The organism is Microbacterium paulum (assembly GCF_015707995.1).
Classification (GTDB): Bacteria; Actinomycetota; Actinomycetes; order Actinomycetales; family Microbacteriaceae; genus Microbacterium; species Microbacterium paulum.
Genome location: NZ_JAAGRY010000017.1, coordinates 1 through 52,350, shown reverse-complemented (window position 1 = coordinate 52,350; position 52,350 = coordinate 1). Strand labels below are relative to the sequence as shown.

49 protein-coding genes and 1 pseudogene are annotated in these 52,350 nt (G+C 67.4%); 31 read left to right on the top strand and 19 right to left on the bottom strand.

The genetic code is table 11. The features are described 5' to 3' along the window. Positions 1-143: 143 nt before the first annotated feature. The 4 genes from G3N18_RS06045 (at position 144) to G3N18_RS06030 (ending at position 7,657) form a co-directional block, all read left to right on the top strand. The gene (locus G3N18_RS06045; RefSeq protein WP_196383420.1) at positions 144-1,550 is read left to right on the top strand and encodes a hypothetical protein; all 1,407 of its coding nucleotides are present in this window, start codon (positions 144-146) and stop codon (positions 1,548-1,550) included. A 107-nt stretch (positions 1,551-1,657) separates the two neighbouring features. Beyond that, the gene (locus tag G3N18_RS06040; protein WP_196383419.1) at positions 1,658-2,497 is read left to right on the top strand and encodes a hypothetical protein; all 840 of its coding nucleotides are present in this window, start codon (positions 1,658-1,660) and stop codon (positions 2,495-2,497) included. After that, entirely contained in the window at positions 2,494-2,985 is a 492-nt protein-coding gene (locus G3N18_RS06035; protein WP_196383418.1) for a hypothetical protein, read from the top strand. Before G3N18_RS06040 ends, G3N18_RS06035 begins: the two co-directional genes overlap by 4 nt. 790 nt (positions 2,986-3,775) lie before the next feature. Continuing rightward, on the top strand, positions 3,776-7,657 hold the full coding sequence (locus G3N18_RS06030; RefSeq protein ID WP_141386903.1) for a hypothetical protein: 3,882 nt from the start codon (positions 3,776-3,778) through the stop codon (positions 7,655-7,657). 344 nt (positions 7,658-8,001) lie between these two features. Here the strand turns inward: G3N18_RS06030 and G3N18_RS06025 are convergent, their stop codons facing one another. Beyond that, positions 8,002-8,649, bottom strand: coding sequence for a LysE family translocator (locus G3N18_RS06025; RefSeq protein ID WP_196383417.1), 648 nt, complete (start codon positions 8,647-8,649; stop codon positions 8,002-8,004). A gap of 156 nt (positions 8,650-8,805) precedes the next feature. Then, a complete protein-coding gene (locus G3N18_RS06020; RefSeq protein ID WP_196383416.1) occupies positions 8,806-9,936 on the bottom strand; it encodes an MFS transporter in 1,131 nt (376 codons plus the stop codon). A gap of 76 nt (positions 9,937-10,012) precedes the next feature. On the opposite strand from G3N18_RS06020, the gene G3N18_RS06015 reads away from it, so the two are divergent. The 5 genes from G3N18_RS06015 (at position 10,013) to G3N18_RS05995 (ending at position 14,071) form a co-directional block, all read left to right on the top strand. Then, a complete protein-coding gene (locus G3N18_RS06015) occupies positions 10,013-10,372 on the top strand; it encodes a MerR family transcriptional regulator (RefSeq protein ID WP_196383415.1) in 360 nt (119 codons plus the stop codon). Between the two features lie 279 nt (positions 10,373-10,651). Then, complete coding sequence (gene cmtR / locus G3N18_RS06010) at positions 10,652-11,011, top strand: Cd(II)/Pb(II)-sensing metalloregulatory transcriptional regulator CmtR (RefSeq protein ID WP_036275916.1); 360 nt, start codon at positions 10,652-10,654, stop codon at positions 11,009-11,011. Further along, on the top strand, positions 11,008-12,933 hold the full coding sequence (locus tag G3N18_RS06005; protein ID WP_338038315.1) for a heavy metal translocating P-type ATPase: 1,926 nt from the start codon (positions 11,008-11,010) through the stop codon (positions 12,931-12,933). Before cmtR ends, G3N18_RS06005 begins: the two co-directional genes overlap by 4 nt. Continuing rightward, entirely contained in the window at positions 12,933-13,541 is a 609-nt protein-coding gene (locus tag G3N18_RS06000) for a cadmium resistance transporter (protein ID WP_141880415.1), read from the top strand. Before G3N18_RS06005 ends, G3N18_RS06000 begins: the two co-directional genes overlap by 1 nt. Next, entirely contained in the window at positions 13,538-14,071 is a 534-nt protein-coding gene (locus tag G3N18_RS05995) for a signal peptidase II (RefSeq protein ID WP_141880416.1), read from the top strand. The genes G3N18_RS06000 and G3N18_RS05995 overlap by 4 nt, the downstream gene beginning before the upstream one ends. Before the next feature lie 41 nt (positions 14,072-14,112). Here G3N18_RS05995 and G3N18_RS05990 read toward each other — a convergent pair whose 3' ends face one another. Further along, entirely contained in the window at positions 14,113-15,018 is a 906-nt protein-coding gene (locus G3N18_RS05990; protein ID WP_016996892.1) for a LysR family transcriptional regulator, read from the bottom strand. 87 nt (positions 15,019-15,105) lie between these two features. Between G3N18_RS05990 and G3N18_RS05985 the strand changes: the two genes are divergently transcribed. Further along, the gene (locus G3N18_RS05985; protein ID WP_196383414.1) at positions 15,106-16,167 is read left to right on the top strand and encodes a YeiH family protein; all 1,062 of its coding nucleotides are present in this window, start codon (positions 15,106-15,108) and stop codon (positions 16,165-16,167) included. Between the two features lie 195 nt (positions 16,168-16,362). Here G3N18_RS05985 and G3N18_RS05980 read toward each other — a convergent pair whose 3' ends face one another. From G3N18_RS05980 to G3N18_RS05970, 3 genes are all read right to left on the bottom strand, one after another. Continuing rightward, positions 16,363-16,944 (bottom strand): recombinase family protein, encoded by a 582-nt coding sequence (locus G3N18_RS05980; protein WP_196383413.1) that lies wholly within the window; start codon positions 16,942-16,944, stop codon positions 16,363-16,365. Between the two features lie 348 nt (positions 16,945-17,292). Beyond that, the gene (locus G3N18_RS05975) at positions 17,293-17,829 is read right to left on the bottom strand and encodes a DUF2231 domain-containing protein (protein ID WP_183150339.1); all 537 of its coding nucleotides are present in this window, start codon (positions 17,827-17,829) and stop codon (positions 17,293-17,295) included. 103 nt (positions 17,830-17,932) lie between these two features. Beyond that, positions 17,933-18,667, bottom strand: coding sequence for a VIT1/CCC1 transporter family protein (locus G3N18_RS05970; RefSeq protein ID WP_183150338.1), 735 nt, complete (start codon positions 18,665-18,667; stop codon positions 17,933-17,935). Positions 18,668-18,836: 169 nt separating this feature from the next. Here G3N18_RS05970 and G3N18_RS05965 point away from each other — a divergent pair, with 169 nt between their 5' ends. The 8 genes from G3N18_RS05965 to G3N18_RS05930 all read left to right on the top strand — a co-directional run bounded on the left by G3N18_RS05965 (position 18,837) and on the right by G3N18_RS05930 (position 26,120). Further along, complete coding sequence (locus G3N18_RS05965) at positions 18,837-20,231, top strand: ferredoxin reductase family protein (protein ID WP_338038312.1); 1,395 nt, start codon at positions 18,837-18,839, stop codon at positions 20,229-20,231. Continuing rightward, complete coding sequence (locus G3N18_RS05960) at positions 20,228-20,764, top strand: FMN-binding protein (RefSeq protein WP_183150337.1); 537 nt, start codon at positions 20,228-20,230, stop codon at positions 20,762-20,764. Before G3N18_RS05965 ends, G3N18_RS05960 begins: the two co-directional genes overlap by 4 nt. A gap of 8 nt (positions 20,765-20,772) precedes the next feature. Then, positions 20,773-21,525 (top strand): FAD:protein FMN transferase, encoded by a 753-nt coding sequence (locus G3N18_RS05955; RefSeq protein WP_196383412.1) that lies wholly within the window; start codon positions 20,773-20,775, stop codon positions 21,523-21,525. A 32-nt stretch (positions 21,526-21,557) separates the two neighbouring features. Continuing rightward, a complete protein-coding gene (locus G3N18_RS05950) occupies positions 21,558-22,226 on the top strand; it encodes a response regulator transcription factor (protein WP_196383411.1) in 669 nt (222 codons plus the stop codon). Between the two features lie 11 nt (positions 22,227-22,237). Then, positions 22,238-23,446, top strand: coding sequence for a sensor histidine kinase (locus G3N18_RS05945; protein WP_196383410.1), 1,209 nt, complete (start codon positions 22,238-22,240; stop codon positions 23,444-23,446). Positions 23,447-23,983: 537 nt separating this feature from the next. Then, the gene (locus G3N18_RS05940) at positions 23,984-24,274 is read left to right on the top strand and encodes a hypothetical protein (RefSeq protein ID WP_196383408.1); all 291 of its coding nucleotides are present in this window, start codon (positions 23,984-23,986) and stop codon (positions 24,272-24,274) included. Between the two features lie 4 nt (positions 24,275-24,278). Further along, entirely contained in the window at positions 24,279-24,554 is a 276-nt protein-coding gene (locus tag G3N18_RS05935) for a hypothetical protein (protein ID WP_196383406.1), read from the top strand. 90 nt (positions 24,555-24,644) lie between these two features. Next, positions 24,645-26,120, top strand: coding sequence for a hypothetical protein (locus G3N18_RS05930; RefSeq protein WP_196383405.1), 1,476 nt, complete (start codon positions 24,645-24,647; stop codon positions 26,118-26,120). Between the two features lie 60 nt (positions 26,121-26,180). On the opposite strand, the gene G3N18_RS05925 is transcribed toward G3N18_RS05930, so the two are convergent. Continuing rightward, positions 26,181-27,944 carry a hypothetical protein gene (locus G3N18_RS05925; protein WP_196383404.1) on the bottom strand — a complete coding sequence of 588 codons (1,764 nt, stop codon included), beginning with the start codon at positions 27,942-27,944 and terminating at the stop codon, positions 26,181-26,183. 610 nt (positions 27,945-28,554) lie between these two features. Here G3N18_RS05925 and G3N18_RS05920 point away from each other — a divergent pair. Next, complete coding sequence (locus tag G3N18_RS05920; RefSeq protein ID WP_338038310.1) at positions 28,555-29,547, top strand: magnesium and cobalt transport protein CorA; 993 nt, start codon at positions 28,555-28,557, stop codon at positions 29,545-29,547. 131 nt (positions 29,548-29,678) lie between these two features. Here G3N18_RS05920 and G3N18_RS05915 read toward each other — a convergent pair whose 3' ends face one another. From G3N18_RS05915 to G3N18_RS05905, 3 genes and pseudogenes are all read right to left on the bottom strand, one after another. Next, positions 29,679-29,849, bottom strand: a complete 171-nt coding sequence (locus G3N18_RS05915; RefSeq protein ID WP_196383402.1) for a CsbD family protein — start codon at positions 29,847-29,849, stop codon at positions 29,679-29,681. A 223-nt stretch (positions 29,850-30,072) separates the two neighbouring features. Beyond that, a pseudogene (locus tag G3N18_RS16570) lies at positions 30,073-30,195 on the bottom strand (DUF1622 domain-containing protein); the annotation flags it as partial. A gap of 144 nt (positions 30,196-30,339) precedes the next feature. Continuing rightward, the gene (locus G3N18_RS05905; protein WP_196383401.1) at positions 30,340-31,287 is read right to left on the bottom strand and encodes an aggregation-promoting factor C-terminal-like domain-containing protein; all 948 of its coding nucleotides are present in this window, start codon (positions 31,285-31,287) and stop codon (positions 30,340-30,342) included. A 263-nt stretch (positions 31,288-31,550) separates the two neighbouring features. Between G3N18_RS05905 and G3N18_RS05900 the strand changes: the two genes are divergently transcribed. Then, positions 31,551-33,716, top strand: coding sequence for a glucose PTS transporter subunit IIA (locus G3N18_RS05900; RefSeq protein WP_196383399.1), 2,166 nt, complete (start codon positions 31,551-31,553; stop codon positions 33,714-33,716). Positions 33,717-33,958: 242 nt separating this feature from the next. On the opposite strand, the gene coaBC is transcribed toward G3N18_RS05900, so the two are convergent. Continuing rightward, entirely contained in the window at positions 33,959-35,209 is a 1,251-nt protein-coding gene (coaBC, locus tag G3N18_RS05895) for a bifunctional phosphopantothenoylcysteine decarboxylase/phosphopantothenate--cysteine ligase CoaBC (protein ID WP_196383397.1), read from the bottom strand. Between the two features lie 52 nt (positions 35,210-35,261). Between coaBC and G3N18_RS05890 the strand changes: the two genes are divergently transcribed. Continuing rightward, on the top strand, positions 35,262-35,993 hold the full coding sequence (locus tag G3N18_RS05890; RefSeq protein ID WP_196383423.1) for an NRDE family protein: 732 nt from the start codon (positions 35,262-35,264) through the stop codon (positions 35,991-35,993). A gap of 69 nt (positions 35,994-36,062) precedes the next feature. After that, positions 36,063-36,713 (top strand): YdeI/OmpD-associated family protein, encoded by a 651-nt coding sequence (locus G3N18_RS16460; protein WP_196383395.1) that lies wholly within the window; start codon positions 36,063-36,065, stop codon positions 36,711-36,713. Here G3N18_RS16460 and G3N18_RS05880 read toward each other — a convergent pair. Further along, positions 36,710-37,300: a TetR/AcrR family transcriptional regulator gene (locus tag G3N18_RS05880; protein WP_196383393.1), complete on the bottom strand. Its 591-nt coding sequence runs from the start codon at positions 37,298-37,300 to the stop codon at positions 36,710-36,712. The genes G3N18_RS16460 and G3N18_RS05880 overlap by 4 nt on opposite strands. Positions 37,301-37,418: 118 nt before the next feature. Between G3N18_RS05880 and G3N18_RS05875 the strand changes: the two genes are divergently transcribed. Beyond that, positions 37,419-38,519 carry a hypothetical protein gene (locus tag G3N18_RS05875; protein WP_196383391.1) on the top strand — a complete coding sequence of 367 codons (1,101 nt, stop codon included), beginning with the start codon at positions 37,419-37,421 and terminating at the stop codon, positions 38,517-38,519. Between the two features lie 121 nt (positions 38,520-38,640). On the opposite strand, the gene pgi is transcribed toward G3N18_RS05875, so the two are convergent. After that, positions 38,641-40,326 carry a glucose-6-phosphate isomerase gene (pgi, locus tag G3N18_RS05870; RefSeq protein WP_196383390.1) on the bottom strand — a complete coding sequence of 562 codons (1,686 nt, stop codon included), beginning with the start codon at positions 40,324-40,326 and terminating at the stop codon, positions 38,641-38,643. Between the two features lie 360 nt (positions 40,327-40,686). Between pgi and G3N18_RS05865 the strand changes: the two genes are divergently transcribed. Then, positions 40,687-41,499: a Cof-type HAD-IIB family hydrolase gene (locus G3N18_RS05865; RefSeq protein ID WP_196383389.1), complete on the top strand. Its 813-nt coding sequence runs from the start codon at positions 40,687-40,689 to the stop codon at positions 41,497-41,499. A 219-nt stretch (positions 41,500-41,718) separates the two neighbouring features. Further along, on the top strand, positions 41,719-42,549 hold the full coding sequence (locus tag G3N18_RS05860; protein WP_196383387.1) for an aldo/keto reductase: 831 nt from the start codon (positions 41,719-41,721) through the stop codon (positions 42,547-42,549). A 49-nt stretch (positions 42,550-42,598) separates the two neighbouring features. On the opposite strand, the gene G3N18_RS05855 is transcribed toward G3N18_RS05860, so the two are convergent. Beyond that, complete coding sequence (locus G3N18_RS05855) at positions 42,599-43,252, bottom strand: Pr6Pr family membrane protein (protein ID WP_196383386.1); 654 nt, start codon at positions 43,250-43,252, stop codon at positions 42,599-42,601. A gap of 96 nt (positions 43,253-43,348) precedes the next feature. Between G3N18_RS05855 and G3N18_RS05850 the strand changes: the two genes are divergently transcribed. Further along, complete coding sequence (locus tag G3N18_RS05850; protein ID WP_338038309.1) at positions 43,349-43,840, top strand: DNA alkylation repair protein; 492 nt, start codon at positions 43,349-43,351, stop codon at positions 43,838-43,840. Between the two features lie 169 nt (positions 43,841-44,009). Here the strand turns inward: G3N18_RS05850 and G3N18_RS16455 are convergent, their stop codons facing one another. The 4 genes from G3N18_RS16455 to G3N18_RS05830 form a co-directional block, all read right to left on the bottom strand. Continuing rightward, entirely contained in the window at positions 44,010-44,291 is a 282-nt protein-coding gene (locus G3N18_RS16455; protein ID WP_338038308.1) for a hypothetical protein, read from the bottom strand. Then, on the bottom strand, positions 44,249-44,689 hold the full coding sequence (locus G3N18_RS05840; protein WP_196383382.1) for a VOC family protein: 441 nt from the start codon (positions 44,687-44,689) through the stop codon (positions 44,249-44,251). The genes G3N18_RS16455 and G3N18_RS05840 overlap by 43 nt, the downstream gene beginning before the upstream one ends. A 60-nt stretch (positions 44,690-44,749) precedes the next feature. Further along, complete coding sequence (locus tag G3N18_RS05835; RefSeq protein WP_196383381.1) at positions 44,750-45,748, bottom strand: DNA-3-methyladenine glycosylase family protein; 999 nt, start codon at positions 45,746-45,748, stop codon at positions 44,750-44,752. A gap of 146 nt (positions 45,749-45,894) precedes the next feature. Beyond that, entirely contained in the window at positions 45,895-46,620 is a 726-nt protein-coding gene (locus G3N18_RS05830; protein WP_196383379.1) for a winged helix-turn-helix domain-containing protein, read from the bottom strand. 441 nt (positions 46,621-47,061) lie between these two features. On the opposite strand from G3N18_RS05830, the gene G3N18_RS05825 reads away from it, so the two are divergent. Then, positions 47,062-47,361, top strand: coding sequence for a GNAT family N-acetyltransferase (locus tag G3N18_RS05825; RefSeq protein ID WP_196383378.1), 300 nt, complete (start codon positions 47,062-47,064; stop codon positions 47,359-47,361). A gap of 110 nt (positions 47,362-47,471) precedes the next feature. After that, positions 47,472-47,684, top strand: a complete 213-nt coding sequence (locus G3N18_RS05820; RefSeq protein WP_196383376.1) for a hypothetical protein — start codon at positions 47,472-47,474, stop codon at positions 47,682-47,684. A gap of 61 nt (positions 47,685-47,745) precedes the next feature. Here the strand turns inward: G3N18_RS05820 and G3N18_RS05815 are convergent, their stop codons facing one another. Continuing rightward, entirely contained in the window at positions 47,746-48,615 is an 870-nt protein-coding gene (locus tag G3N18_RS05815; protein WP_338038307.1) for an alpha/beta fold hydrolase, read from the bottom strand. An 82-nt stretch (positions 48,616-48,697) separates the two neighbouring features. Between G3N18_RS05815 and G3N18_RS05810 the strand changes: the two genes are divergently transcribed. From G3N18_RS05810 to G3N18_RS05800, 3 genes are all read left to right on the top strand, one after another. Then, a complete protein-coding gene (locus G3N18_RS05810; protein WP_196383375.1) occupies positions 48,698-50,164 on the top strand; it encodes an MFS transporter in 1,467 nt (488 codons plus the stop codon). A gap of 102 nt (positions 50,165-50,266) precedes the next feature. Further along, entirely contained in the window at positions 50,267-51,430 is a 1,164-nt protein-coding gene (locus G3N18_RS05805) for an exonuclease SbcCD subunit D (protein WP_196383373.1), read from the top strand. Further along, positions 51,427-52,350 (top strand): AAA family ATPase (locus tag G3N18_RS05800; RefSeq protein ID WP_196383371.1); only part of this gene is annotated, 924 nt, incomplete at its 3' end. The genes G3N18_RS05805 and G3N18_RS05800, both read left to right, overlap by 4 nt.

The following is a 52,350-nucleotide window of genomic DNA, read 5'->3' as shown; positions in this document are numbered from 1 at the left end:
GAACTGGATGAAAGCCCTCGAGCAACTCTCGATCGTCTACCCCGAGCGCATCAACCGCTACCTCTAACACCCCGAGGCAAGGCCCACTTACACACACAACTTGACAAGCTCCCCGCTGGCTGGCTGGCTGGCACAATGACAGCGTGACTAGAAACTCAGGCTTCTATCTCGGTGTCGGCAGGATCATGACCGAGTCGGTGACGAGCAAGATCAACACCTCCGGCGGCGAGTACGTCCTGAAGTCTCTGAACTCCAAGCCAGGAAACTGGGTAAACATCGCCGAGATTGTCAAGCGAAGCGATCTCACCGGCGTCATTATGAAGCTGACGGGGAAGGACTTCCAACGCATCGCGAGCGACGCCTACGCGCACGCCACAGACGTTCTGTTCCGCGAGCTCGCGACCAAGCCGTACCTGCTGCTCGTCCACGAGGAGGTCGTGACCCCGCGCGATCCGGAACTCGAACTGGCGACTCCCGAAGGTGCGAGCCCTGACGAGGACGACGAAGTAGACGAAGACGATTGGTTGATGGACCTCGACGGGGATGAGTGGAACGACGACATCGCCCGCGAGTACTTCGGGACCCTGCCGAAGGAGGTCCGTGAAGCCGCCCAGCGGCGGCTCGAGCCGCACGGTCTGACTCTCACCACCTACAAACGCAACGCTGAGGCGTCCATCTTCGCGACTGCGTTCGTCGAGGACACCCTGAACAATCTCCTGTTCCGGATCTACGTCCCGGCCGGTCGGCTGTACGAGGACGAGCTCGCCAAGGTGCTGGAGCTCTTCCATGACTGGTTGGGTTCGGTGAAGGAGCAGACTGTCAGGCAGTCCGGCTATCGCACCCCGAGCGGCCGTGTCATCGAGTTCTTCGGTGAGCCGGGCATGAACGCTGACGTGGTGAGTGACGAGCTCCAGGAGTTCGCTCAGTTTCTGAATATCATCGAAGACTCCGCGACCGCGGAGCAGATGCTTCTCCATCTGGGCGTCACGCCCGATCGAGCGGGCGGTCTGGTGTCGAAGTACGCCAAGGCCGCACGCAGGGTTCTCGTCGACACGAAGCACACCAGGGAACGCATGATCCTCGAGATCCAGCAGCAGCTCGAATCGGAACTCATCGACGAGCTGCCTGACCTCTCTACGGCAGAGCTCGGAGACCTGGTGAGCCAACTGGTCCCCGCCTCGCCGTTCGCAGCGAGCCCGGAGACGAGGAGCTTGGCGGCTGGTCAAGATGGACCGTCCCCAACGGTCAACGTTCAGATCATCCAACGGGTCGAAGGCATCGTCGCCCAGAACGTGAACGGCCCGGTCACGGTGGGTACGCCGGCGGCGGAGCTGATCCAGCTCGTCCGTCAGTTCGGCGACGACTCCGCTGAGGTCTTGGAGACCAGCGCGCGGGAGCTCGCTGATCCCGGCGCACCTCAGCCTGCGCGGCTTCGTGCTCGCCAGGCCTTGAAGAATTTCCTCCTGCGCAACGCTGCGCGGATCGAAAAGTCCGTCTACGACAATGCTTTGAAGTGGGTCGTGGACAGCGTCAGTGACTGGCTGGGGTAGACACCCGCGACCGATCACGACCGCAAGCGAAGCAGTCTGTTCGCCTTGGCCATCGCGACCTGGCGCGCCTACTGCTGCCCACGTCACCGGTGCGATTGCATGAACCTGTGAACCAGGAGAGACCGAACGAGCGCCGCGCGAAGAAGGTCGTCGAGAAAGTGCTGGGCGTCACGCTCGACCACGCCGATAAGAACGGTGGCGTCGACTATTTGTCTCCTGGCGGCACCATCGCCCTTGAAGTGACGCGGGTCACTGATGAGGATGTGCGTAAGGGGCTGCGCGCTTGGAGTGAGTCGGACAAGCGACAAGTCTCAGGTCCGCCGCTGGAAGCCTGCTGGCTGGTCTTCACTGCCGAGACGACCCCGGGACTCAAGACCTATCGACAGCGGGTGCAACCGCTAATCGCCGAACTCGAGACGGCGGGGCTGGGTTCCTTCACCGACCAACGGGCAGGGCTCTCGGTCCTCGAGGGTCGAGAGCACGCTGAGCTGTTCAGGAAGCTCCTGCGCATGAATGTCGAGCACGCATCGCAGCACCCTCGCGACACGGATCCTGAGCACGTGCACCGCGTGTTCGTAAGCGTGGGCGGCGGAGGCAGCGCATCCGGCAGCGATGAGTCAGTCGTGCTGCTCTGCGATCTGCTCGCTCTGAAGGACGACAACGCGAAGAAGCTCAGCACTTCCGGTGCCGAGCAGCGGCACCTGTTCGTTTGGATCGACGGTGCGACACCTTTCGCGATCGAACGCGCTCTGAGTCATGAAGCGCCCTCATGGAATGCCGACGGCGACAGCGGGTTCGGCCTGCCCTCGGTGGCGCCGCAGCTCGATGCGGCGATCACGCAGCTGTGGGTCGCGCACGAACGGTCTGGCCGCGGCTGGCTCTGGGACGGCCAGAACTGGCGGGCGCTCGAAGACCTTGGCTCGAATCCTCAGGGCGGTGACGCATGACCGACGCCGAACCGCGCAGCGCGGGTGCCGAGCAGTTCTTCCGATTGATGTCCCTGCACAAGTACTGGCTCAACGCGGACTTCCTGCGGGACGTGTTCATGAAGCGCATCGAGGGCGCCACCCCGCCCCACGAGCGCGGCTTCGCAGCGATGATGGACAACACGATCGCCATGAGCCTCTGGTACGCGACGATGTATGTCGTCATTGAGGGGTGGCGCGAAGCGAGACTATCGGACCACGATGTCGACACCCTGCTCACACAGGAGGGGCACGTGGAGCATCTGCGTGTCTTCCGCAATCAGGTTTTCCACTACCAGAAGGCGTACGACAACCCCAAGCTGCTCCAGTTCCTCGGAACGAGCGACGACGACGCCGGAGCCGTCACGACGTGGATCAAGAGCACGCACACGGCGCTGGGGAAGGCCATCGAAACCGCCATCCAGGCGAACCTGGACCCCGACCGTGACCGCAGGGCCGGCCAGACTTGAGAACTTCGCTTTGGGTTGCTCAGGTGCTCGCGCGTCGTGCCAAGGCGGTCGGGCGTCGTTCCGGCGCTACGCCGCGTTTCTGAGCAGGTCGACGACGTCACGCAAGCTTCGAGTGACCAGTGTTCCGAAGCGGTGAGGCGCCGATATCGGGTTGCGGCTCACGTTTTGGTGTGCGATACCGGGGGCTCAGAGCGTGCACGGACCATCCTCGCGGGGAGTCGCGGCTGGCAGATGCGGGATGTGCTGGAAGTTTGCGCGGACGAGTTTCGACGCTGCCTCGCTGCACTCGCGGGTGCCGATGATGTTCGCTCTGACCCGCCGCCTGCGGACGACCGGGCTGACCCGGAGCTGTGGCGCCGTTCTTTCGGCCCGGCGACTCCGACTTTGACGTTGTCGGACCGGGACATTACGGTGCATCGAGCGAAGCGGTTCGTCACGGTGAGCCCACGCGATTCTCCCGGGTGACGATGACCCGGACCCGATGTTTTTTGACGAAATAGTTTGCGTGAATCGAAGTCGCGCGCTGATCCGCCAGTTAGGACGGAGTCACCTACCGAGGACAGCCTCGTCGACGAGTGCAGACGACGCTTCTATCGCGCTGGGAGCGACATGCGCGACGCTGGCCCGACAGTCACACATCAGTTGTGCGGGATGGTGGCGCCCGCCGAGCCGACTTCTCGATGGCTAAGTCGTGGCCCTTCTTCAAGAGGATGAGATCCCACGATAGCCATCTTCTGGCGTCGACGAACTCTGAGTCAGTCGTTAGATTCATGAGCAGAGGAGGCAGGGGATGCTCAACGTTTGGAGTCGGTCTGGGGCGGTAGCGGGGCGAGGTTTTCACTATCAGGACGCGGTTGGTGCGTGGCTCAGCGGTCGGCTGATCGCGGGCGAACTGGATGCGCAACGCATCGTCCCGGAGGGATTCGAAGATCTACATATCGACGGGCCCGAGCTGACGTTCGTGCAGGTGAAGAGTCGACAGGAGAAGCGAGGCGCATTCTCAGTCGGCGAGACTCTCGGATTTCTTGAGGAGATGTGGGCCAAGCACCTGGCCCGCGAAGCAGAAGGCATTGCTTCAGGTCGCTTGATGCTCATCCAAGAGCGAAGCGTCTCCGGGGAGGTCTTCGACGGGCATGCCGCAGTCCTGGCAGACCTGCCTCTGACTCACCCGCTCGTGGAAGGTGTGACGGAGAGACTGGGCTTGGATCATGCCCGAACCCTCCTACAGCTGACGACCTTGATCACTTTGGATTGGCAGGATGCGCAATCCGCCGCGGTGGATGCGATTACATCCGCCTCCGGGGCGGTACGCGGTGCGGCAGAACTTATTGAGCGCCTGCTGCGGATCGACATAGCAACCGCGGCGGATCAAAACGCGGCAGCTCCTGATCCGGACAACGCGGCGTTCGTGAACGTGAGCTCGATCTCGAAGCGAATCGAAGAAGTGCTAATTCTCCTTGACCGGGATGCCCTGGAGCGGGCACTCCTGGATGGCATCTGTGTTCCCGTTCAGTTCTCGAGCGACGCGGCGGCGAACGACTACTACTTGGGCACCGCAGCCCGGCCTTCACACATCGCATCTGGGTTGCCAGCGCCGATGCCGGATATCGCCGCGCAGGCAATCGAAAGCCTGAACTCGGGCGTTTCCGTCCTATTGACCGGTCCTTCCGGAGTCGGAAAATCAACCGCCCTCTGGTCGACGGTCTACACGCGCCGCGACGTCACCTGGTATCGAGTGACTCGCCTCTCGGCCGATGCCATCCAGGCAATCAGAGATCTCCTCACCGCGCGTATACCGAGCCGCCGAAACCAGATCGGTTTGGTCGTGGACGGCGTGGGGACGGGGGAGCTTGTCGGTTGGGACGCAATCAACCAGGCTGCCAGTGATTTCGAAGGCGTCATGCTCCTCGGGACGGTTCGCAACGAGGACCTCGTCAGCGTACAAGATCGGGCCGCGTGCACGATCGTGGAAGTTGCCCTCACGGAGGAAGTCGCCGAATCGCTGCACGAGAATCTTCGGCAACGCGGGTTGACCTCATACGCGCATTGGCGTGAAGCGTACGTCGAAGCGGACGGGCTGACGATGGAGTTCACTTACATGCTCACGCGTGGCCGTCGGCTCCGAGACGTCCTGCGAGACCAAGTGCTCTCTCGCGTGCGGGCACAGCAAGAGACCGAGCTCCAGATCCTCGCCCTGATCGCAACCGCAGGTAGATGGGCGATCTCAGTGCCTATCTCGGAACTGTCGGAGTTTGAGAACGGATCAGGAAGCCTGCGAAGCGCCCTGACGCGGCTGAACGAGGAACACCTCGTCCAAGTCATGAGTGAGTCGGTGCAAGGACTACATCCGGTGAGATCACGATTCCTCTCTGAGGTTCTCCATGAGCTGCCGCCACCGACCGCCAGCATGACGACAGTGAAGCTCGTATCCATGCTTCCCGCTCCTGCCTTACCGGCGCTGTTGGCAGGAATCTCGCAAGATCTCCCGGGTGCCTTACCGGCGGCCGTAGAGGCGCTTATCGTCAGGATGCAGTCAGGCGATAACGCAGATGTTCTTGAAGGGCTTCGCGCCGTGAAGTTCGTCGATCTGAGCGCCCGATCCGGGCTGTGGGTCGAAGTGCTCGATCGACACGATGTGCAACCGCCGTCAAAACTCTTCGCGATCCAATTAGCGCTGATCGATTCGGACCTAGCGAGTTTGCCGTTCCCGGAAAACGTCTCAGCGGCGATTGCAGAGTTGCGCGCCGCAGTGCGCGAGCCGTTCGAGTTTTTGGACAAGGCTGTGCAACGAGTGGGTGTGCGACGACTCGGCGAAGTGATACTCGACTTGCCAGATTCGGCCAGCGTGAACCAGGCCCTCGAACACTCTCGAAGCCTCGCGCCGGCGATCGCCAGCGACCTGGTGCAAACACTGGGGCGGATGCGCGAAGAAGGCCGTCCCGTCAGATCACTCGAAGTTGAGCCAGATCTGGACGAGTTGGCTGAGCTCTTGCTAGCAGCGGCCACGTTCGCTCCGGAAGTCGCGGAACTACTGCTCGAGGCCGCGGGGGGTGCTGACGGCGCGCAACAGCGCATCCTCGAGCGATTCCCCTGGGCGACGACGGTGGGAATCGTTGACGGTCCTGAGGGTGCAGTTTTCCGTGGCCAGATCCTTCACATTTCCGATCGAGTGCAGGGCGACGCTGACAGAAACGCCAAGGAACTTGCTCGGTTAGGGATCGCACTCAACCCGAGCGTCGTGCATGCAGACATCACCACCATTTGGGCGGACGGATCGCCGTATGAGGTCGCAGGTCATTCGATGGGTGTGTCGACGCTTCGTCGGCAGTATCTTCACTCGCGGTCGTCTGTGAGTGGCCATCGCCAGACCGCTGGGTTTGCCGCGGCTCGCTTGCACGACCTAACAGCGACTGATCGTGCGGAGATCGCGCTAACAGGAATCGCCATCGCCGCGTCGCTCCTCCCAAGGACTATCCGTGTGTGGCTCCGTGGTGAGAATCGTCCTTCTGTCATGTCTGCCATTCACACCTCTCGCGTTGAACTTGACGCGCTTGCGCGTCGCCTGGTCCCGGTGTTTCGCGAGCCGATTGCCGCTGAAAGCTCCGTTTCAGCGGATAGCCTCCAGACTCTGCTTTCCGCGATCGCGGTGGACATCCCAGCTCGGCTGGCCGACGCTTCAGGGTATGTAGTGCTCGCGGCGCATATCAGTGACACCCTCGTGGATGCAGTGGGCAAGGCACGGCAAGAGCGGTGGGAGATGGTGGGTGCTGATCCCGACGGGCTGCTTGACGTCGTCGAGCAAGAGCTCCAGCAGCTTGCGACCGTGCTCCAGGAGGTTGGGTCAGGGGGGACGACACCGCAGGACATTCGGCGAGCCGCACGGTCTGGCGACTCGCAGCAGGCCTTGTCTCGCGCGAAAGACCTGTCAACTCGGAACGCGTTGCGGCGTGCCGAGCGCGGTCAGCAGGAGAGACTCGCGGTTCTCCGGGAATTCGGCCGGCAGGCTGATTCTTACTCACGGATCGTCCGGGGCGTTCGTGACGGCTGGCCGCCACGGCAGTACGCGATCGCGGTCAAGGCGGAGAACGTTGTCGACTGGCTCCTCGTGCTGGAGAGAACGCTCGCGGCTCTCACTCCCGCGGAGATGAGAGAGGCCTACCGTCCCGCATTGGTAGTCTTCCCGGAGATAGCAGGACGTCGAATCGACTCGTACGGCTGGCAGATCATAGGGTCTGCGTTCCCGATCGTCGAACCACTCACTGGTTGGGGCGGAGAGTTTCCGGAGGCGTGGGAGACGCCGAGGGCCGAGGCGTTCGGTGTGGGACAGCATGCGCTCGCTGTGTTGTCTGGGCTCGTCCTCCTAGAGCGCTCTCGGCCGACCGCTCTGCTTGCCGAAACGCGTTTGTCTGCGGAACGGGAGTTGCACGCTGCTCGCGCGGCCCTCGGCGCTTACCGCGATCGGATCACTCAGGACATTGCTGCCTTTCTCGACTCCTTGGCCGTACAGGTAGCCAGCGAAGCAGAAGGGGACGTAGACGAGATGTTCTCGGCTCAATTTGTAGCGCTCCTTCGGGGTCAGCAAACCCCGATCGCGAGACAGCTCAGCATGTACGCGAGTCTGGCGGTACAGGCCGACATAGATCTGGAGGTGGCCGAGGCGCTCGCTGAATGACGCTTCTTGATGCTGCGCTGACGCCCGACGACCGCGAGCGCAGGCACATTGGAGCACGGGGCGACCGTCAGTGACAGGTTTCGTGAGACGAGGTGATTGTCACCTAGGAACTGTCAGTCCCGGAATATCGCACCGATTTCGTCTCATTCTCTGTCAACTTTCATGAGATCGGACAGTTTCTCACGAATGTTGTCGGATTCTCACGAGTGTTGTCGCGGCGTCTCACAACGGTGTCGTGGATCGGGAGGAAGTCGTACGCGCGCGCGGCGAGGATCGCTGCTGATCGCGGCCGTTAGATCCTTGAGCGTCTTTGTGGGCAACGTGACACGAAGTTCTCCGGTCGGCTACGGCGCGACCGCGGGAGCGGGCGCATCGATCGCGAGCTTCACGCCGATTGCGCCGAGAAGTGTGCCGGTGACCCACTTCTGCCATCGCATCCAGGCCGGCTTGCGTTGTAGGAAGGTGGCGACTGATCCGGCCGCGATGATGATCGCGCCGTTGACGGCGACGCCGACGAGGATCTGGATCGCGCCGAGCTGGAATCCCTGTGCGACGATGCTGCCGGCGGCGGGGTCGATGAACTGCGGGATGAGCGCGAGGTAGAGGATCGCGACCTTCGGGTTGAGGAGGTTCGTCAGGAGTCCCATGCGGAAGAGCTTGCCGAACGAGTCACGCGGAAGATCGTTGGTCTCGAACAGCGACTTCCCGCCCGGGCGGAGCGTCTTGTAGGCGAGCCAGAGCAGGTAGACGGCGCCTGCGACCTTCAGGGCGATGAATAACCACGGAACGACGAGGAACACTGCCGCCAACCCGAGGTTGGCCATCACCATGTACACGACGAAGCCCACCGCCGTGCCGGACAGCGACATCATCCCGGCGCGCCATCCCTGGCTGATGCTGCGCGAGACGAGGTACATCATGTTCGGGCCGGGGGTGAGGGCGAGCCCAAGCTCGATGAGCGCGATACCGAGGGCGGCGGATAGCGAGATCATGCACGCTTCTTTCGTGGGGTGGGTTGCGGTGAGCATCCCCCTCGATGCCGAACTCCGACAAGTCTCCCATTCGCTGCCGCAGGCGACAGCGCACCCCACTTCTCGAGCGGGTGTACCCCGGGTGGTGCGGCTCCGTCTCCGGGAGGAATCGGCAACCTAGCGGGCACCTTCATGCGGGGTGTTTAGGGGGCGCATCAGCAGAAGGCCGCCGAGGGTGGCTCCGGCTGCGACGCCGAGGTTGAGGACGGTGACGACGATGCTTCCGGCGAGAGGCCGGAAAGCAGTCGTGGATACGCGCATCACCCGGGTTTGCAGGATCGGGGGAAACGCGCCGACCGCGATTCCCCCGATCGCAACTCCGGTGATGAACACGACCGGTTGCCCTGAGCTCAGAGCGAGCACGGCGAGACCAACCGTCACCAGAGTTGCCGCGGCGACGATCGCACTGCGCGGGTATCGGTCGGACGCGAAACCGGATCCGGCGATACCTACTGCCCCGCTCACGCCGAACACCAGCAGCATCAAGGGGATCGCGGCCCCGGGTAGCCCGCCCAACTGGGTGACTAGGGCTGTGAGGTAGGTGAATACAGCGAAGTGCCCGACCAACACCAGCCCGCCCGCGATCGCTACCGCAATCACTCGGGAAGCGCTGCGATCCCACGCGCCGCCACCCGCAGGCAACGTTGACGGCACCTGTGGCAGGATGAGCCAGAGCACCCCGGCGATCAGGACAAGAACCACAGATAGGCCGGTGAAGATGGCCCGCCACCCCACCACATCGGCCAGAGCCGCCGCCACCGGTAGGCCGGCAAGGCCGGCGAGCGTGGGCCCAGCCAGGACGATCGCCAGTGCCCGTCCGAGCCGCTCGGCAGGGATGACGGAGGCGACGTAGGAAACGACGAGTGCCCAGAAGAGGCCGTGCGCCGTCGCGGCGAGGATACGGCCGGTAAGTGCGAGCGAGAGGCCAGAGGCAGTCGCGGTGAGCAGGTTCGCTGCCGCGATCACGATCAGACACGCTGCCAGCAGTGGCGTGCGGGGTAACCGGATCGTGAGTCGCACGAGTGGAATCCCCACGACCGCGATGGTGAGCGCCCAGGCGCTCACCAGCAACCCAATCGCTGATTCCGAGACGCCCAGATCGGCGCTCATCACCGGCAAGAGCCAGGATGGCAACATCTCTACCGTCACCGTCAGCAGCGTCGCCGCGGTCAACACCGCCAGAATCGGCCAGGCCCGCTGCGGACGGGCGCTGACGGGCAGGGGTGGCGGCGTCGATCGAGTGCTCATAGGACTACGGTAAAGATTGACATCACTGTCAAGGTCAAGTCCAACACCACAGGACCCGGGTACGAGGAGTAAGCGGATGCGGATCGGTGAGATATCTCGGCGCAGTGCGGTGGCGCCCAGGATGCTGCGCTACTACGAAGCCCAGGGGCTCCTGCAACCTGGACGACACCCCAACGGATACCGCGACTACACCGAATCCGACCTGAACCAGGTCGTCTCGATTCGCGATCTTTCTCGCTCCGGTGTCCCGACGCGATTCATCAAGATTGTCCTCGACCGTCAAAGCGGCCAATCGGAGTGGTCGAGCACCTGTGACGACATCCTCGCCCGCATGGTCACCGAGCAGATCGACGACCTCGACACCAAGATCGCCTGCCTCACCACCAGCCGCGCAGCGCTGACCCAATTCCTCCGCGAAACCTACGCCAGCACCTAACGCCGGCACGTTGCCGGGCGGGTGCGGCAGATACCTGGGTGTCTATATCGCCGCGTTGGTTCTTCTCGCAGTGCCCTGTCAGGGTCTGCCGAAAACGATCGTTTGCGGCGCGGTGAGTGAAGGCACACCAGATCGAATGCCAGAAACGTGCGCCGTAAGCGGGTTTCGGTAGGCGTATTCGGTGGGGTGTGAGCCGGATGTACTTACACCCAGGCCCCAGAGATGTCGCCTGGGGTGAAGCCGTTCCAATAGGTCATCAATCACTGTATAGTTCAGTGTGTGCTGACTATTTCCTCACGCCTCGATGTCATGAACCGGCTCGGCCGGGCCATGGCCGATCCCACGCGTTCCCGAATCCTAATGTCTCTGCTCGGTGGACCGAGCTACCCGGCTGTGCTCTCTCGTGAGCTGGAGCTGACGCGTTCGAACGTGTCGAACCATCTCACCTGCCTGCGTGACTGCGGGATTGTCGTTGCCGAGCCGGAGGGTCGCCAGACTCGTTACGAGATCGCCGACCCGCATCTTACGGCTGCGCTCGTCGCGCTCGTGGACGTGACGCTGGCGGTCGATGAGCACGCGCCGTGCGTGGACTCTGCGTGCACGGTGGCTGGCTGCTGTGGGACGGGGGCGGACGCGTGAGCGCGGCGTGTGGCTGCGAGCACGAGCCTGCCAAGCCTGCCACTGCGGCGGAGGATGAGACCGAAGAGGTTGTGCGGCCCTGGTGGAGGGACCGTGGGATCATGGTGCCGGTCTTCTCCGGTGTCGCATTCCTGGCCGGTCTGATCCTTGAATGGTCCGGCCTCGAGATCCCGGCGCTGGTGTTGTTCTGGGCCGGTCTGCTCCTCGGTGCGTCGACGTTCACGCCCGGCGCGATCCGGAAACTGTTCAAGGGCAAGCTCGGTATCGGGCTGCTGATGACGATCAGCGCGATCGGCGCGGTCATCCTCGGCTACGTGGAGGAGGCTGCGGCTCTGGCGTTCTTGTACTCGATTGCTGAGGCGCTCGAGGACAAAGCGATGGACCGTGCCCGGGGCGGGCTGAGGGCGCTGCTGAAGCTCGTGCCGGAGACAGCGACCGTGCTGCAGAACGGCGTCTCTGCGCAGGTGCCCGCGAGAGAGCTGACGGTCGGCCAGGTCATGGTGGTCCGTCCCGGCGAGCGGATCGCAACCGACGGGATCGTCCGTTCTGGCCGCTCCAGCCTGGACACCTCGGCGATCACCGGGGAGTCGATCCCCGTCGAGGTCGAGCCCGGCGATGCGGTGTCGGCCGGTGCGATCAACAGCGCCGGCGCGCTGGAGGTCGAAACGACCGCTGCGGGCACCGACAACTCGCTCACCACGATCGTGGAGCTGGTCGAGAAGGCGCAGACCGAGAAGGGCGAGCGTGCACGTCTCGCGGACAAGATCGCCCGCCCGCTCGTGCCCGGTGTGCTGATCCTCGCAGCGCTCGTCGCGATCATCGGGTCGCTGCTGGGAGATCCAGAGGTATGGATAACCCGCGCGCTCGTTGTGCTGGTCGCGGCGTCTCCGTGTGCACTGGCAATTTCGGTGCCGCTGACGGTCGTCGCCGCGATCGGTGCGGCAAGTAAGTTCGGCGTGATCATCAAGTCTGGCGCTGTCTTCGAGCGCTTCGGCACAGTACGTCACGTCGCCGTCGACAAGACCGGCACCCTTACCCGCAACGAGCCCGCCGTCACCGCCGTGCTCACCACCAATGGTGTGACGGAGGCTCAGGCGCTGGCCTGGGCGGCCGCGTTGGAGCAGCACAGCACGCATCCTCTCGCCGCCGCGATCACCGCCGCCGCTCCGGGCACTCCGGCAGCTGCAGACGTGACCGAGCAGGCCGGCCATGGCATTGACGGCACCGCGGACGGATCGAAAATCACTGTCGGAAGTCCTCGTTGGCTTGACGCTGGCGAGCTCGGCAACCGGGTCGTAGCTCTCGAGGAGCAGGGCATGACCGTCGTGATCGTCCACTGTGACGGGTCACCGGTCGCCGCGATCGGCGTTCGTGACGAGTTGCGCACTGAAGTCCCCGAGGTCGTCCGGACACTCACAGGTCAGGGCGTTGGTGTGACGATGCTCACCGGCGACAACGCCCGCACGGCTCATGCGCTGGCTGCGCAGGCCGGGATCAGTGACGTGCGCGCCGAGCTGCGCCCTGAGGACAAGGCGACCGCGATTCGAGAGCTGTCGAAGGCGGGGCCGGTCGCAATGATCGGCGACGGCATCAACGATGCCCCAGCCCTTGCTGGTGCGGACGTCGGTATCGCTATGGGCGCCACGGGCTCCGATGCGGCGATCGAATCCGCGGATGTGGCCTTCACCGGTCACGATCTCCGCCTCATCCCACGGGCGTTTGACCACGCCCGCCGGGGCCGCCGGATCATCAACCAGAACATCATCCTGTCGCTGCTGATCATCACCGCACTGCTTCCGCTCGCACTCTTCGGGGTGCTTGGGCTCGCGGCCGTCGTCATGGTGCACGAGGTCGCAGAGGTCATCGTGATCCTCAACGGCCTACGTGCCGCCCGCACCCGCACACCACGGGTGGCCAGCTGATGCTCGCCACCATCGGGTCAGCGATCGGCCTGTTCGCCGCGACCAACATCGACGACATTGTCGTCCTCACCGTGCTGTTCCTCGCCTCCAGCCGAGGAAAACCCCGGCCATGGCAGATCGTTGCAGGTCAATACCTCGGCTTCATCACCCTCGTCGTAATCAGTGTGATCGCTGCGCTCGGCCTCACCATCGTCCCGGACGAATGGGTCGGCTTCCTCGGCCTGATCCCGCTCGGCATCGGCATCTGGACGCTCATTCGCGGCCTGCGCCGTAACAGCGATGACGATGATGACGACTCGAAGATCACCGCGGTCGGACTATGGGGGGTCGCGGGAATCACGATCGCCAACGGTGCGGACAACATCTCCCTGTACACGCCGATCTTCCGCACCAGCACGCCAGGCGACGTCGCCGTCATGATCGTCGTGTTCCTCATCCTCGTCGCCGTATGGTGCGCCGCCGGGCGGCTGATCGGCACCAACAAGGCCGTCACCGAGGGACTGGAGCGCGTCGAGCACTGGCTCGTACCGGCCGTGTTCATCGGTCTTGGGCTGTTCATCCTGATCGAATCCGGCGTCATCGTCCGCTTGATCGAGGTCCTCGCATGACATCGTCCGAGGCAGAATCTCAGCCGTCTGTTGCGCGACAGCTGCCGTCCGCGCGGCGTTGGCAGCTCACCGGCGGAGCGCTCCTGATCGCGCTGGTCGTCGTTCTGATCGATCAGGGGACGAAAGCGTGGGCCGAAGCGACCCTCACCGAGCGCGAGCGCATCCCGCTGATCGGTGACCTGCTTGGCCTGCAACTCGCGTACAACCCCGGTGCGGCATTCTCGTTCGGGGAGGGCTTCACCTGGGTGTTCGCGTTGCTCGCTGTCGCAGCCACCGTCACAGCGATCGTGTTCGCGTTCCGGATTCGCCGCCTGGGGTGGGCGGTCATCGTCGGCGCGCTCGGTGGAGCTGCCGCCTCACATGCAGGCGACCGCCTCTTCCGGGATCCGGGATTCGCCCAGGGGCACGTCGTTGACTTCCTCGCCTACGGGAACTGGTTCATCGGGAACATTGCCGACATCGTGATCTTCGCTGCCGCGATCGCCGGAGGGTTCCTTATGATCCGGGGCGGTGATGAGTCCAAAGACTGACCCCGATGCTTCACGGCGACAGACCGCGCCGAAATCGATCGTTACCGGTCAGTTCGGGCGATGACATCCAGGAAGTCCCGTACATGAGGCGGCGGAGCCGTCCCCGCCCAGATGGCGGTGAGCGGGCGGGTGATCTGGAGATTGTTGATCCGAACTCGGACGAGTCGGCCGGCACGGGTGTCCTCGGACACTGCGAGGGAGCTCAGCGCGCCGGGGGCGATGCCGGCCATAATCGCGCTGCGAACGCCGAGCGTGGTCGTCAGCACGGCTGCGGGCTCGGCTGCGAGTGGAAAGCCCGCCACGGCGAGGGCGTTCTCGAGCGCTCGTCGGGTGCCGCTGCCGGTCTCGCGGAGCACCAACCCAGTGGCCGCCAGTTCACGAACGGACACCTGGCGGGTCTTCGCCCACCGGTGACCGTGCTGCACAACGACTTCGATGGTGTCGTAAGCAACAGTGACTGACCGGAGGCCGGCGGGAACGACAGGGGTCTCGATGAGCCCGAGGTCTGCGGTTCCCTCGCGTATGGCCTCGACGACCGTGCTGCTGTTGGCGGCTGTGAGCTGAACGACCGGGCCGTCATCGCCGTGAGAGATGCGCCACCGGGCGATCCATTCCGGTAGGAGGTGTTCTGCGATCGTGAGGCTCGCGGCGATGCGCATCATCTTCCCGCGATCCGTGCGGAGCGAATCGACAGCATCCGAGAACTCATCGGCCGCCGTCAGCAGCGTTGTTCCCCAGCCGACAATCAGCTCGCCCGCCGGAGTCAATCGCGAACCCCGTGCAGAACGCACCAGGAGTCGCACGCGCAAATCTTTTTCCAGTTTCCGGATGCGCAGAGACACCGCCTGCTGACTCACGCCCAACTGCGTGCTTGCCGCCGACATGCTGCTTTCCTTCACGACGAGCGCCAAGGCTCGCAGTGCCTCCAAGTCCGGCCCGTTGCGCATCTTCCGCCTCCCAAGCACAAGCATAACTTGTATGGCGGACGGTATCTGCCTCTACTCGCACGAGCGGTCCGAGGAAATGATGGATGCATGACCCATGCCCAGGACGTTGCGACCGCCCGACCGGAACACACGCTGCTTGCCCGAGTCCGCGCGCTGCTGCCCGGGCTTGTCCTCTGCCTCGCCGCGGCCGGAGCATCGTACGGGGTCAGCCTGCTGCTGCCGGGAGTCAGCCCGCTCATTATCGCGATCGTGCTTGGCGTACTCCTGGCCAACGTCGTCCGGCTGCCAGCGGCAGCCTCCGACGGCATAGACTTCTCCGCGAAAAAGCTCCTGCGCGCCGGCATCGTCTTCCTCGGACTCCAACTGGTACTGACAGACATCCTCGAACTCGGAGCCCCGATGCTGGTCGTCATCGTGTGCATTGTCGCCGGCGGACTGTTCGGCACCGTTCTCCTGGGGAAGCTGCTACGGGTTCCATCCGGGCTCTCGCTGCTAATCGCCTGCGGATTCTCCATCTGCGGCGCGGCAGCCGTGGCGGGCGCGGCAGGGGTCACCGATCCGGACGACGAGGCCGAGGAAGACACCATCACCGCGGTCGCCCTCGTGGTGATCTTCGGAACGCTGATGATTCCCCTCGTCCCACTGATCACGGACCTGCTTGGCCTGGGCTCCGAGACGGCCGGGATGTGGGCAGGGGGTTCCATCCATGAAATCGCGCAAGTCGTCGCCGCTGGAGGCATCATCGGTGGCGGAGCGCTCACGGTCGCGGTCATCGTCAAACTCGCCCGAGTGCTGCTGCTCGCCCCTGTCGTGGCCATCCTTAGCATCCGGCAGCGCCGTCTCAGCCGTACGGCAGGCGAACCCAGTCAACAGAGGTCGAGTTCGAAGCTGCCGCCCATCGTCCCGCTGTTCATCATCGGGTTCATCGCCATGGTGCTCCTGCGTTCCTTTATCCCTCTGCCGGACTTCGTGCTGACGACCGGCGGGCTGCTGCAGACAGGGTTGCTGGCTGCAGCGATGTTCGGACTCGGCTGCGGCGTCAAGATTCGGAACCTCATCAAGGTGGGCCTCAAGCCCTTCGCCCTCGCCGCGCTCTCCACCCTCCTCGTCGCCACCATCGCCTATTGCGGAGTCACCCTCGCCGGCTGAACATGGCCGGCACCAGGGCGTCACTACGCGCCGCAAACGATCGTTTACGGCAGGCTCGTCGACGTCGCCCACCAGGTTGTCATTGTCCGAAGTCGTCGGCACAGCTGGCCCTAGTAATCCGGGCATTGTGCTGGGGACTGTGGACAACGCCCGATCTGTACTGGTGTGCACAAACCGACACTTTGCGGTCGAGTGCTAATCGGTGAGTGCTCTTGACCGGCGGTAGAAGGTTGCGCGGGACATTCCGAGGTCGCGGGCGACCTGTGCTGTTGGCTGGCCGCTTTGTACGAGGTGGAGGGCGTTGCGGATCTGGCTGTCCGTGACTCGTTGCCGGCGTCCGCCGAGATCCTTGCCGGCGATGCGTCGTTTGCTGATCGAGTCAACGATGCGCTCACGCTTGATTTGGTGTTCCATCTGCGCGAGTGCTGCCATGACGGTGAACAGCATCGACCCCATCGGCGTGGACGTGTCGACGTCGCCGCCTCCAAGGTTCAGCACGCGCAATCCTGCGCCACGAGCGCGGAGCTCGTCTGCGAAGGCGAGCATGTTCTGTGTCGATCGGCCCAGCCGATCCAGTGTCGTGATGACCAGAGTGTCCCCGGTCTCGACTGCTTCGATCGCACGGTCGAACTCGGGGCGAGAGGCCCGGGCACCGGATACTCCGTGATCGGTGTACAGGTCATCGCGGCGGACCCCCGCAGCCAAAAGGTCCACTTCTTGGCGATCCGTTGACTGCTGACGGGTGGACACTCGTGCGTAGCCGATCAGCTTTGCCATTTCAGGGTTCTCCAGGTGTCTCGCAACTAAGGGTGTGTACTCGTATCTTGTCAATCACTTGTGAGACATAGTTGTGAGAATCGCCGAGCCTGGGAAACTCGCGAACCATGTCAGTGTCCGAAGTCCTCAACACTCAGGCAGATGAGACGTCTCGCAACCCTAGAGTTATAAGACACTAGATCGTGTTGCAGATAGGGCGCCCTTGTGGGCATTCAAATCGCGCGGGGTAAACGTGCATCCCAGCAACGACGCGGACGCGGCATCGCGATTGGAAGCGAAGTGCCCGTTAGGGGACCGTCTATCGGGCACCAATTCTGACGGGTTTTCTGTGTCCGAGGCCGTGGTACCTCAGTCTGATTCATCGCCTCCCGATGTCGGCGTGCTCATGTCTTCGGTCCAGACAGCCGCGGCGCCGCTGTGGCCGATGAGAATGGCTTGCACGGTCGTTCCTCCCGAGACCACTAGGGCGAGAACGAGCAGCACGATTGGCGCCCACCGGGGGCCAGGCCGTGAAGCTACCGACGGTTTAACCTCCTCGGATGCTGTGAGCCGCGCGCGCTTCTCCCGGATGTTCCACCACAGCAGCGCGGCCGCTACGACGACGAGACCGATGACCCAGGGTAAGAGTCCGTCGGCCAGGTTGGCGTGAGTTTCGATGAGATCGTTCTCACCAACACGAGCCTCGAGTCGCTCGCCCGATTGTGTTGAGAGGGGAACGAGAACGAGCGCGACCAGCGAGGCGCCGAGCGGCAGATATCCCGCCCACCGACGGCATCGGGGCCAGACTGCCGTCAAGACGACGAGGACCGCAGCAAGCGGAACGATCACCTCTGTCGCGTGCACGATGAACGGATGCAGGGGAAGCCCAAAGAATGTGTCGAACATGATTCAAGGCTGGGCAAGAATTCTTCCAGAATTCTTTGAAGCGGCCATGAGCCGCGGACGGGGCTTACCCGTCACGCCCCGTCGATACCTCACGGCCGAGGAGTCAGACGACTCCGGATGCTCCTAGGAGCACCCCCACCCCGTAGGTCGCCGCGAGTGCCAGCGCTCCTCCGATGACGACTCGCAGCGTGGCCCGCAGCCGTGAGCTGCCGCCGATTGTAGCCGACAGCGTGCCGGTGACCGCGAGAGCCAGGAGAACGGCGACGAAGGTCACGGGGATGCGCCAGTCCGCCGGGGGAAGCAGGATGGCGAGCATTGGCAGGATTGCCCCGATGGTGAAAGCCGCCGCCGACGACGCCGCCGCATGCCAGGGGCTCACCACATCGTCTTGGTCGATGTTGAGTTCGATCGAGAGGTGCGCCGCTAGGGCGTCGTGCTCGGTGAGCTCAATGGCCACCTGGCTAGCAGTGCTCTCGCTCAGGCCCTTGGCTCGGTACAGGGCTGTGAGCTCGTCGAGCTCCTCGGCGGGCATGTCGCGCAGCTCGGCGCGCTCTTTCGCGATGAGGGCCTTCTCGCTGTCGCTCTGGCTGCTGACTGACACATACTCCCCGAGCGCCATCGAGATTGCGCCGCCGACCAAGCCCGCCACGCCCGCGGTGAGGATGGGACCGGTCGAGCTCGTGGCTCCGGCGACGCCCACGACGATCGCCGCCACCGAGACGATACCGTCGTTGGCCCCCAGTACGCCGGCGCGCAGCCAGTTGAGGCGCTGCGCGATGCCTCCCCGGTGAGGTTCGTTGGCGTGTAGCGGGGGTTCGGTGTATCCATCGGTCGACATGCGCTCACTCAAGCACCGATGTCCCGGCACTTCAACGTTGGTGAGGCTAAGCGACCCGGGGAATTTCGGCTAAGAAATCTGGAAGAATTCAGGACGATTGTAGGGAGGGTAGAAGACACTCACCCGAATCGAGAACACGATCACTCTCAGAACGGCACCCACCGTCCCCGTGCGCACCCGCCGCACAATCGACCCGGTCGACCGCACCCGGCGCATCCGCGGCCGGCGACGGATGCGCACGGCCGACGCGATGATCGCCCTCGTCTGGGCATCGGTCGCCGCCGCCGTGACCTTGTGGCTCGCCTACGGCGGCCTGAACACCGTCAGCGACCTCGGTACCGCACTGACCGCCGCGGGCATCGTGACCGGCCTGGTCGGCACCGATCTCATCCTGGTGATGCTCGTGCTCGCCGCTCGGATCCCGGCGATCGACCGGGTGGTCGGGCAGGACACCGCGATGGCGTTCCACCGGCAGCTCGGCAAGCCCGCGCTGTACCTGATCCTCGCCCACGGTGCGCTGCTCACCGTCGGCTCCGCGATGGCCGACGGGTCGAACGTCGTCACCGAGACCATCAGCCTGTTCCAGGGCCCAGACATGGCGCTCGCCTACCTCGGGCTGGGACTGCTCATCACCGTCGTGGTCACCTCGGTCGTCGCGGTGCGGCGGCGCTTCTCATACGAGGTCTGGCACCTCATCCACCTGCTGAGCTACGCGGCCGTGTTCGTGGCGCTGCCGCATCAGCTGAGCGCCGGCGGCGTGCTCGCCGACGGCACCGTGCAGCGGGTCTATTGGATCGCGCTATACGTCCTTGCGTTTGGCGCCATCGCCATGTTCCGCTTCGCGGTGCCCGCGCTGCGCAGTGCCCGCCACGGAATCCGGGTCACCGGTGTCGAGCAGGTCGCCCCCGGCGTCGTCTCGATCCACCTCACCGGGCGGGACCTTGACAGCCTGCAGACGACAGGCGGGCAGTACGCGATCTGGCGGTTCTGGACGAGCACCACCTGGTGGCACGCCCATCCGATCTCCTTCTCGGCGGTTCCTACGGCGTCGTCGGCGCGCCTCACTGTGCGCGACCTCGGCAGCGGCAGCGCGGCGATCTCCCGTGTGCGCCCCGGCACCCGGGTGTCGATCGAGGGCCCCTACGGCGTGTTCACCGAGGCGCACCGGGTGGCCCCGAAGCTGTCCGTGGTCGCGGCGGGTATCGGCATCACGCCGATCCGCTCGATGATCGAGCACTCGACGCTGCGCCCCGGCGAGGCCACCGTGCTGCTGCGCGGCAGCGACCCCTCGCAGAGCTTCCTGTGGAACGAGGTCGGCGCCCTCCGCAGCATGCGCGGCAATACGGTCTTCTCGATGATGGGCCCGCGACCCCATGGCCTCGCCACCTGGATGTCAGCCGAGTCACTCGCCCACGGGGTCACGATCGGTACGGTTTTCCCTGAGCTGCTGAACTCCGACCTTTACGTGTGCGGGCCGCAATCGTGGGCCGATCTGGTAATCCGCGACGCCCGGGCGGCCGGGCTGCCCGAGGACCAGATCCACGTCGAGAGGTTCGACTGGTGAGGGCGCGCGCACTGGCCCTCAGCATCCTGTCGTCGGCGGCCGTGCTAACCGTGGGGTGGCAGCTCGGCACCCAGGGCCAGACCTCGACGGCTCCCGATGCGGCGGCCCCCACGACGGCCAGCTCCGTGACGTCGGATCCCACCACGACCGCGACTCCGCGCGGCGGATCAACGCCATCCGCGGCAGCCACCCCGGCGCCCACCCCAACCGCCACCAACGGCAGCGAGAGTGCCGCAGCCCCGGCATCGGACGGCGCGTCGGGCACGTTCACCGGCACCTCCGTGCAGACCCGTTTCGGCGCCGTGCAGGTGCAAGTCACCGTCGCGAACGGCAGCATCACCGATGTCACCGCGCTACAGCTCACCGACAAAGATCAGCGCTCGGTGTCGATCAGCAACCGGGCCGCGCCGGTGCTGCGCCAAGAGGTACTGGCGGCGCAGTCGGCGAATGTGCAGGGCGTCTCGGGCGCCACCTACACCAGCGACGCCTACCTCAGCTCGCTCCAGTCGGCCCTCGACCAGGCCGGACTCTAACCGTGGGCATGCACGTGTTCGACACAATGGGCACGACGGTGAGTCTGCGCTTCGCCGGCGCGACCGCCCCAGTATCCGTTCTCGACGGGGTCGAGGGGGCGTTCCGCGCCTTCGACGAGCGGTTCAGTCTCTATCGGCCCGACTCCGAGATCAGCCGAGTGGCCCGCGGGGAGCTGCCGTTGACCCGGACCGGTGCTGAGCTGCGCGAGGCGTACGCTGAGGCCCTTGACTGGTCGCGCAGCACCGACGGCGCATTCACACCCCACCGCCCCGACGGCGTGATCGACCTCTCTGGCACCGTCAAGGCGAAGGCTATGGAAGCGGCGGCACGGGTTCTCGACTCGTCCGGCGAAGCCGACTGGATGCTCGTGACCGGCGGCGACATCCTCACCCGGGGCACTCTCGAAGGCCTGCCCTGGCGCGCCGGCGTCGTCGACCCCGATGACCGGGGCGCGCTGCTCTGCGCCGTCGAGCTCGTCGGCAGGCGCATCGCCCTGGCCACCTCGGGCACCGCCGAGCGGGGCGAGCACATCTGGCGCACCGGCGACCCCCGCGCGCTGCAGCGCTACCGACAGGTGACCGTGCTCGCCGGCGACATCGTCACCGCGGATGTGCTCGCCACCGCCCTCGTCGCGGGCGGGCCCGAGCGCTGCCCGGACCTGCTCAACCGCTTCGACATCGAGGCGATCACCGTCGACTACGCGGGGCACCTCACTGCGACACCAGGGCTGCATAGCGCCCAGGGGCTCACGCCGGCATGACCATCGCGCCCTCTTCTCCCTATACTTCGAGCATGCCGGAGCGCGCACGTATTCTGCTCGTCGAAGACGACGCGCGCCTGGCACAGATGCTCGAGCAGCTGCTCGCAGCCGAGGGCTACGACACCGTGCTCGCCCGAGACGGCCAGCGCGCCCTGCACGAAGGCCTGACGCACGAGTTCGATGCCCTCGTGCTCGACCGGGGGCTGCCGGTGATGGAGGGGCTGGACGTGCTGACCCGTCTCCGGAGCCGCGGCATCCTGACCCCAGCCCTCGTGCTCTCGGCGCTCGGCAACCCGGCCGACCGCGTAGAGGGCCTCGACCGGGGCGCGGAGGACTACCTCGCCAAACCCTTCGACATCGACGAGCTGCTCGCCCGCATCCGCGCCCTACTCCGCCGACACAGCAGCACAGTGCCGGTTCTGGCACTAGTGAGCGGGTCGCTCGATACGGCGAGTCGTACCGTGACGACGCGAGAGGGCGAGAACGTGACCCTCTCAGAGCGCGAGTCGCAGCTTCTCGAACGGCTCGCCCGCCGGCCGAACCAGGTGTTCGAACGGAACAGCCTGCTCGCGAGCGTGTTCCCCGACGCCGACGACCCCGGCGTGGTCGATACCTACGTGCACTACCTGCGAAAGAAGCTCGGCCGCGACAGCGTCAAGACGGTTCGCGGTATCGGGTACCGGCTCGGGCCGCTGCCGTGAGAGCGCTGCGCATGGGCGACGACCTGAGAGGCGCGTCGCTGCGGCTCACCGCACAATTCACTGCCCTCCTGTTAATCATCCTGGCGATCGTCGGCACGCTCGTCTACCTGATCGTCAGCACGAGCGTGACCGAATCGAACCAGCGGGCACTTGTCGCGGCCACTCGGCTCGACTCGCCCCAGGATGCGCCGAGCGGCACCTACCTCTCCCTGGTCGACACGCGCACCGGGGGCCAACTCATCTCCTCCGATGACCTACCGGAGGGATTGCTCGACACCGCGGCCATCCAGTCGGTAGCGGCCGGCGGCGAAGACGTGCAGGAGCAGCGCTCTGTCGACGGGCGCGACTACCTCCTCCTCACCACCTCGGCCACCGGGGACCGCAGCCACGACCGGTTCGTCCAGGTCGCGCTCGACCTGCACGAGAGCTCCGAAGAGCTGGGCCGGCTCGCGACCGCGCTGATCGCTGGCGGGCTCGTCGCGGCCATGCTCGCCTTCGCCACCGCCTACCTGATGGCCCGCCGCGCCATCAGCCCCCTGGCCGAGGCGCTCGCCCTGCAGCGCCGCTTCGTCGCCGACGCCAGCCACGAACTCCGCACACCACTGACCCTGTTGAGCACGCGGGCGCAATTATTGAAACGCCGAGGCGGCGATGAGCTCCCCGCAGACGTCACCGCCTCCGTCGACGAGATCGTCACCGATACCCGGACGCTCACCGAGATTCTCGAAGACCTCCTGATCGCCGCCGACCCGCGAACCGTGGTCGAACCGACCCCGGTTGACCTCGTGACTGTCGCCGAGAATGCGGTCGGGCTTCTCCGCGACGACGCAGGACGGCGTGGCATCTCCCTCGCCCGCGCGGGCGACCCGGAACCCATCATCATCCCCGGGTCGCGCGCCGCTCTGCTGCGCCTGGTGATCGCCCTGTCGACCAACGCGCTTGACCACGCCCGCACCGCGGTGACGGTCACCGTCTCGGCGTCGAACGGGAATGCAATCGTACGCGTGACGGACGACGGGCCGGGATTCTCATCAGAGGTCGCGTCGACAGCCTTTGACCGCTTCGTCAGCAGCCGGAACGTCGACAGCACCACACGCCACTACGGACTCGGATTGGCAATAGTCGCGGAAATCGTCCAGCGCCACCGCGGTACAGTCACTATCGAACAACCGAGCACCGGCGCATCCGTAACGTGCATATTCCCGCTCGGACCGGCATAGCTGCACTCCGCTATCGGATGACGACACTATGTCCCTTCAGACATCCCGGATCGAAACCTGAATCTGACCGGAGAACGAAAAGGGCGGCATGACGGCCGACCATATTTCTGAGCAGCAAAGGCGTAGGACCGTTGTCCCGTATTTCACGATGCTTTTTGTCGATCCGACCGCCCGTAAGACGGTGGTCATACGGGCATCAACGGAGCTGGGCAGAACCAAGTGCCCGTTGAAGGATCGTCTTGCGGGCACCCGCATGGCACTCCTCGAGCGTTCCGGTGTCTCATAACCTAAGTGCCTCGAAACCCATGGGATGCGAGACTGTCTCGCGACCGACCACGCCAATGAGCGATCACAGAACACCGCCATTTACCGATCAACTCCACAGGCTGTGCCAGAACTGCGTTTCGGCGGACGGTTTCGGTCGTCTCGGTTCCGGCATGACGAAGCGGCTCAGGTGTAAGACGCGCCGGCATGCTCAGCGACGCACGGCGGCCACCCACCAGACGCCACCCTGCTGAGCCGCACTACTCTCGGGGCATGACTGAATCCGGCATGCCCATCATCAACACCTTCACCTATCGCGACTTCGCTGCTCTCAGTGCGACCGTGACGCACCTGTCCCCGATCGACGGGAACTCTGGGCACTCCTCGATCCGCTTTGACGTCGAAGCCGGATCGATCTGGCTTGGCACTGAGGATCGTGACAGCGACTCGCAGCGAGACTTCACCATCCAACTCCAGGGGAGCAGCGAGCACCATCAGCTCGCCAAAGCGTTCCGCGAGATTGCGGAACAGCTGGACGCCGCACCCGAGCGCGGAGAGGGCTGATCGCGTGGGCAAGGCCAGCAGGATCAAACGCGAGCGCAGCAACATCGTCTCGGTCACTCACGAACCCGAAGTGCCGAAGAACTGGCCCGACGGGCACGTAGACGTGGATCTCACCGGCATTGAAGACGATGAGTGCCTTGTCGTGACGATCCACGGGGTACGGCACTACCTGCACACCACGACGGCTCACGAACTCAGCAAGAAGCTGACCTCGCGTATCCAGGAGTGGGACCGCGGAGCCAAAGCACTCGGTGCGCCTGGCGTACTCGACGCCGACTAGCTGACGCGAAGAGCGACCGGACGGACGACAAATGATCGATCCAGGTTCAGCCGGGGGACCGGTGGGGGCGGGATGCCTCACAATTGGGCTGTGGAGCCAGAGCATGACGCACAGGACGACGCGCAGATCCTGAAGACGATACCGCCGGCGGCAAGGCCGTCCTGGTGGAAGCGTCGCACTTACGGGCAGCGTGTCGCGGTCGGCGTCGTGTCCTACGTGCTCGTCGCGATCCCTGTCGTCCTCTATGCTCCCGGTGCCCTGCTGAACAACTGGGTGCCGGGGCAGACCCCAGAGGAGCAGGGGAAACTCCTGGGTGCCGCGGGTAACCTCGTGCTCCTCGCGCTTGGTGGGGTGATTGCGGTGGTGACCGTTGGGCTCAGCCTCTCCCGGCACCGCCAGGAAATCGACGCGGCCGAGCGCGATCGTCAACGCCTCCTCGATGATCAGAAGCGCGAGCAGGCACGACTCAGCGAAGTCGATCGCCAGCGACGTATCGAGACCGAAAGGGTGTTGCGGGAGCGGTTCGTGACGACCGTGAAGCTCCTCAGTGACCCCGCCCCCGTGAACCGACAGGCTGCGCTGTTCGCTCTCGGTGCCCTCGCTGACGACTGGGACGCATTCGGCAACACTGACGAGGTCCAGGTGTGCATCGAGGTTCTCACCAGCTATCTCCGCGCGCCCCGCTCAGACGACATGCTCTCCCCCCTCGACGCGGAAGAGGCTCACTACCTAGAGCCGGAGGACTACTACGACGCTCAGCGCACAACGCCGCAGGAAGTTTCCGTTAAGCAGGCCGGCTACACCGTCATCCGCAACCATATCCAGTGGGAAGCCGCCCCCAACTGGCATGACCGCCCGATCAACCTCGCCCGCGCGCACATCGACTTCCACGTCGAGCTTCTGCGAGCAAGGGTCGATCTTGGCGGGGTCATCGACCTAACTGCCGCGCGGATCGCCCCGGGAGGGACCGTAGATCTTGGTGCAGTGCGGATCAGCAACCGCGGTCGCGTGTCTCTGATGGACGCGCGCATCAGCGGAGCCGGGGGCGTGGACATGACTGCAGCGGATGTCAGTAACCACGGAATGTTGACGCTGATGAACGTGACGCTCACCCGCGCGCTCGTGCTGCTCGTGAACGCCAAAATTACGAACTACGGGAGCGTGATCATCAGAAACGCGTCGATTCGCCACGGCGCGAGTGTGGATCTCAAGGGTGCGGAGATCAGCGACGGCGGGACGGTGGACCTCATGGCCTCAAAGATCAGTGCCGACAGAGGAGTGATTCTCAGAAACGCGAAGATTCGCGACGGTGGAAGCGTGAACCTCGGCGAGGCCGTGATCAGTGACGGCGGGATCGTGGATCTGTCGGCGGCGAAGATTACTCACGACGGGATCGTGGATCTCGGCGCTGCGACGATCGATGACCGCGGGCATGTGAACCTCTCAGGCGCGCTGATCAGTGATGGCGGGAGCATAAGTCTCACCGCCACGACGATCGGTGAAGGCGGATATGTGATCCGACCCAACGGCGTGCGCTCGAAGAAAGCCAAATCAGAACCGGCCTGACCTGCCCGTTTGGGGATCGGCTCATGAGGCGCCCCATATGCGCGTGGATCCGCGACAAGATCACGCTTCGACTGTGCTCTGATTGCCAAGGCGGTTCGGCAGGCGACTGTAACCCGGGTGCTCACTGAGGCCTTCGAGGTTCCAGGGCTGCGTGATGACAGTAGTTCGTCCGGATGCTTCCAGGGCTGCAGGGACGTAGATGACCCACGGAAGCCCGTCAATGGGGCGGAGCGATATCTTCATGCCGGCTGCAGTCCCGTTCGCGAGCGCGTCTCGGGCCGTAGACGCTTCATCTACAAGTACGTGGTGGCTGTAGTAGGCGATGCGGTCAATTTCGAGCCTCTCTCCGAAGAGCTGCAGCGCGAAGGAACTCTCCTGGATCACCGCTGCCTGACCGTCGCTCAGGAGCATGTCCAGGCCCGGGTCACGGGTTCCGTCGAGAGTCGCTCCATACGTACGGTTGAAGGGGTGTGCCGTTGCGTAGCCCTCGATCAGAAGCCTCATGATCCGTGCCCACAGAAGGTCGGATCTATCGGTCTGTGCGGGTAAATGGAGTGAGAGCTCGAAGTGATCTTCAAGGAAGCACAGGTCATCAATGAACGCGACGAAGCGAGGGTCATGAGGCGACATGCGGGAGGGGGCGAAGGTGAGAAGGATCGGCTTCGCCCCGTCCACGGAGAGACCAAAGATGCCCGCGCCGTCCGATCTCTCGAGGAACCTCAGTGCGCGACGAATGTCCCTGGCAGATGATCCGATAAAGCTCGTCTCGAACGTAACGCTCCCGGGCTCTTTGACGCTGGATGGAAGCATCCACCGCTGTGAGACCCCGCCTTCGAGTTTCACATCTACGGTCGTGCCGCCGTACCCAGCGGCCAACGCGGTTGTGGTCCCGCGGAGTGTCGCGCGAACGTGGTCGGACTCGTCGCGCACGTCGACACGAACGGGCAGTGGTAGGTGCGCGTCGCCTGCAGGACCTAGCTGAAGCGCGATACCCTCCAGGGTTTCGCTGAACCACTCAGGACCCACTTTCTCTAGCGACTGTATGACGCGCGCGGGTAGTTTGACGGGCTCGATCGGGCCGAATTTCAGCGCCATCTCAAACCGCTTCTTCAAGTCGTTGTCGTCCGGTGAGAATCCGAGCGTGAGATTCAGGCCAAGCGGCTCGCGCTCACCCGCATCCGCTCGCTTGGGGAAGAATGATTCGACCGGAGTTCCGTCGGGTCCAACGGAGAACGCCGCCCCCCAGTACTCGCTTCGACCGTGAAGGCGATCTGACATCCGGTTCAGCTCAGAGCGGAGATCGCCGGCTTTCACGAGCGCTGCCTCTTCCCGCTTGAATACGCTGAGGATCTCGACCTCGCGATCGATCGTGAAACGTCTCTCGATGTCGGGGTGCTTCGCCAGCAGATTATCCAGCTCAGGTGGGGTCATGAACTCGATCCGGACGGGATGCCCCTTGCGCATCTTCCGTACAGCCTGACGCTCTTTGACGGTCACCTTCCGAGGAACGACGAGCGTCCAGAGGGGCGGGGGTGGGGTCAGTTTTAGCGCCTCCAGCAAAGAACCTTGGATCTGAGACCGACGATTCACGTGGCCTCCGGAAAAACCTTCGGGAAAGTACTTGAGCTGAAAGACGTGGATCAGCTGTTCCGTCCTCCGCGCGCGCACGTCGACATCGATGCCGCCGTCACCCCCACGGCCATCGACGGCCATCGCGATCATCCCGTCGCGTGTGAACTCTCGAACAAGCAAGCTCTCGACCAGGTCGTTGAACGTGACCTCGTCAAGCTTTGGCCAGATGATCCGCCTTTGACTCATGACCACGACGATACTTCGCTGCCCGGGACATGCACGTTTGGCGATCCCCCACAGCGTCCGCCGCCCGCCTGATTGTGCTTCGGCGGGTGACTGACTCCTCGTTCCAGATGAGGCGTCCGTAGATCGTGGTGTCGATAGGTCCCAATGCGGACAGCTCATCGCTCCCAGACCCTGCCGAAAACGATCGTTTCCGGCAGCCACTCCCAGGCCGCCGGCCGACCACACGACACGCCGGCCGTGCGCTGACCGAAACCCCCTGCCGGAACCTGCCGCGCCGAAACCGTCCGCTCGACGTTTTAGGCAGGACGGGATGAAACGCGATTACCGACAAGTTTCGTGAGACAACGGGCGCTTTCGGTGCCGCATCAGTCACCCGTCTTTCCGGGGCTGCTCCGTCTCACCAGCCGACAACTTTCGTGAGATCGGACATGGCTGGTTCATAGGGGAGAGGCGCGGGCGCCACCGCGCACTCCCGCCCTCCGCCAAGCCCCGTCTCGGCATAGGCTCGGGCACGTCCCCGTACGTGCCCGCAGAGGGAGATCGAGATGAGCCGTCCCCGCACCGATGCCGGCAGCACCGCTTTCTCGATTCGGCGCGTCGCCGCGGTGGGCGGAGCGTGACCGATCAGGCCGTGGCGAGCTCCGCGCCGCACTTCACGCGTTACGTGATCGACGGTGTGGATGCCGCGGCCCCCGCCGGCGCGACGGTCATCGATGCACTGACGTTCGCCGAGGCATCCACCGAACGCATGGCGATGTTCTTCTATCCCGCCCCGACCGACGACGAGATCGAGCATCTCGCGGAGGCGTGGGAGCTGCACCCGCTGCTCGTCGAAGACCTCGTGCATGCCGGGCAGCGGCCGAAGCTCGAGCGGTACGGCGAGCTGCTCTTCTTGGTGGTGTGTTCGGCGCGCTACATCGACGAGTCGGAGGAGGTGGAGTTCTCGGAGTTCCACATCCTCGTGCGCGGTCGCGCCGTGGCGGTGCTCTGCCAAGACCACCGCTGGATCGACGGCACCGACGGCGCCGCGGTCACGGGCGAGCGCGCCACGACGCCCGACCGTCGCGAGCGCACCCTGCTCGCCGACCAGAAGCTGCTGCGCCTCGGCCCCGAAGCGGTCGTGTACCGGCTGCTCGACGCCATCGTCGACGCGTACGACCCGGTGCGGGGCCTCGGCATCGACCGCGAGCAGATCGAGCGCCAGGTATTCAGCGGCGACCCGGCCGCGGCGGCCCGCATCTACCACCTCAGCAGAGAGGCGGTCGATCTGCAGCACGCGACCGCGTCGATGAGCGACCTCGTCGAGGCGCTGCGCGCCGGTCTCGGCAAGTACGGCGTGCCCGACGACCTGCGGGTGTACCTGCAAGACGTCGCCGACCACCTCTCGCGGGTCACCGTGCGCGCGGCCGAACTGCGCGAGGCGCTCACGCAGATCCTCACCGTCAACGCGACCCTCGTCGCGCAGCGCCAGAACGAAGACATGAAGAAGATCTCGGGGTGGGCGGCGATCCTGTTCGCCCCGACCCTGATCGCCGCGATCTACGGCATGAACTTCGACGTCATGCCGAGCTGCACTGGGCGTTCGGCTACCCCGTGGCGGTCGCGCTGATGGTCGCGTTCGCGGCGGCGCTCTACCTCATCTTCAAACGCGCGAAGTGGATGTGACGCGCGCCGCGTCAGCACAGGCGAAAGGCCCCCGTCGACGAATCGACGGGGGCCTTCCGTATATGGGGGAGTGACTTACTTGAAGGCATCCTTCACGTCTTCGGCGGCCTTCTTGACGTCGGCCTCGACCTGCTGGGCCTGGCCCTCGGCCTCGAGCTTCTCGTTGCCGGTCACCTTGCCGAAGCCTTCCTTGGCCTTGCCGCCGAGGTCTTCTGCCGCGTTCTTGATCTTGTCGTCGAGTCCCATGGGGATCCCCTCTCTGTCGCGAATACCTCGAACGTACGTCGCGGCAGGCTCTGCAGACAGGGGGTTGACGGCGGGCCGGCGAAGGCTTAGACGTCGGTCTCAGCGGGGCCGCAGAAGCCGCGACGGATGCCGCGCGGTCGCGCGCGACCGCATCGCCGAGCACCTGCGCCCCGCTCGTGAGCAGTGCCTTCCGCCACGGCAGCACGCCTTCGATCTCGATCTGGATCGACATCGACAGCACGCTGCGGATCAGCACGATGAGCCCGAGGATCAGCGCGTCTTCGATCGAGGGCTTCGAAGTGATCGTACGGATGAGATCTGCCGCGACGAGGATCTCGAGTCCCAGCAGAATGGCCGAAGACCACCGCGATCACGGTGAAGAACGACTCGACCGTCTCTACCAAGGGTCGCCGCCGGCGAAGAAAGTGGGCGTGGCATCCATCGACGGATGCCACGCCCACAATCTAGCGCGTCTGACGCGGCGAGCCGATCAGTACCAGCCGCTCGATTCGGAGTGCGCCCAGGCGCCGCACGGGTTGCTGTAGCGGCCCGAGATGTAGCCGAGGCCCCACGCGATCTGCGTCGCGGGGTTGGTCTCCCAGTCGGCGCCGGCCGAGGCCATCTTGCTGCCGGGGAGGGCCTGCGGAATGCCGTAGGCGCCGCTCGAGTTGGCGGCGTTCACGCGCCAGCCCGACTCGCGGTTCCACAGCGACACGAGGCACGCGAACTGGTCGTCGCCCCAGCCGTAGTTGGCGGCCATCATCGTGCGGGCGATGCCCTGCGCCGACGCGGGGTCGACGTTGACGTCGACCGAGGGCACCGACACCGACGACGAAGACGAAGACGACGAGCTCGTCTCGGCTGCGGCTGCGGCTGCGGCGGCGGCCGCAGCGGCTGCGGCGTCTGCAGCGGCTTTGGCGGCGGCGGCTTCGGCAGCGGCCTGCGCGGCGGCGGCCTCAGCGGCAGCCTTGGTGGCGGCCTCTTCTTCGGCCTTCTTGGCGATCGCGGCGTCGAGCTTGCCGCGCAGGGTCGCCGTCTGCACGCGCACCGACTGGATCTCGGCGGTCGTGTCGGTCGTGAGCGCCGGGATCAGCAGCGTCGGCATGAGGTCGAGGTCGCCGAGCTTGTCGATGTAGGTGCTCAGGGCGCGAGTGTCGACGACGGTGCTGGAGGCATTCACCGTCAGCCCCGACGAGGCGATGTCGTCGGCGACGTTGCGCGCTTCGGCGACGGCGTTGCGTGCGTCGACGAGCGCCGAGGCACCCTTTTCGGTCATCGCACTGAGCGGAGCGGAGATGCGCTCGGAGTGATCGGCGGCGGCCGCAGCCGTCGTGTCGCTGTTCGGGGGCAGCGCTGCGCCGGTGGTGGCGAGCATGCCGGCGACGAGGCCTGCGCAGACGAGAACGGGCGTGGCGGAGCGGAGACTGAAGCGGGGCATAGAAGTACTTCCGGTGAATCAGCACCGCGGTGGCAGAAAGCAACCGGCGGCGTGCGTCCTCGGGTGGGCGCGAAGGTCACAGGTTTGCAACACTTTCTGGACATCCCGGGTGTGGTTCCTGGATGAAGCCTGTACGCGGGTGCGCGGCGCGACCTCTCGAAAAGGGGTGGGTTATGTCCGGCACGGCCCCTATCAGTGGGCCCCTGAGCCGGTATAGAGTCGCGCACGAAAGTGACTTTGGCCGAGGACAGGGAGCACCGACCATGGCATATGAACCCGCGAAAGAGATCGTCGATGCGGTCGGTGGTCCCGGCAACATCGAGAGCCTCACGCACTGCGCGACGCGATTGCGATTCCAACTGAAAGACGGCGACAAAGCCGACAAAGACACGGCTGAGAAGATCCCCGGCGTGCTCGGAGCGGTGCCGCAGTCGGGCGACCGCTTCCAGGTGGTCATCGGGGGCGGCGTGCAGAACGTCTACAACGAGATCATGGCGCTGCCCGCGATGGCGGGCGTCGGCACGGGCGGCGGCGCGGCCGCGTCCGGCGGTGGCGGCGCGGGCGAGAGCGACGCCGACATCAAGGCGCGCGAGCGCGCCAAGGGGCCGCGCGGCACGAACGCGTGGCTCGACACCCTGTTCGAGTTCCTCTCCGACTCCTTCCGCCCGATCCTGGGCGCGCTCCTCGGGGCATCCCTGTTCATCACCTTCATGGCGCTCATGGCGACGCTCGATGTGATCCCGGCCTGGAACTCGCCGGGCGTCACCCTGCCGCCGTCGTGGCAGTTCGTGAACCTGATGTGGCAGTGCGTGTTCGTCTTCTTGCCGCTCATGGTCGCCTACAACGCCTCGCAGAAGATCGGCGCCGACCCGTGGGTGGGCTTCGCGATCATGGCGGTCATGATGCTGCCGGCCTTCACCGACCTCGGCCAGAACGACGCGGCCACCCAGTCCGAGTTCCTCGGGTCGAAGATCACGACGATCCCCATCTTCGGGGTGCCGCTGACGATCTTCGACTACAGCTCGCAGGTGTTCCCGCCGCTGCTCATGGCGGCCGTGCTCGGCCTCGTCTACAAGGGGCTGAAGAAGATCATCCCCGAGAACATCCAGCTGATCTTCGTGCCGTTCCTCGCGATGCTCATCATGATCCCGCTGACGGCCTTCCTCATCGGCCCGATCGGCGTCTACGCGGGCGCGGCGCTGGCCAACCTGCTGAGCTCCATCAACACGTTCTCTCCGTTCATCTTCGCGATCGTCATTCCGCTGGCGTACCCGTTCATGGTGCCGCTGGGCCTGCACTGGCCGATCAACGCGATCATGCTGCTGAACATCCAGACCCTCGGCTACGACTTCATCCAGGGCCCGATGGGTGCGTGGAACTTCGCCTGCTTCGGCGCGACCGCCGGTGTGCTCGTGCTCGCGTGGCGTGAGAAGGACAAGCAGATGCGCCAGACCGCGACGGGTGCGCTCGCCGCCGGCCTGCTCGGCGGTATCTCGGAGCCCTCGCTCTACGGCATCCATCTGCGCTACAAGCGCATCTATCCACGCATGCTCGTCGGATGCCTCACCGGTGGCCTCATCATCGGTATCGGCTCGCTCGTGCTGGGCCTGAAGAACGGCATCACGACCCAGGCGTTCGTGTTCACCTCGCTGCTGACGATTCCGGCCTTCGACCCGATCGGGCTGTACCTGATCGCCGTCGCCGGCGCCTTCATCGTCGCGATGGTGCTCGTGATCGTGTCGGGCTACAAGAACCCGGCCGATGCGGCACCGGCGCTGGCCGGAGCGGTCGCGGCCGACGACGCGCGCATCGTCGGCGGGGCCGCTGACGAGGCCGCGGCGGTGAAGAGCGTCGCCGGTGGTGACGAACTGCTGCCCGGAGCGGGCGCGGGGGCCGTCGCGGGCGCGGCGGCGGGTTCGGCGACCGCACTCGCGACCAAGGGTGAGGGCGCGGCGACCGATGTCGGCGCGCTCGTGCAGCTCGCGTCGCCGCTCGACGGCACCGCCGTGGGGCTCGACGCGGTGCCCGACCCGGTCTTCGCCGGCGGCGTGATGGGCCCGGGCGTCGCGATCGAGCCGACCGGTGACACGGTGTACTCGCCCGGCGCGGGCACCGTCGTCGCCGCGCAGCCCACCGGTCACGCGTTCGGTCTGCAGCTCGACAATGGGGTGGAGGTGCTGATCCACGTCGGCATCGACACCGTCAACCTGAAGGGCGAAGGCTTCGACGTCAAGGTGAAGAACGGTGACCGCGTCAAAACCGGAACCCCGCTCGTCACCTTCGACCGCGCCGTGATCGAGAAGGCGGGCTACCCGCTGATCACCCCGGTGATCGTGCTGAACGGCGACTCGTTCGACACGGTCGACCCGGTGAAGCTCGGCCCCGTCTCGCACGGTGAGCCGCTGCTCGACATCCAGAAGAAGGCCTGACCCGCACAGACGAGCAGAGGCCGGTGACCCGCGTGGTCGCCGGCCTCCCTTGTGCGCGGGGGCCGGGCGCGTGCGCCGGTCGAGGGCGGCGCGCGTACGGTATTCAGTCTCTGCGCGAGAGGATTGGGCGCGGGCAACCGCAATTGCGGGGCGCGGGCGGCGTGGGACGGGTGCGCGGACTGAATACCGAACGCGGACTGGGTGAGACTGTCGTCCGGGCGTGAGCCCCTACGTGCGGGTTCTCAGGCCTCGGCGGTGCGGAGCGCGGTCACGGCGTCCCAGACGGTCGCGGCGACCGCGCGCTTGGTGCCCGAGGCCTCGGCGACGACCTCGCCCGCGGCGTCGAGCACGAGCACCGCGTTCTCGGCGCTCTCGAAGCCCTGATCCCAGTCGACGCGGTTGACGACGAGCAGGTCGGCGCCCTTGCGTGCGGCCTTGCGGCGGCCGCGCTCGATCAGTTCGGCCTCGGTCGCGGCGGTCTCGGCGGCGAAGCCGACGATGGTCTGCCCCGGCCGCCGCGCGGCGACGAGCGCCGCGAGGATGTCGGGGTTCGTGGTCAGCTCGAGCCGCGGCACGCCGTCTTCTTTGCGCAGCTTCGTGTGCGAGACCTCGGCGACCCGATAGTCGGCGACCGCCGCGGCCATCGCCACGACATCCGCGCGCGCCGCGGCCCGTGTCATCTCGTCACCGAGTTCGGTGGCCGTCGACACCCGCACGATGTGCACGCGGGGGTGGGTGGATGCCTCGGCGAGCACTCCGTCGTCGACGTGCGCGGCGACGAGGGTCACTTCGCCGCCGCGGGCTGCGGCCGCGAGGGCGAGCGCGGTGCCCTGCCGTCCGCTGGAGCGGTTGCCGAGATAGCGCACGGGGTCGATCGGTTCGCGCGTGCCGCCCGTCGAGACGACGACGCTCAGCCCGGCGAGGTCGGCGGTCGCGGACGCCTGCAGTGCCGTGGCATCCGGCGCCGTGGCATCCATGATCCGGAGCGCGGCCTCGGCGATCTGATCCGGCTCGACCATGCGGCCGGGGCCGCTGTCGCCGCCGGTGAGCGGCCCGTCGGCGGGGCCGACCACGTGCACGCCGCGCGCGCGGAGGGTCGTGATGTTGGCCTGCGTCGCCGCGTGCTCCCACATCGCCGTGTGCATGGCGGGGGCCACGACGACGGGCGCCGTGGTCGCGAGCAGGGTGACCCCGAGCAGCGAATCGGCGAGGCCGGCGGCCATCTTGGCCAGGGTGTTGGCCGTCGCCGGTGCGATGACCACGAGGTCGGCCGAGGTGCCGAGGGCGACGTGGCGCACCTGCGCGACGTCGTCGTGCACGCTCGTCGTGACAGGATTTCTCGAGACGGCCTCCCACGTGGCCGTGCCGACGAAGCGCAGCGCGTCTTCGGTGGGAACAACGTGCACCTCGTGGCCGTTCGTCACGAGGGTACGCACCAGCTGCACCGTCTTGTACGCGGCGATGCCGCCCGTCACACCCACGACAACGAACATGGTCCGATCCTCCCACGCACTGCGAGGGTCGGGCGGAGAGGTCACGAGCACCGTGTGCACCGTCATCGTCCACGTGCCGAGCGAGCCGGGAGCGCCGATCCGGCTGCTCGCCGTGCGCGACGAAGATCCCGCCCGGGCGTGGGACCCGCTCGGCCCCTGGTGGCCGGAGCTTCCCAGCGTCTCGGGGGTGCGCGACCGGCGTGCCGGCGGGGCGTGGCTCGCCGCCGATGCGGATGCGGGGCGGGTCGCCGTGATCCTGAACCGTGCCGATGTGGCGACCGACGAGGCCGAGCCGCTGCCCTCGCGCGGTCGGATCGTGCTCGATGCCGTCGCGGGCACCCCGCTCGCCGACCCGCCCGGAACGCACGGCTTCAACCTCGTCGAGGTCACGCCCGGCGAGGCATCCGTCACCATGTGGGACGGGCAGTCGCTGCGGCGCGTGGTGCTCGCCCCCGGCACGCACATGATCGCCCACGACGACGTCGACGACGCGGCCACCGCCCGCATCGCCGCGTGGCGCGACGACTTCGCCGCGCCGCTCGTGCCGGATGACCCCGACGCCGCCACCGACGACGGCTGGCGCGAACAGTGGCTCGACACCCTCGAGCGCACGAGCGCGGTGGGCGCCACAGACGACCGCGCGATCGTGCGCGACAACCGTCCGTTCGGCTATCCGACGCTGTCGCTGCTCGTCTGCACGGCGTCGGTCGCGCCCGGCGCCGTCGACGTGCGCTACGGCGAGTTCGACGAGCCCGGCGCCTGGAACCGCCCCGTGCTGCGCTGAGCCGCCCCGGCCGGCCCCAACCCGCCACGCCGCGCCGCGGTGTCGGCGGTCGCTGGTAGCTTCGCGAGCGTGAGCGCAGAAGAGGCGGGTGGTGCCGGTGAGCCCGAGGTGGTGTTCTTCGCGGATGCCGCGGCGTTCCGCTCCTGGCTCGAGCAGCACCACGAACACGCCGCCGAGCTGTGGGTGGAGCGACGTCCGAAGGCGCACCCGCAGCAGGGGCTGACGTGGGAAGGCGCGGTCGTCGAAGCGCTGTGCTTCGGATGGATCGACTCGACGAGCCGGCGGATCGGCGACGTGCGCGCACAGCGCTTCAGCCCCCGCAAGGCGTCGTCGAACTGGAGCGCGATCAACATCGCGCACGTCGAGCGCCTCACCGCGGCCGGGCTGATGCACCGCGCCGGGCTCGACGCCTACGCACGGCGCTCGCCCGAGCGGAGCGCCGTGTACTCGTACGAGACGCGCGACGAGCTCGACGGCGGCGAACTCGCAGCGATCGCGGCCGTTCCCGCGGCGCAGGCGTTCTGGAGCGTGGCGACGCCCGGTTATCAGCGCCTCTGCGCGAACTGGCTGCACGCGGCCAAGCGCGCGCAGACCCGCACCGACCGCCTGGCCGCCCTCGTCGCGCACTGCGCGGCGGGCGAACTCATCCCCTCGCAGCGCTACGGCGTCGTGCCCGCCTGGGCGGCCCGCGCCGCCGTGGCGGCCGCCGCAGCGCGTTAGTGCGGCAGCACTTCGCGCAGGGCGGCGAGGTAGGCGTCGCCGTCGAAATCGGGCATGACCGCCTGCTGCAGGATGTAGCCGGGCGCTGTCGAGAGGATCACCGGGGTCACCCGATGCGCCCACTCGTCGGGATCGCCGTCGATGCGATCAGGGTGCGCATGGGCCCAGTCGGCGACGGCGTCGTGGATCGTCGACCGCAGCTGGGCGAACACGCCGTTCACGAGCACCAGGATGTCGGGCTGCACGACGGCTTCGCCCCACAGCTGCGGCAGGATCGGCCCGATGGCCTCGGAGCGGATGCCCGTGATGAGGGTCGTCATGATCTCGGCGGGGGAGAGCGGTCCTTCGCGGCGGGCCATTTCGAGGTCGAGGCGTCGCGAGTCGAGGATGCGGGTCGCCGCGGCGACGAAGATCTCGTCGCGCCCGCCGGGGAAGTTGCCGTAGATCGCGCCCGCTGAGAGGCCCGACGCGGCGACGAGGTCGGCGATCGAGGTGTGACCGTAGCCGCGCGTGAGAAAGCAGCCGATCGCGACCTCGATGATCTCGTCGCGTCGCGCCTGGCGGTACTCGTCGGTGACCTTCGGCATCCGTGCCCTTTCGTCGCCCCCTCTTGGCGATCCTACGAGAACCGAGTATAAAGAACGAGCATTCGTTTTTTATACAGTCGGTTTCGTACGTGCTGTCACCACTTCACGAGGAGTCTTCGTGTCCACATCATCTTCCGCACCCGTGCACACCCCGCACACGCCGATCGGCCGGGTGCTCGCCATCGCCGTGGCCCTCGCCGTGGTCGTCGGCGTCGGCGTCGTCGTGCTCGCGTTCGCCTGGCCGAGCGTCACCGCCGAGCCGCACAACCTTCCCGTCGCCGTCGCGGGCCCCGAGCAGTCCGTGACCGCTCTCGAAGACGCCGTGCAGGCCAAGCAGCCCGACGTTCTCGCCTTCCAGACCGTCGATGACCGAGACGCCGCGGTCACCGCGATCGAGAAGCGCGAGGTCTACGGCGCGATCATCCTCGGCGCGGCGCCGGGCGTCGCGCCCGAGGTGCTCACCTCGTCGGCGGCGAACCTCGCCGTCAGCCAGCTGCTGACCGGGCTCGGCGGCACCCTCGAGGCCCAGATCAACGCACAGGCCGCCGCCGCGGCGGCCGCCGCCGGGGCGCCCGCGCCCGCGCACATCACGGTCGCCGTCACCGACGTCGTGCCGCTCGCGTCGACCGACCCGCGCGGTACGGGCCTGACGGCGGCGATGTTCCCGCTCGTCATGGGTGGGATGATCGGCGGCATCGCGATCTCGATCGCCGTCATCGGGGCGCTTCGCCGCGTGCTCGCGGTCGTCGTCTACTCCGCCGTGGGCGGGGTGCTTCTCACCGGCATTCTCGCCGGCTGGTTCGGCGTGCTGCAGGGCGACTTCTGGACCCAGGCCGCCGTCATCGCGCTCGCCCTCGCCGCGATCGCCGCACCGATCACGGGTGTCGTCGCGCTCATCGGCCGCGCGGGCATCGCGGTCGGGCCGATCGTCATGATGCTCTTCGCCAACCCGATCTCGGGCGCTGCGATGCCGCGCGAATTCCTGCCGGGCGTCTGGGGGCAGGTCGGTCAGTGGTTCCCGCCGGGGGCGGCGGCGAACCTGCTGCGCGACGTGTCGTACTTTCCGCAGGCGGATGCCTCGTTCTCGTGGCTCGTCCTGGCCGGCTGGACCGTCGGCGGTCTGCTGCTGTCGGTGATCGGCCACTTCCGCACGGCGGGCGGCGCCGAGCCCGACGAGCTCGCCGCCCACGAAGACGACCCCGTGTCGGCGACCGCCTGAGCCCGCCCCGTCCCGCGAGACGGCATGCAGCGCGCCACGCCGACGTGCGTCCGGCGCGCTGCATGCCGTATCGCGGGGGAGACGGGGCGCGGGCGCCGCGGCCGGCGCCCGAGCGCAGCCCTCAGGCCCGGTGGGACTTGTAGTAGTCGAGCAGGGCGCGGGTCGAGGCATCCTGCGAGTCGTAGGCGGCGGTGTCGCCCTCGACGGCGGGGGCGATCTGCAGGGCGAGCTGCTTGCCGAGCTCGACGCCCCACTGGTCGAACGAGTTGATGCCCCAGATCACGCCCTGCGTGAAGGTGATGTGCTCGTACAGCGCGATCAGCTCGCCGAGCACCCGCGGGGTGAGCGCGGGCGCGAAGATCGACGTGGTCGGGCGGTTGCCGGGGAAGGTCCGCGCCGCCACGAGCGCCCCGGTCGTGCCCTCGGCCTCGACCTCTTCGGCGGTCTTGCCGAACGCGAGCGCCTTCGTCTGCGCGAGGAAGTTCGCGATGAACAGCCCGTGCACGTCGCGGCCGTCGTCCTCGAGCGCGTACGCCGGGTTTGCGAACGCGATGAAGTCGGCGGGGATCAGGCGCGTGCCCTGGTGGAGCAGCTGGTAGAAGGCGTGCTGACCGTTCGTGCCGGGCTCGCCCCAGAAGATCTCGCCCGTCTCGGTGGTGACCGGCGATCCGTCCCACCGCACGCGCTTGCCGTTCGATTCCATCGTCAGCTGCTGCAGGTAGGCCGCGAACCGGCTGAGCTGCTGCGCGTAGGGCAGCACGGCGTGCGACTGCGCCCCGAGGAAGTTCGTGTACCAGACGTTCAGCAGCCCCATGAGGACGGGCACGTTCGAGGCGAGCGGGGTGGATGCCATGTGCTCGTCGACCGTGTGGAACCCGGCCAGCAGCTCGCGGAAGTTCTTCGGCCCGAACTTGAGTACGAGCGAGAGCCCGATCGCCGAGCAGACCGAGTACCGGCCTCCCACCCAGTCCCAGAAGCCGAACGCGTTCGCGGGGTCGATGCCGAACGCCTCGACCTTGTCGAGCGCTGTCGAGACGGCGACGAAGTGGTGCGCCACGGCGTCCTCCTTCGAGCCGGTCCCCGAGCCTGTCGGGCCGATCGCGCCCGCCTTCTCGAGCCCCGCCCACAGCCAGTCGCGCGCGAGGCGCGCGTTGGTGAGCGTCTCGAGCGTCGTGAACGTCTTGGATGCCACGATGAACAGGGTCGTCTCGGGGTCGAGGCCCTTGGTCTTGTGGGCGAGGTCGAACGGGTCGATGTTCGAGACGAAGCGCGCCTCGATCTCGCCGCCGAACGGCTCGAGAGCGGCCGAGATCATCGCGGGGCCGAGGTCGGAGCCGCCGATCCCGATGTTCACGACCGTCTTCACGGGCTTGCCCGTCACGCCCGTCCACTCGCCCGAGCGCACCCGGTCGGCGAACGCCGACATGGCATCCAGCACCTGCTGCACGTCGCGGTCGACCTGCTGACCGTCGACGACGAGCGGGGGCTCGGAGCCAGGCGGTCGGCGAAGCGCCGTGTGCAGCACCGGACGGTCTTCGGTCGTGTTGATGTGCTCTCCGCGCAGCATCGCGGCGAAGCGCTCGGCCACTCCGGTCTGTTCGGCCAGGCGCACGAGGGCTCCGACGATCTCGTCGTCGACGAGATTCTTCGAGAGGTCGACGTGCAGGTCGGCGAGCTCGAAGCTCAGGCGCTCGACGCGCCCCGGGTCGTCGGCGAACCAGCCGCGCAGATCGGGCTTCAGATCGGCGGCGAGAGCGGTGAGCTCGGTCCAGGCGGGAGTGGCGGTGGGATCGATCGGCGTGGTCACGCATCCACGCTAGCGCTCCCGTGACTCACCCGGCAGGGGCGGCGCACACGCGGCGCCCGCGGCATGCGCGGCGTTCGCTACGTGGAGGGAGATCCTGGCACGGGAGGGGCCGGTCGGTGTCTTCGGCCGACCGGCCCTGCATCCCGTTGCACCAAAAGGAATCGCAGATGAGGATTTCTGCTGCGCCACCGGCTCGGGGGAGAGGAGCGGCGTTGCATCGACTGTATAACGACGAGGTAACGGTCGCGCGCGGATCGGCCGAACCCATACCGCGTGCATAGCGCTCGGTCAGGAACCGGTCGTCCGGATCGCCCGGGCCGCTCGGGTCCCCCGGCCGGCCGCGGCTGAAAGGATGGTCTCGTGAGCGCACCCGACATCCGCCTGATCGCCGTCGACATGGACGGCACGCTGCTGCGGCCCGACGGGTCGATCCCCGAGGGGCTGTGGCCGCTGCTGGATCGTCTGGCCGAACGCGGCATCGCCTTCGCCCCCGCGAGCGGCCGCCAGCTTGCCACCCTGCAGCGCATGTTCGCCGGCGTTCCGGGCGATCTCGACTACATCGCCGAGAACGGCGCGTACGTGGTGCGCGGTGACGAAGAGGTCAGTTCGGATGCCCTGGATTCGGGCCTCGTGGCATCCGTCGTCGAGCGCCTGTGCGCACACGTCGCGGCGGGCGACCTCAACGCCGCGCTCGTCGTCTGCGGCAAGCGCTCGGCCTACATCGAGTCGGCTGACCCCGCGTTTCTCACCGAGGTCGAGAAGTACTACGCGAAGCTCGAGAGCGTGCCGGATCTGCTGGCCGTCGACGACCAGGTGCTGAAGCTCGCGATCTACGACTTCGACGGCGGCGAGGCGCACTCCGCCGTCGCGTTCGCCGATCTGGGCGGGACGCACCAGGTCGTCGTGTCTGGTCTGCACTGGGTCGACATCATGAACGCCACCGTCAATAAGGGTGTCGCCCTGCGGAACCTCCAGGCGGCGCTCGGTGTCACCCCCGCGCAGACCGCCGCCTTCGGCGACTACCTGAACGACCTCGAACTGCTGCAGGGCGCCGACTGGTCGTACGCCATGGCCGACGCGCACCCCGACGTCGTCGCCGTCGCCCGGCACCGCGCCCCGTCGAACGCCGATGACGGCGTGATCTCGGTCATCGAGGGGCTGCTCGACGACTGATCGGCCCCGGTCGCGCTCCGGGCCGGATCTCGCTGCGCTGCTCCGTGGCTTCGGGAGAAGTGGTGGCACGTGCAGGGGAAATGGGCGCCTTGGGGGCCCGCGCGCGCAAGAAAGCCGCGTTTCCCCTGCGGATGCCCCCGCTCGACCTCGGCACCCCGCCCGGCACCCCGCCCCGGCCGCGATGCCCCGGTCCCTTTTTCGGGGCGTAGCGTGGATGCCATGGTCACGATTCCCACGGTCACCCTGAACGACGGCGCCACGTTCCCCGAACTCGGGCTCGGCACCTACAACCTGCGCGGCGACGACGGCACCGCCGCGATCGTCTCGGCGATCGAGAACGGCTACCGCCTCCTCGACACCGCGGTCAACTACGAGAACGAGACCGAGGTGGGCGAGGCGGTGCGACGCAGCGGCATCCGCGACGAGCTCGTCATCACGACGAAGGTGCCCGGCCGTGAGCACGGCTACAAAGAGACGATCCAGTCGGCGCACGGCTCGCTCGAGCGGCTGGGTCTCGACCGGATCGACCTGTACCTCATCCACTGGCCGAACCCGAGCGTGAACCGCTACGTCGAGACGTTCCAGGCGATGATCGACCTGCGCGCAGAGGGCCTCGTGACGAGCGTCGGGGTCTCGAACTTCACCGAGGCGATGCTCACCCGCCTCATCGACGAGACGGGAGTCACCCCCGCCGTCAACCAGGTCGAGCTGCACCCCTACTTTCCGCAAGACGCGCTGCGCGCGTTCCATGCCGCGCACGGCATCCGCACCGAGAGCTGGAGCCCGCTCGCCCGGCGCAGCGAGCTGCTCACCGAGCAGGTCATCGCCGACGTGGCATCCGCGCACGGCGTCACGCCGACCCAGGCCGTGCTCCGCTGGCACACGCAGCTCGGCTCGACACCGATCCCGAAGTCGGCGACCCCGGCGCGGCAGGTCGAGAACGCCGACGTGTTCGGGTTCACGCTGACGGATGCCGAGGTCACGGCGATCTCGGCGCTCGAGCGCGGCCGGCTGTGGGACGGCGACCCCGACACGCACGAAGAGATGTAACCGCCCGGCGACTACGCCTTGCGACTCGCCGCAGCCGCCCACCGACGCCCTACGCGGGCGAGCAGCCGGTCGAGTCCGTAGTACCCGTAGCCGACGCCGACGAGCGCCACGGTGAGCCCCACGATCCAGGCGATGACTCCGCCGACGCCGTGCACCGAGGCATCCATGAACGGGTACGGCACGGTGTTGGCGTCGAAACGCCCGCCGCGCTGTAGATGAAGGCGAACGCGAGATACGAGTAGGGGATCAGCGCCCACAGCAGCGGGTCGTACGGCTTGATCTCGCCCTTCGGGATGAACAGCAGCCAGTCGACGATCACGAGCACCGGCGTGACGATGTGCACGAGATTGTCGGTGAGGGTGAACGGCTGGTACGCGCCCGGCTGCGTGAACAGCGCCGGCGCGAGCACGAACAGGTAGATCAGCATGGTCACGGTGATCGCTTCCATGACCGCCGCCTCACCGCGTGCCGGCGGGGTCGAGTAGCCGTACCAGCCCTTCGCCTCGGCGTCGCGCACCGTCACGATCGCCGACCACACCATCCACACGAGGCAGAGCACGTTGCTCAGCACCGTGTAGTACAGGAACGACGACCAGGTGGGGGTGGCGCTCCAGAGTCCTGCCACGCGCGCGATGCCGAGCAGGATGAGGAAGGATGCCAGGGCGCGGTAGGCGAACGCCAGCGTGCGATGGTGCAGGGCCATGCGTCACATCGTAGGGGCGGGGCCGCGCTCGTCGGGTCGGGCCTGCGGGTCGGGCCTGCGGGCCGGATCTGCGGCGGGACCGGCGAGGATGGGAGGGTGGAAAAGCCCGAGGCATTCATCGACCGCACGCTGCGCGCCGAGGCGTCGGAGTGGCGCACGTGGGCGGACGGCGACGCGTCGGTCGGTGGGCTGCGGGTGTACGGGGCGTCGGTGGGCGCCGTTCGCGGTGTGGTCCGCGATGCGCTGCGGCGGTACCGCGGCATGACGCACGACGAGACCGTGGCGCTCGCGTCGCAGCTGTGGCGCACGCCGGTGTTCGAGCGCCGGCTCGCGGCGGTGGTCCTGCTGCAGAGCCGCGTCGAGACGCTGACCGGCAACGACCTCACCCGCATCGAGGGCTTCTTGCGCGAAGCGGGCGTTCCCGCGCTGATCGAACCGCTCACCGTCGACGTCGTGCGCCCGCTCCTCGCACGACTCACCGGGGCCGAGGCCGAGCGTGCGGAGCGCATCGTGGCGCGCTGGGCGCACGCGGATGCCGCGGGCCTGCGCTCCGCGGCCGCACTGCTCTCTGAGAGACGGCTCCGCTGAGGATCTCCGCCGTCCGCTCCGCAGCGCTGGTGTCGCCCGCAGTCGCTGCCCGACAGCCCCGGTCAGCTGCGCTGGCTCTGCATCCGCGCCGGCGGCGGACAGATCGCGCACATGCCGAACGACTCGCAGCGCGACGCCGACCGCCCCGCGCCCTGGTGACCGGGCGGCCTTAGAGCTGCGCGCCGTCGTCCCACGGGTCGTCGAGGCGCGGATTGCGGCCGCGCCACGACTCATAGCCCATCAGCCAGCCGAGCGAGAGCAGCACGGCCAGGGCGAGGCCGAGCCACACACTGCCGAAGATCAGCCCGAACACGACGCCCAGCACGAGCAGCACGATGCTGCCGAACAGCCAGCCCCAGCGGCCGCGCGGCCAGCCGGTCTTCTCTGCGTCACCGTCGTAGGGGGAGGTCAGGACTCCACTGTAGGGGCGTCGCCCGGGCCGTCGTTGCACATCACCATCCAGTCGACGCCGTAGCGGTCGGTGACCATGCCGAACGTGCCGCCCCACGGCGGCGTCGTGTAGGGCGCGGTGACGGTGCCGCTCTCGGCCAAGGCATCCCACAACACCCGCTGCAGCCGTTCCGCCTCGTCGCCGCTCACCGACACGGCGAACCCCGCCGGCGCCGCGTACGGCATGGTCGACGGCACGTCGGAGACCATCAGCACAAGACCCTCGGCGGTGGTCAGTTGCCCGTGCATGACGAGATGCTCCTCACCGGGCGGCGCCATCTCGGGAAAGTCCGCGAACGTCGAGACCTGCACCTCGCCGCCGAGCACCGAGTGGTAGAACTCGAGAGCTTCGCGGGCGGTGCCGCGCAGGTTGATGTAGGGGTTCAGTGTGAGCGACATGCGCACAGTGTCGCCCCGCTCCGTCGCCCCCGCAAGAGGCCGGGCCGGGGGGAGGATGCCTCAGCGCGCGCGATGGTCTTCGGGCGCGAGCCGCGGGCCGCGCCGCGGCTCGAACGCCCCGCTCAGCATGATGAGCCGGATCGCCCGCTGCCGGTGCCCCCGCCACGGCTCGAGCAGCTCGACCATGCCGTCGTCGTCGACGCGATGACCGGTGAGCGCGAACCCGATCTGGTGGGCGAGGTGGTAGTCGCCCACGCTCACGGCGTCGGCATCGCCGAACGCCCGGATGCGCGTCTCGGCGCTCGTCCACGCCCCGACGCCGGGCAGGCTCGTGAACACGGCGTCGCGCTCATCGCCGGTGGATGCCTCCGTCGCCGCCCGCTCGATCGATGCGCGCCGTCGGGCGGCCCGCGTGATCGTCTGCGACTGCGGCGGTTCGAGGCCCGCGCGGTGCCACGTCCAGCTCGGGATGAGGTTCCAGTCGGCCGGTGGGGCGAACATCGGGCGCGGCGTCGGCCCGGGGGCGCGCTCGCCGCACCAGGTGAGGATCATCCGCCACGCCCCGAACGCCTGCAGGCCGGTCACCTTCTGCTCGAAGATCGCGCTCGCCAGCGCGTCGAAGACGAGGTCGGTACGGCCGATTCGCAGGTGCGGATGCCGGTGGTGCGCGCTCGCGACGAGCGGATGCCTGCCGGCATCGAAACCTTCGGGATCGTCGCCGTCGCCGCAAAGCCGCGGCACCTGATCGAGCGCCCACTCGGCGCCGGGTCCCCACGCCGCCGCGCGCACCCGTGTGCGCTCGACGCGCAGGGCGAGCGTCGCGACGCCCTCAGGCGTGCGGCTCACTCGCCAGATCACGCTCTGATGCTCGGTGTGGGCCGGGTCGTGGGCGCCGCGCTGGTGCGCCGCGAGCGCCCGCCGCACGTCGATCGGCAGCCGCGGGCGGTACTCCGCCTCACGCGGTGGGGTCATCGGCGGGCGAGGGTCGCGCTCGGCCGCCGATCGGCGGGCGGACGGCGCCGGGGCGTGCGGCCTCGGCATCCACTCCCGCGTCGTCATGCCGTCACCCTATGTCACCGCCTCCGACATCGTTCGTCGGAGCCGTGGTGCGGGTGCCCGCGGGTCGTGCTCGGTAGTCGACTTCTGCACCACCGATCCGACGGATGGTGAGGCACCGGCGGCCGGGGGGGCGGGCGCGGCCCGCCTCAGAAGCGGTCGGGGGAAGGAGTGCCGTGACCGAAGCGGATCACGACGTCGGCGTGCCGGTCGAAGCGGTACCCGATGCCGCGCACCGTGCGCACGATGTCTTCGTAGCGCCCGAGCTTGGCGCGCAGGCGTCGCACGTGCACGTCGATCGTGCGCTCACCGGGAACCTCGTCGCCGTCGGCGTGGCTCCACAGCGACGACACCAGCTCGGTGCGCTCGATCGTGCGGCCCTCGCGCAGCACGAGGTACTGCAGCAGCTCGAACTCTTTGAAGGTGAGCGCGGATGCCTCGCCGTCGATGTGCACACGGCGGCGCGAGATGTCGATCGTGACGCCGCCGGGAACGTGGTCTTCGTCGGGTGTCTCGGCTTTGGTGCGCGCGACGGCGCTCGGCTCGTGCAGGGCGAGGCGCACGACGTCGACATCGCGGCCACCGGCAGCGGCCGGGGCGAGCGCGACGGTGGCGTAGCTCTCGGCGTGCGGTGCGAGCTCTGCGAGGGTCTGGCGAAGAGCCGTGACGATGGTCGAGAGCGAGACGCCATCGGCGGCGGCCTTCAGCTCATCGAGGCCGACGTAGAGGGCGAATCCGCGCGGTGCGGTGCCGACCGGCACACCGACCGGCGGGGCCGGGGCTGCCGGGGCGGAGTCGACGACCGCGTGCAGGTGACGGGCCGGGGCGACGGGAGCGGAGACGGGGGCGGGGGCGAGGAGAACGGTGTTCGACACGAGAGAGTCCTTCAGGGCGGGAACCCGGGCGACGCGCCACGAGAACGGGTTCGAGCGTGTGCTGCAGAGTCGGCTCGTCTCCCGAACGGGAGGGCCGGTGCGCGAGGCATCCGTGGTCCGCATTGTGTGCGGAAGGTGTCGGTGACTCGGGGGTCGTACGCTCCGACCTTCTGGATAGGGCGTCAGAAGCGGAGGGCGGACCCGGCGGGGATGACCGTCAGATACACATTCGGCAACACATGGCAACGCGCGGCATCATGATGCCGGCAGGTCCGTTCGCCTCCCGGGCGGACAGAGTGCGTGCGTTGTCAGTCATGCGCCTGATTATGACGAACCGGGTCGCGATGTGTCAAACCGCACGGATGCCGCGCGGTGCAGATGACGGAATGTGACAGAGTGCACGGTCAGCGACCTGTCGGCGGGCGGGCGTAGCGTGGAGGCATGACCGAGTTGCAGTTCGCCGATGAGAAGGATGCCTCGCGCTACACGCTTCACCGCGGCGATGACCTCGTGAGCGTGCTCGACTATCGGGACGACGGGCGCACGATCGCCCTGACCCGCGCGTACACGATCCCGACGTTCCGGGGCCACGGCTACGCGGGCGAGGTCGTCGCGCGTGCCGTCGCCGACATCGAGGAGCGCGGCGACCGCGTCGTGAGCCCGGTGTGCTGGTACGTCGCCGACTGGTTCGACGCCAACCCGGGGCACGAGCACCTCCTCGCCGCGCGCCGCGCCAGCTGACGGCTACCCGCGCGCCGGCGCCTCGTCAAGCCCCTGCCCGCGCCCCCGGCCCGGCCTCAGACTGAGCGTACGGCGCACAACCCCGTGGGCCCGGAGGGGGTGGGCCTGCCATGACCGACGAGACGCAAGACGAGCCGGTGCTCGACCAGAACACGGCGGCCGAGCAGGAACGCCTCGACGGCCTGATCGCTCAGTTGCGCGCCGACGTCACGGGTGAAGATACCGCGACGGTCGAAACCGCCGTCCGACGGCGCCTGAGCGACACCGGCATCGAGGCCGACGAAGCCCTCGTGCGGCGGCTCGTGGCAGATCTCGCCGGCTGAGCCGCGCGCTCGCACCGCACCGCGCCGCACCGCCCCGACGAGCGCGCCACCACGCCCCGCATCAGTGCTCGGCGAGCCAGCGGTGCAGTTCGTCGGTGACGGGCTTCGCGGTGCGGATGAGGGTCTCGTGATGGTGGCCCTCGACCACGAACGGTGTCGCGTCGGGGATCGCGGCGACGACCTCGTCGAACCACGGCTGCGGCACGACCGCGTCGAGTTCGCCCCGCACGACGAGCGTCGGCACCTCGAGGCGCGGATAGGCGTGCTCGGGGCGGTGCACGAGCATCGCGTGCATCTTGCGGCGCAGGTGCGGCCCGGCGCGCAGGTACTCGCGCCCGCCGAGGAGCAGCACCTTGGCGCTCTCGCCGAACAGATCGCGCCCGAGGCGCACGAGCTGCGTGAGGGCGTGGCGATGGTGGCGGTCGACAGTAGGAGCGACGAGCACCAGGTGCGACACGGTGCCCGGGTGCCGCGCGGCGACCTCGGTGACGACCTGCGTCCCCATCGAGTGCCCGAGCAGGATCACGGGGCCGCGCCCCAGGTGACGCACGTACGCGGCGACGAGGTCGGCCATGCGTTCGATCGCCGGAGTGCGCGGCGGTTCGGGGGCCTCGCCGTAGCCGGGCAGGTCGACCGAGACGACGAGCGCCTCGGGCTCGAGCCGGCGCGACAGGTCGGCGAACACCTTGCGGCCCATGCCGATGCCGTGCACGAGCACGACGGTCGTGGATGCCGCGTGGTCGCCCCGGCGCTCGGCGATGAGGGTCGACCCGTCGTGGGTGAACTCCTCGATCTCGCCGTCGTCGGTGGGCACGCCGGTCGCTTCGTCGATCGCTCGGTCGATGGTGTCGGCCGCCTGAGCCGTGGCATCCTCGATCGCCTCGGCCGCCGCGTCGGCGGCCGACTGCAGAGAGCTGTCGTCGGATTTCACCCCACGAGGCTACCCGGCGCGCGTCGTCTGCTTCTCGTCGAGACGGCCCCGCCCACTCGTGTGCGGGCATAGCCTGGGCCCGATGACCTCTCCGGCGACTTCCAGCATCCCGCTCGACCACGGCCAGCGCTGGCGCGCGTTCTGGGTGTGCGTCTCGGTCGCGGCCCTCACGATCCTCGACCTCAGCAAGGTCAATGTGGCGCTCCCGTCGATCGAGGCGGCGTTCGGCGCGGCATCCACACAGCTGCAGATCGTCGTGTCGGGGTACGTCCTGATGTTCGGCCTGGCGCTCGTTCCGTTCGGGCGCCTGGGCGACCAGCGCTCGCGGAAGACGCTGTTCATCGTCGGCCTGAGCCTGTTCACCATCACCTCGATCGTGTGCGCGCTCGCCCCGACGATCGAGGTGCTGATCATCGGCCGGCTCGTGCAGGGGCTCGCGGCGGGCATCCAGATGCCGCAGGTGATCGGCACGATCCAGCAGATCTTCACCGGCAAGGAACGCGGTCGCGCGTTCGGCCTGTTCGGGGCGACGATCGGCATCGCGACCGCGTTCGGCCCCACCCTCGGCGGTCTCATGATCGCTCTCGGCGGCGCGCAGGACGGCTGGCGCTGGATCTTCTGGATGAACGTGCCGCTATGCCTCGCGGTGCTCGCCGGGGTGATCTTCCTGCTGCCGCGCACCCGCACGAGCGCGCCCGGCCGTCTGCAGCTCGACCCCATCGGGCTCGTGCTGTTCGGCGTCATGATCGTGACGCTCATGTGGCCGTTCCTGTTCACGACGGGCTCGCCCGACGACGATCCGCGCCGCTGGTGGTCGCTCGTCGTGTTCGTCGTGTTCGCCGCGGCGTTCGTCTGGTGGGAGCGGCGGTACGCGGCATCCGGCAAAGCCCCGCTCATCCCGTTCGCCCTCTTCACCATCGCGTCGTACCGGAACGGCACGCTCATCGCGACGACGTACTTCACCGCGATCCCCGCGCTGTTCCTGCTGACGACCCTGTTCCTGCAGTTGGGCGTCGGCCTCGAGCCCGTCTTCGCCGGCATGATCTCGATCGGGTTCGCCCTCGCGAGCGCCGTCAGCGCCTGGTACGGCGGCAACCTCGTGACGCGCCTCGGTCGACCGCTCGTGGTGTGGGGGCTCGGTATCGTGCTCGTCTCGGTGATCGTGCTGACGATCGTCGCCTACACGGTGCCGCCCGAGATCGTCGCCTACGCGATGGCGGCCGTCATGCTCGTGGCAGGCATCGGCGCGGGGCTCGTGGTGGCCCCGAACCAGACCCTGACCCTCGCCGAGATCCCCACCCGTTCGGGCGGCCTCGCCGGCTCGGTCGGCCAGCTCGGGCAGCGCATCGGCACCGCGGTGGGGACCGCCGTGGCGCTGTCGCTCTTCTACGCCGCGATCTACCGCGACAAGGATGCCGGGCGTGCGGGCCTCGACGTCTATCACGACGCCTACGCGTACGGCATGGTGTCGGTCGCGATCTTCGTGGCGCTCTCGTTCCTGCTGGGGGTCATCGACCTCGCCTCGCGGCGCCGCGCCCGCGCGCGCTGACGGCGGCGCTGGCACTGACGGCGGCGCTGGCACTGACGGCGGGCGCTGGCACTGACGGCGGGCCGTCGGGGCGATGTCGGCGCCCCGACGTAGCGTGGGAGCATGCGCATCCTGCACACCTCCGACTGGCACATCGGGCGGACCTTCCACGGTCACTCCACGCTCGAGGCGCTGCGCGGTGTGCTCGAGGCGCTGACGGCCCAGGTGCGCGAAAACGACGTCGACGTGGTGATCGTCGCGGGCGACGTGTTCGACTCCGGCACGCCGGCCGCGGCCTGCTACACCCTCCTCTCCGACACCCTGCGGGCGCTCGCCGAAACGGGCGCCGAGGTGATCGTCACGAGCGGCAACCACGACTCGGCGGCCCGGCTCGGCTTCCAGGCGGGGCTGCTGCGCGAAGGCATCCACGTGCTCACCGATCCCTCTGCGATCGCGACGCCCGTCACGGTGACCGACGAACACGGGCCCGTGCACGTCTACGGCCTCCCGTTCCTCGAGCCCGCGCTGCTGCGCCACGAGTGGCCGGGCGCCACCTCACAGGCGGGCGTGCTCGCGCACGCGATGACCCTCGTGCGGGCCGACCTCGCCGAGCGGTCGGTGGGCGAGCGCGGCGTGCGATCGGTCGCGATCGCGCACTGCTTCGCCGCGGGCGTCGAGCCCACGCCGCACCTCGAACGCGACATTCAGCAGGGCGGGCTCGACGTGGTGCCGCTGCAGACCTTCGAGGGCGTCGACTACATGGCCCTCGGGCACATCCACGGGCGTCAGCAGCTCGCCCCGCACATCCGCTACGCCGGCGCGCCGCTGCACTACGCCTTCGGCGAGGGCGACAAGCCCCGCGGGTCGTGGCTCGTCGAGCTGGATGCCACGGGCTTCGCCGGTGCGCAGTGGCTCGACCTGCCCGTGCCGCGGCGCGTGGTGACCCTGCGTGGCGCGTTCGACGACCTGCTCGCCGACCGCGCGTACGACGAGGTCGAAGAGGCCTGGGTGTGCGTCGAGTACACCGACGCGTTGCCGCAGGCCGACGCGATGCGCCGCCTGCAGGAGCGCTTCGCCTACTGCGCCAAGGTCGTTCATGCACCCGCGACCGTGCGGGAGGGCGACGGGCGCACGTACGTGCAGCGGGTGCGCGCCGCGCGTAGCGACACGGAACTCGTCGAGGCCTTCCTCGGGCACGTGCGGGCGGGGGAGGGCGCGAGCGAGGTCGAAGCCGACATTCTGCGCGACGTGCTCGACGAGCGCGTGCGCGCTGAGGCGCTCGCGTGAGACTGCACGCGCTCGAACTGACGGGGTTCGGCCCCTTCCGCGAGACGCAGCGGGTCGACTTCGATGCCTTCGGGGACGACGGGGTGTTCCTCATCTCGGGCCGCACCGGCGCCGGCAAGTCGAGCATCCTCGACGGGGTGAGCTTCGCCCTCTACGGCAGCGTGCCGCGCTACGACGGCGGGGAGAAGCGGCTACGCAGCGACCACAGTGCGCTCACCGACCCGACCGAGGTGCGGCTCGAGTTCACGATCGGCGACGCCCGCTGGCGCGTGACGCGGGCCCCCGAATACGACCGCCCGGCCAAGCGTGGCGGCGGGCTCACCACCGAACCGGCGCGCGCGGTGCTCGAAGAGCGGGTCGACGGGGTGTGGGTGGGTCGCGCCGCGAAGCCGCGCGATGTCGGCGTCGCGCTCGGCGACATGCTCGGGCTCGGCGCGCAGCAGTTCCAGCAGGTGATCCTGCTCGCGCAGAACAAGTTCTCGCGCTTTCTGCTCGCGCCCGGCGATGAGCGCCAAGCGCTTCTTCGCACGCTGTTCGGCACTCGCCGGTTCGAGCAGTACCGCGACGATCTCGAGCAGCGCCGGCGCGACGCGCAGAAGATGCTCGACGGGGCTGCCGCGCAGGCGCGCACGTTGCTCGAACTCGCGGAGCGCATGGTCGAGGAGCAACGCAACGAGTCGGGTCTTGATCCCGACGGCTCCGGTGCCGGTGCCGGCGCCGGTGCGGGCGCCGATGCGGCGGGAGGCGCGACCGGTGCCGCAGCCGGCGACCTTGCGGCACGGCGCGAGGCGCTTCTCGTCGCCGTGGATCGCGCCCACTACCGCATCGAACAGGCCGCGGCCGAGCTCGCGCGCGCCGATGCGGCGCACCGCGCCGCCGCCGACGCGCACGCCGCCCTCGTCGAACGAGATCGGAAGAGC

Coding starts and splice junctions, on each gene's coding strand:
- G3N18_RS06025 (WP_196383417.1), bottom strand. CDS start 8,649: ATGATCTCGCTATCCGCCGCCCTCGGTATCGCGCTCATCGAGCTTGGG.
- G3N18_RS06030 (WP_141386903.1), top strand. CDS start 3,776: ATGCTCAACGTTTGGAGTCGGTCTGGGGCGGTAGCGGGGCGAGGTTTT.
- G3N18_RS05880 (WP_196383393.1), bottom strand. CDS start 37,300: ATGCCGAAGGTCACCGACGAGTACCGCCAGGCGCGACGCGACGAGATC.
- G3N18_RS05805 (WP_196383373.1), top strand. CDS start 50,267: ATGCGCATCCTGCACACCTCCGACTGGCACATCGGGCGGACCTTCCAC.
- G3N18_RS05820 (WP_196383376.1), top strand. CDS start 47,472: ATGACCGACGAGACGCAAGACGAGCCGGTGCTCGACCAGAACACGGCG.
- G3N18_RS05950 (WP_196383411.1), top strand. CDS start 21,558: ATGCCGGAGCGCGCACGTATTCTGCTCGTCGAAGACGACGCGCGCCTG.
- coaBC (WP_196383397.1), bottom strand. CDS start 35,209: ATGTTCGTTGTCGTGGGTGTGACGGGCGGCATCGCCGCGTACAAGACG.
- G3N18_RS05840 (WP_196383382.1), bottom strand. CDS start 44,689: ATGTCGCTCACACTGAACCCCTACATCAACCTGCGCGGCACCGCCCGC.
- G3N18_RS05990 (WP_016996892.1), bottom strand. CDS start 15,018: ATGCGCAACGGGCCGGACTTGGAGGCACTGCGAGCCTTGGCGCTCGTC.
- G3N18_RS05905 (WP_196383401.1), bottom strand. CDS start 31,287: ATGCCCCGCTTCAGTCTCCGCTCCGCCACGCCCGTTCTCGTCTGCGCA.
- G3N18_RS06000 (WP_141880415.1), top strand. CDS start 12,933: ATGCTCGCCACCATCGGGTCAGCGATCGGCCTGTTCGCCGCGACCAAC.
- G3N18_RS05980 (WP_196383413.1), bottom strand. CDS start 16,944: ATGGCAAAGCTGATCGGCTACGCACGAGTGTCCACCCGTCAGCAGTCA.
- G3N18_RS05810 (WP_196383375.1), top strand. CDS start 48,698: ATGACCTCTCCGGCGACTTCCAGCATCCCGCTCGACCACGGCCAGCGC.
- G3N18_RS05835 (WP_196383381.1), bottom strand. CDS start 45,748: ATGACGACGCGGGAGTGGATGCCGAGGCCGCACGCCCCGGCGCCGTCC.
- G3N18_RS05995 (WP_141880416.1), top strand. CDS start 13,538: ATGACATCGTCCGAGGCAGAATCTCAGCCGTCTGTTGCGCGACAGCTG.
- G3N18_RS05900 (WP_196383399.1), top strand. CDS start 31,551: ATGGCATATGAACCCGCGAAAGAGATCGTCGATGCGGTCGGTGGTCCC.
- G3N18_RS06020 (WP_196383416.1), bottom strand. CDS start 9,936: ATGAGCACTCGATCGACGCCGCCACCCCTGCCCGTCAGCGCCCGTCCG.
- G3N18_RS06015 (WP_196383415.1), top strand. CDS start 10,013: ATGCGGATCGGTGAGATATCTCGGCGCAGTGCGGTGGCGCCCAGGATG.
- G3N18_RS05945 (WP_196383410.1), top strand. CDS start 22,238: ATGGGCGACGACCTGAGAGGCGCGTCGCTGCGGCTCACCGCACAATTC.
- G3N18_RS05970 (WP_183150338.1), bottom strand. CDS start 18,667: ATGTCGACCGATGGATACACCGAACCCCCGCTACACGCCAACGAACCT.
- G3N18_RS05825 (WP_196383378.1), top strand. CDS start 47,062: ATGACCGAGTTGCAGTTCGCCGATGAGAAGGATGCCTCGCGCTACACG.
- G3N18_RS05975 (WP_183150339.1), bottom strand. CDS start 17,829: ATGTTCGACACATTCTTTGGGCTTCCCCTGCATCCGTTCATCGTGCAC.
- G3N18_RS05985 (WP_196383414.1), top strand. CDS start 15,106: ATGACCCATGCCCAGGACGTTGCGACCGCCCGACCGGAACACACGCTG.
- G3N18_RS05915 (WP_196383402.1), bottom strand. CDS start 29,849: ATGGGACTCGACGACAAGATCAAGAACGCGGCAGAAGACCTCGGCGGC.
- G3N18_RS06035 (WP_196383418.1), top strand. CDS start 2,494: ATGACCGACGCCGAACCGCGCAGCGCGGGTGCCGAGCAGTTCTTCCGA.
- G3N18_RS05855 (WP_196383386.1), bottom strand. CDS start 43,252: ATGGCCCTGCACCATCGCACGCTGGCGTTCGCCTACCGCGCCCTGGCA.
- G3N18_RS05940 (WP_196383408.1), top strand. CDS start 23,984: ATGACTGAATCCGGCATGCCCATCATCAACACCTTCACCTATCGCGAC.
- G3N18_RS05860 (WP_196383387.1), top strand. CDS start 41,719: ATGGTCACGATTCCCACGGTCACCCTGAACGACGGCGCCACGTTCCCC.
- G3N18_RS05955 (WP_196383412.1), top strand. CDS start 20,773: ATGCACGTGTTCGACACAATGGGCACGACGGTGAGTCTGCGCTTCGCC.